This is a genomic window from Arthrobacter sp. B1805 (assembly GCF_002929745.1).
GTDB lineage: Bacteria > Actinomycetota > Actinomycetes > Actinomycetales > Micrococcaceae > Arthrobacter_D.
Genome location: NZ_PJIQ01000001.1, coordinates 112,850 through 168,955, shown reverse-complemented (window position 1 = coordinate 168,955; position 56,106 = coordinate 112,850). Strand labels below are relative to the sequence as shown.

53 protein-coding genes, 1 tRNA gene and 2 pseudogenes (1 of these 56 running past the window's edge) are annotated in these 56,106 nt (G+C 67.7%); 37 read left to right on the top strand and 19 right to left on the bottom strand.

All coding sequences use genetic code 11. The features are described from left to right. From CXQ96_RS00885 to CXQ96_RS00875, 3 genes are all read left to right on the top strand, one after another. A protein-coding gene (locus tag CXQ96_RS00885; RefSeq protein WP_104116149.1) for a Rho termination factor N-terminal domain-containing protein crosses the window boundary here: on the top strand, positions 1-548 show its 3' portion. It extends 82 nt beyond the left edge of the window; 548 of the gene's 630 nt are visible here — the last part of the coding sequence; its start codon lies beyond the left edge, outside the window; it ends in the stop codon at positions 546-548. A gap of 128 nt (positions 549-676) precedes the next feature. Further along, positions 677-1,453: a sulfite exporter TauE/SafE family protein gene (locus tag CXQ96_RS00880; RefSeq protein ID WP_258058708.1), complete on the top strand. Its 777-nt coding sequence runs from the start codon at positions 677-679 to the stop codon at positions 1,451-1,453. Positions 1,454-1,490: 37 nt separating this feature from the next. After that, a complete protein-coding gene (locus CXQ96_RS00875; RefSeq protein ID WP_104116148.1) occupies positions 1,491-2,513 on the top strand; it encodes a putative zinc-binding metallopeptidase in 1,023 nt (340 codons plus the stop codon). Positions 2,514-2,624: 111 nt separating this feature from the next. Here CXQ96_RS00875 and CXQ96_RS00870 read toward each other — a convergent pair whose 3' ends face one another. Both CXQ96_RS00870 and CXQ96_RS00865 read right to left on the bottom strand, forming a co-directional pair. Continuing rightward, entirely contained in the window at positions 2,625-3,260 is a 636-nt protein-coding gene (locus tag CXQ96_RS00870; RefSeq protein WP_258058707.1) for a gamma carbonic anhydrase family protein, read from the bottom strand. Between the two features lie 47 nt (positions 3,261-3,307). Then, positions 3,308-3,970 (bottom strand): pyridoxal 5'-phosphate synthase, encoded by a 663-nt coding sequence (locus CXQ96_RS00865; protein WP_104116147.1) that lies wholly within the window; start codon positions 3,968-3,970, stop codon positions 3,308-3,310. A gap of 210 nt (positions 3,971-4,180) precedes the next feature. Here CXQ96_RS00865 and CXQ96_RS00860 point away from each other — a divergent pair, with 210 nt between their 5' ends. The 4 genes and pseudogenes from CXQ96_RS00860 (at position 4,181) to CXQ96_RS00840 (ending at position 8,441) form a co-directional block, all read left to right on the top strand. Beyond that, complete coding sequence (locus CXQ96_RS00860; protein WP_104116146.1) at positions 4,181-4,975, top strand: phosphatase PAP2 family protein; 795 nt, start codon at positions 4,181-4,183, stop codon at positions 4,973-4,975. Continuing rightward, a pseudogene (locus CXQ96_RS00855) lies at positions 4,976-6,225 on the top strand (amino acid permease); the annotation flags it as partial. It abuts the gene before it with no gap. Between the two features lie 196 nt (positions 6,226-6,421). After that, entirely contained in the window at positions 6,422-7,903 is a 1,482-nt protein-coding gene (locus CXQ96_RS00845) for an APC family permease (RefSeq protein WP_104116145.1), read from the top strand. Between the two features lie 109 nt (positions 7,904-8,012). Beyond that, positions 8,013-8,441: a DUF4190 domain-containing protein gene (locus CXQ96_RS00840; protein ID WP_104116144.1), complete on the top strand. Its 429-nt coding sequence runs from the start codon at positions 8,013-8,015 to the stop codon at positions 8,439-8,441. Between the two features lie 27 nt (positions 8,442-8,468). Here CXQ96_RS00840 and ppk2 read toward each other — a convergent pair whose 3' ends face one another. After that, the gene (gene ppk2, locus CXQ96_RS00835) at positions 8,469-9,506 is read right to left on the bottom strand and encodes a polyphosphate kinase 2 (protein WP_104116143.1); all 1,038 of its coding nucleotides are present in this window, start codon (positions 9,504-9,506) and stop codon (positions 8,469-8,471) included. 312 nt (positions 9,507-9,818) lie between these two features. Here ppk2 and CXQ96_RS00830 point away from each other — a divergent pair, with 312 nt between their 5' ends. The 3 genes from CXQ96_RS00830 (at position 9,819) to CXQ96_RS00820 (ending at position 12,596) form a co-directional block, all read left to right on the top strand. Further along, positions 9,819-10,916: an SDR family oxidoreductase gene (locus CXQ96_RS00830; RefSeq protein ID WP_104116142.1), complete on the top strand. Its 1,098-nt coding sequence runs from the start codon at positions 9,819-9,821 to the stop codon at positions 10,914-10,916. 84 nt (positions 10,917-11,000) lie between these two features. Further along, positions 11,001-11,819, top strand: coding sequence for a DUF1684 domain-containing protein (locus CXQ96_RS00825; protein ID WP_104116141.1), 819 nt, complete (start codon positions 11,001-11,003; stop codon positions 11,817-11,819). Between the two features lie 114 nt (positions 11,820-11,933). Further along, positions 11,934-12,596 carry an alpha-ketoglutarate-dependent dioxygenase AlkB gene (locus CXQ96_RS00820; RefSeq protein ID WP_258058706.1) on the top strand — a complete coding sequence of 221 codons (663 nt, stop codon included), beginning with the start codon at positions 11,934-11,936 and terminating at the stop codon, positions 12,594-12,596. Here CXQ96_RS00820 and CXQ96_RS00815 read toward each other — a convergent pair. After that, positions 12,593-13,105, bottom strand: coding sequence for a DUF664 domain-containing protein (locus CXQ96_RS00815; RefSeq protein WP_104116139.1), 513 nt, complete (start codon positions 13,103-13,105; stop codon positions 12,593-12,595). The genes CXQ96_RS00820 and CXQ96_RS00815 overlap by 4 nt on opposite strands. Continuing rightward, positions 13,102-13,743: a GNAT family N-acetyltransferase gene (locus tag CXQ96_RS00810; protein WP_181036311.1), complete on the bottom strand. Its 642-nt coding sequence runs from the start codon at positions 13,741-13,743 to the stop codon at positions 13,102-13,104. The genes CXQ96_RS00815 and CXQ96_RS00810 overlap by 4 nt, the downstream gene beginning before the upstream one ends. A 293-nt stretch (positions 13,744-14,036) precedes the next feature. Between CXQ96_RS00810 and CXQ96_RS00805 the strand changes: the two genes are divergently transcribed. Continuing rightward, positions 14,037-14,378, top strand: coding sequence for a hypothetical protein (locus CXQ96_RS00805; RefSeq protein ID WP_146070782.1), 342 nt, complete (start codon positions 14,037-14,039; stop codon positions 14,376-14,378). A 103-nt stretch (positions 14,379-14,481) separates the two neighbouring features. Here the strand turns inward: CXQ96_RS00805 and CXQ96_RS00800 are convergent, their stop codons facing one another. After that, positions 14,482-14,784: a DUF4193 domain-containing protein gene (locus CXQ96_RS00800; RefSeq protein ID WP_104116136.1), complete on the bottom strand. Its 303-nt coding sequence runs from the start codon at positions 14,782-14,784 to the stop codon at positions 14,482-14,484. 106 nt (positions 14,785-14,890) lie between these two features. Here CXQ96_RS00800 and CXQ96_RS00795 point away from each other — a divergent pair, with 106 nt between their 5' ends. From CXQ96_RS00795 to CXQ96_RS00775, 5 genes are all read left to right on the top strand, one after another. Beyond that, entirely contained in the window at positions 14,891-15,502 is a 612-nt protein-coding gene (locus CXQ96_RS00795; RefSeq protein WP_258058705.1) for a DUF2243 domain-containing protein, read from the top strand. Then, a complete protein-coding gene (locus CXQ96_RS00790) occupies positions 15,499-16,323 on the top strand; it encodes a cytochrome c oxidase assembly protein (protein ID WP_181036310.1) in 825 nt (274 codons plus the stop codon). The genes CXQ96_RS00795 and CXQ96_RS00790 overlap by 4 nt, the downstream gene beginning before the upstream one ends. A 124-nt stretch (positions 16,324-16,447) precedes the next feature. Beyond that, entirely contained in the window at positions 16,448-16,882 is a 435-nt protein-coding gene (locus CXQ96_RS00785) for a hypothetical protein (RefSeq protein WP_146070781.1), read from the top strand. Between the two features lie 76 nt (positions 16,883-16,958). Further along, positions 16,959-18,278: an alpha-amylase family glycosyl hydrolase gene (locus CXQ96_RS00780; RefSeq protein WP_104116132.1), complete on the top strand. Its 1,320-nt coding sequence runs from the start codon at positions 16,959-16,961 to the stop codon at positions 18,276-18,278. A gap of 95 nt (positions 18,279-18,373) precedes the next feature. After that, complete coding sequence (locus CXQ96_RS00775) at positions 18,374-18,637, top strand: hypothetical protein (protein ID WP_104116131.1); 264 nt, start codon at positions 18,374-18,376, stop codon at positions 18,635-18,637. A 66-nt stretch (positions 18,638-18,703) separates the two neighbouring features. On the opposite strand, the gene CXQ96_RS00770 is transcribed toward CXQ96_RS00775, so the two are convergent. Next, positions 18,704-18,776 (bottom strand) — tRNA-Ala (locus CXQ96_RS00770). A 113-nt stretch (positions 18,777-18,889) separates the two neighbouring features. Here CXQ96_RS00770 and CXQ96_RS00765 point away from each other — a divergent pair. From CXQ96_RS00765 to CXQ96_RS00755, 3 genes and pseudogenes are all read left to right on the top strand, one after another. Beyond that, positions 18,890-20,454 (top strand): annotated as a pseudogene (locus CXQ96_RS00765) (DHA2 family efflux MFS transporter permease subunit). A 36-nt stretch (positions 20,455-20,490) separates the two neighbouring features. Continuing rightward, positions 20,491-21,975: a S10 family peptidase gene (locus CXQ96_RS00760; protein WP_146070780.1), complete on the top strand. Its 1,485-nt coding sequence runs from the start codon at positions 20,491-20,493 to the stop codon at positions 21,973-21,975. A gap of 218 nt (positions 21,976-22,193) precedes the next feature. Beyond that, a complete protein-coding gene (locus tag CXQ96_RS00755) occupies positions 22,194-23,963 on the top strand; it encodes a glycoside hydrolase family 15 protein (protein ID WP_219816071.1) in 1,770 nt (589 codons plus the stop codon). Between the two features lie 3 nt (positions 23,964-23,966). Here the strand turns inward: CXQ96_RS00755 and CXQ96_RS00750 are convergent, their stop codons facing one another. Then, entirely contained in the window at positions 23,967-24,467 is a 501-nt protein-coding gene (locus tag CXQ96_RS00750) for a DUF456 domain-containing protein (RefSeq protein ID WP_104116129.1), read from the bottom strand. 128 nt (positions 24,468-24,595) lie between these two features. Between CXQ96_RS00750 and CXQ96_RS18745 the strand changes: the two genes are divergently transcribed. After that, positions 24,596-25,684, top strand: a complete 1,089-nt coding sequence (locus CXQ96_RS18745) for a YrzE family protein (protein WP_258058704.1) — start codon at positions 24,596-24,598, stop codon at positions 25,682-25,684. Between the two features lie 97 nt (positions 25,685-25,781). Here the strand turns inward: CXQ96_RS18745 and CXQ96_RS00740 are convergent, their stop codons facing one another. The 3 genes from CXQ96_RS00740 to CXQ96_RS00730 form a co-directional block, all read right to left on the bottom strand. Beyond that, positions 25,782-26,699, bottom strand: a complete 918-nt coding sequence (locus tag CXQ96_RS00740) for an SDR family oxidoreductase (protein ID WP_104116128.1) — start codon at positions 26,697-26,699, stop codon at positions 25,782-25,784. Positions 26,700-26,950: 251 nt separating this feature from the next. After that, positions 26,951-27,778: an SGNH/GDSL hydrolase family protein gene (locus tag CXQ96_RS00735; RefSeq protein ID WP_104116127.1), complete on the bottom strand. Its 828-nt coding sequence runs from the start codon at positions 27,776-27,778 to the stop codon at positions 26,951-26,953. A gap of 102 nt (positions 27,779-27,880) precedes the next feature. After that, entirely contained in the window at positions 27,881-28,465 is a 585-nt protein-coding gene (locus CXQ96_RS00730; protein WP_258058703.1) for a dihydrofolate reductase family protein, read from the bottom strand. 168 nt (positions 28,466-28,633) lie between these two features. On the opposite strand from CXQ96_RS00730, the gene CXQ96_RS00725 reads away from it, so the two are divergent. Beyond that, a complete protein-coding gene (locus CXQ96_RS00725; protein WP_104116126.1) occupies positions 28,634-29,473 on the top strand; it encodes an SDR family oxidoreductase in 840 nt (279 codons plus the stop codon). Between the two features lie 7 nt (positions 29,474-29,480). Beyond that, a complete protein-coding gene (locus tag CXQ96_RS00720) occupies positions 29,481-30,110 on the top strand; it encodes a flavin reductase family protein (protein ID WP_104116125.1) in 630 nt (209 codons plus the stop codon). Between the two features lie 17 nt (positions 30,111-30,127). Here the strand turns inward: CXQ96_RS00720 and CXQ96_RS00715 are convergent, their stop codons facing one another. Together CXQ96_RS00715 and CXQ96_RS00710 are read right to left on the bottom strand one after the other, a co-directional pair. Continuing rightward, positions 30,128-31,528 (bottom strand): FtsX-like permease family protein, encoded by a 1,401-nt coding sequence (locus CXQ96_RS00715; protein ID WP_258058702.1) that lies wholly within the window; start codon positions 31,526-31,528, stop codon positions 30,128-30,130. Further along, positions 31,525-32,277 carry an ABC transporter ATP-binding protein gene (locus tag CXQ96_RS00710; RefSeq protein ID WP_104116124.1) on the bottom strand — a complete coding sequence of 251 codons (753 nt, stop codon included), beginning with the start codon at positions 32,275-32,277 and terminating at the stop codon, positions 31,525-31,527. The genes CXQ96_RS00715 and CXQ96_RS00710 overlap by 4 nt, the downstream gene beginning before the upstream one ends. Before the next feature lie 136 nt (positions 32,278-32,413). On the opposite strand from CXQ96_RS00710, the gene CXQ96_RS00705 reads away from it, so the two are divergent. Beyond that, complete coding sequence (locus CXQ96_RS00705; RefSeq protein WP_104116123.1) at positions 32,414-32,644, top strand: zinc-ribbon domain-containing protein; 231 nt, start codon at positions 32,414-32,416, stop codon at positions 32,642-32,644. Positions 32,645-32,650: 6 nt separating this feature from the next. On the opposite strand, the gene CXQ96_RS00700 is transcribed toward CXQ96_RS00705, so the two are convergent. Then, the gene (locus CXQ96_RS00700) at positions 32,651-33,499 is read right to left on the bottom strand and encodes a CoA ester lyase (protein ID WP_104116122.1); all 849 of its coding nucleotides are present in this window, start codon (positions 33,497-33,499) and stop codon (positions 32,651-32,653) included. A gap of 306 nt (positions 33,500-33,805) precedes the next feature. Further along, the gene (locus CXQ96_RS00695) at positions 33,806-34,546 is read right to left on the bottom strand and encodes a FadR/GntR family transcriptional regulator (RefSeq protein WP_104116121.1); all 741 of its coding nucleotides are present in this window, start codon (positions 34,544-34,546) and stop codon (positions 33,806-33,808) included. A 118-nt stretch (positions 34,547-34,664) separates the two neighbouring features. Here CXQ96_RS00695 and CXQ96_RS00690 point away from each other — a divergent pair, with 118 nt between their 5' ends. The 4 genes from CXQ96_RS00690 to CXQ96_RS00675 all read left to right on the top strand — a co-directional run bounded on the left by CXQ96_RS00690 (position 34,665) and on the right by CXQ96_RS00675 (position 40,892). Continuing rightward, positions 34,665-36,155, top strand: coding sequence for a four-carbon acid sugar kinase family protein (locus CXQ96_RS00690; RefSeq protein ID WP_104116120.1), 1,491 nt, complete (start codon positions 34,665-34,667; stop codon positions 36,153-36,155). Beyond that, positions 36,152-37,102, top strand: coding sequence for an NAD(P)-dependent oxidoreductase (locus CXQ96_RS00685; RefSeq protein ID WP_104116119.1), 951 nt, complete (start codon positions 36,152-36,154; stop codon positions 37,100-37,102). Before CXQ96_RS00690 ends, CXQ96_RS00685 begins: the two co-directional genes overlap by 4 nt. 473 nt (positions 37,103-37,575) lie before the next feature. Next, complete coding sequence (locus tag CXQ96_RS00680) at positions 37,576-38,946, top strand: MFS transporter (protein WP_104116118.1); 1,371 nt, start codon at positions 37,576-37,578, stop codon at positions 38,944-38,946. A 299-nt stretch (positions 38,947-39,245) separates the two neighbouring features. Continuing rightward, positions 39,246-40,892 carry a thiamine pyrophosphate-binding protein gene (locus CXQ96_RS00675; protein WP_104116117.1) on the top strand — a complete coding sequence of 549 codons (1,647 nt, stop codon included), beginning with the start codon at positions 39,246-39,248 and terminating at the stop codon, positions 40,890-40,892. Positions 40,893-40,969: 77 nt separating this feature from the next. Here CXQ96_RS00675 and CXQ96_RS00670 read toward each other — a convergent pair whose 3' ends face one another. Beyond that, positions 40,970-41,803, bottom strand: a complete 834-nt coding sequence (locus tag CXQ96_RS00670; protein WP_104116116.1) for an amino acid-binding protein — start codon at positions 41,801-41,803, stop codon at positions 40,970-40,972. A 212-nt stretch (positions 41,804-42,015) separates the two neighbouring features. Between CXQ96_RS00670 and CXQ96_RS00665 the strand changes: the two genes are divergently transcribed. Further along, positions 42,016-43,122 carry a spore photoproduct lyase family protein gene (locus CXQ96_RS00665; protein ID WP_219816060.1) on the top strand — a complete coding sequence of 369 codons (1,107 nt, stop codon included), beginning with the start codon at positions 42,016-42,018 and terminating at the stop codon, positions 43,120-43,122. 66 nt (positions 43,123-43,188) lie between these two features. Beyond that, the gene (locus CXQ96_RS00660) at positions 43,189-43,692 is read left to right on the top strand and encodes a tetratricopeptide repeat protein (RefSeq protein ID WP_104116114.1); all 504 of its coding nucleotides are present in this window, start codon (positions 43,189-43,191) and stop codon (positions 43,690-43,692) included. A gap of 65 nt (positions 43,693-43,757) precedes the next feature. Here the strand turns inward: CXQ96_RS00660 and paaK are convergent, their stop codons facing one another. The 3 genes from paaK to CXQ96_RS00645 form a co-directional block, all read right to left on the bottom strand. Further along, positions 43,758-45,089 carry a phenylacetate--CoA ligase PaaK gene (gene paaK, locus CXQ96_RS00655; RefSeq protein ID WP_104116113.1) on the bottom strand — a complete coding sequence of 444 codons (1,332 nt, stop codon included), beginning with the start codon at positions 45,087-45,089 and terminating at the stop codon, positions 43,758-43,760. Between the two features lie 105 nt (positions 45,090-45,194). Beyond that, complete coding sequence (locus CXQ96_RS00650; RefSeq protein ID WP_104116112.1) at positions 45,195-45,941, bottom strand: IclR family transcriptional regulator; 747 nt, start codon at positions 45,939-45,941, stop codon at positions 45,195-45,197. Between the two features lies 1 nt (position 45,942). Further along, a complete protein-coding gene (locus CXQ96_RS00645) occupies positions 45,943-47,847 on the bottom strand; it encodes an FAD-binding monooxygenase (RefSeq protein ID WP_104116111.1) in 1,905 nt (634 codons plus the stop codon). A gap of 200 nt (positions 47,848-48,047) precedes the next feature. On the opposite strand from CXQ96_RS00645, the gene CXQ96_RS00640 reads away from it, so the two are divergent. From CXQ96_RS00640 to CXQ96_RS00605, 8 genes are all read left to right on the top strand, one after another. Then, complete coding sequence (locus CXQ96_RS00640; protein WP_104116110.1) at positions 48,048-49,514, top strand: fumarylacetoacetate hydrolase family protein; 1,467 nt, start codon at positions 48,048-48,050, stop codon at positions 49,512-49,514. After that, positions 49,507-50,190: a GntR family transcriptional regulator gene (locus CXQ96_RS00635; RefSeq protein ID WP_258058701.1), complete on the top strand. Its 684-nt coding sequence runs from the start codon at positions 49,507-49,509 to the stop codon at positions 50,188-50,190. The genes CXQ96_RS00640 and CXQ96_RS00635 overlap by 8 nt, the downstream gene beginning before the upstream one ends. Further along, a complete protein-coding gene (gene hpaE / locus CXQ96_RS00630; protein ID WP_104116108.1) occupies positions 50,187-51,728 on the top strand; it encodes a 5-carboxymethyl-2-hydroxymuconate semialdehyde dehydrogenase in 1,542 nt (513 codons plus the stop codon). The genes CXQ96_RS00635 and hpaE overlap by 4 nt, the downstream gene beginning before the upstream one ends. 31 nt (positions 51,729-51,759) lie before the next feature. Beyond that, a complete protein-coding gene (gene hpaD / locus CXQ96_RS00625; RefSeq protein ID WP_104116107.1) occupies positions 51,760-52,842 on the top strand; it encodes a 3,4-dihydroxyphenylacetate 2,3-dioxygenase in 1,083 nt (360 codons plus the stop codon). 43 nt (positions 52,843-52,885) lie between these two features. Next, complete coding sequence (hpaH, locus tag CXQ96_RS00620; protein ID WP_104116106.1) at positions 52,886-53,671, top strand: 2-oxo-hept-4-ene-1,7-dioate hydratase; 786 nt, start codon at positions 52,886-52,888, stop codon at positions 53,669-53,671. Further along, positions 53,656-54,462, top strand: coding sequence for an HpcH/HpaI aldolase/citrate lyase family protein (locus tag CXQ96_RS00615; protein ID WP_181036309.1), 807 nt, complete (start codon positions 53,656-53,658; stop codon positions 54,460-54,462). The genes hpaH and CXQ96_RS00615 overlap by 16 nt, the downstream gene beginning before the upstream one ends. Positions 54,463-54,615: 153 nt before the next feature. Then, a complete protein-coding gene (locus tag CXQ96_RS00610) occupies positions 54,616-55,506 on the top strand; it encodes a diacylglycerol kinase family protein (protein WP_104116104.1) in 891 nt (296 codons plus the stop codon). A 208-nt stretch (positions 55,507-55,714) separates the two neighbouring features. Continuing rightward, positions 55,715-56,106, top strand: a 392-nt coding sequence (locus CXQ96_RS00605) for a fatty acid desaturase (RefSeq protein WP_258058764.1), incomplete at its 3' end; no start/stop codon positions are given.

Genomic DNA, 56,106 nt, shown 5'->3' with positions numbered 1-56,106 from the left:
TGCGCAGCGAGGCGAAGGAGGAGGGACTCTCGGGAACCTCCGGCATGCGGAAGGGCGAACTCGTCGACGCGGTGGCCAAGGCGAAGCAGGAGCACGCCGTCGGCGATGAACGGGACGACGACGCTTCGGGAAGCGAGCCGGACGATGCGTCGGACGACGTCGGCGCAGGACCGGACGGCGGCAGGATCCGCACGGGTTCCGAGACGTCCAAGTCGCTCAAGTACTCCCAGGAAATCACGTCGCCCGACGAGGACCCCGAACGGGAGGGCCGCAGTCTCGCGACCACCCATCACGAGGTCATCAAGCAGTGGGCGGAGTCCCGCGGCGCGCGCCCTGCTACGGTCGATGGCACGGAGCACGGCGATCACCTGGGCGTGCTCCGCTTCGACTTCAACGAGGACACGGACAAGCTGCGTCACGTGAGCTGGGACGAATGGTTCAGGACGTTCGACGAGCGCCAGCTGAACTTCATCTACCAGGAACAGCGCAAGGACGGGAACCAGTCCAACTTCTTCATCCTGGAGAGCCCCAACCGCGAGGACGCCTGAGGGCAGAGGCGCCCTCGCTGCTCGACATATCCTTGGTCTAGCGCCCCTTCCACCGACTGCCGTGCCGGAACAATGGCACGGCAGTCGTATGTCGTGGCGCCCTCAACGACCGGAAGGGAACTCCCCGCGTGATCGAGATCGCCGTCATCCTCCTCGCGGGTTTCTGGGCCGGGATGATCAACGTCGTGGTCGGCTCCGGCACGCTGGTCACCTTCCCCACCCTGCTGCTCTTCGGATACCCGCCGATCGTCGCCAACATCTCGAACAACATCGGCCTGGTGGGCGGCGGACTCTCGGGATCGTGGGGCTACCGCCGCGAGATCGCCGCTAACAAGCGCCTCCTGCTGCGGCTCCTGCCCCTGTCCGTCCTCGGCGGGCTCGGTGGGGCGCTCCTGCTGCTCGTGCTTCCGGCCGAAGCGTTCCAGGCGATCGTCCCGGTCCTGATCATCATCGGCCTCGTCATGGTGGCACTTGCACCCCGCGTGCAGCGGGCAGCTGCTGCGAAGGCCGGAGACGCAGCGCCCGATGCCGGTCCGTCGCGCCGTCGCACGCTGCTCCTCCTCGCCGGCATCGCGGTGCTGGGCGTCTACGGAGGCTATTTCGGTGCGGCGCAGGGGATCCTGATCGTGGGACTGATGAGCATGGTCACGATCGAGAGCCTCCAGCGCATCAACGCCATCAAGAACGTCCTGACCACCGCCGTCAACGCCGTCGCCGCCGTGACCTTCATGGTTTTCGCGTGGGAGTCGATCGACTGGGCCGTGGTGCTCATCATCGCGGTGGGCGCCACCCTCGGAGGTTTCCTCGGGGCACGCGTGGGCCGCAAGCTCTCCCCGCTCGCGCTGCGCGCAACGATCCTCGTGATCGGTAGCGCGGCACTGATCCGCATCGTCTTCTTCAGCTGACCCTTCCGAAACACGAAACCACGAGATCCAGGACCCCATGCAACGCTTCACCTGCGCCGTCTGCGCCTCTGCCCTGTTCTTCGAGAACTCCCGATGCCTCGCCTGCGGCACGCAGCTGGGCTACCACCGCGGCGAGCGGATCATCGCTCCGCTCGACGACGACGGCGTGTACCGCGACCTGCAGGGCCAGCAACTCCGGCGTTGCACCAACCTCGCGCTGTCCGGTTGCACCTGGCTGGTCCGGGAGGACGGGGACGAGTGCTTCAGCTGCACCCTGACGCGGACCCGCCCCGAGGATCACGACACGACCGGCCTGGCGCAGTTCCTCGATGCCGAGCGTTCGAAGCGGCACCTGATCTATGAACTCGACGTCCTGGGACTCCCCATCGAGGACCGGATCCAGAACCCGGAACGCGGCCTCGCGTTCGACCTGCTCTCGAGCGTCGAGGAGAAGGTGGTGATCGGCCACCAGAACGGTCTCATCACGATCGACCTCGCCGAGACGGTGGACTCACACCGGGAGAAGATGCGCGCCAAGCTCGACGAGCCCTACCGCACCATGCTCGGACACTTCCGGCACGAGACCGGCCACTACTTCGAGGGCACCCTCGTCTTCTCGGATCCCGAGGTGACCGACAGGGCCCGCAGCATCTTCGGTGACGACCGGGCCAGCTACAAGGACGCCATCAAGCGGCACTACGACGAGGGAGCGCCCGAGGGCTGGGAGAAGAACCACATCTCCATGTACGCGACCATGCACCCCTACGAGGACTTCGCCGAGACCTTCGCGCATTACCTCCACATCTGCGACACCGTGGATACGGCCCTGCAGTACGGACTCGCCTCCGGCCCCGGCCCGAACAGCACCGAGGACTTCGCCGTCGTCGTCCGTGAGACCTGGATCCCGCTCTCCGTCGCACTGAACCAGGTCAATCGCAGCATGGGCGCGAACGACCTGTATCCCTTCGTCCTGCCGCCGGCGGTGATCGCCAAACTCGATTTCGTGCACAAGCTGCGCGTGTGCGTCGGCGAACCGGCCGACGGAACGACGACGGCGTAGCGGGCCATCGCAGGGTCTTCATCCCCTACGGGTTCCTCCACCGGGCGCCGTCGACAGCAGGATGACAATGCCCATGGCGGGCGAGGGAATGTGCCGGCTGGGGGAACCCCGCTATGGGGCAATGACGGTGTCTGCGGCATGCACACCGTAGTACTCGGATTGGCGGCGCATGATCTCCCGCAGCGATACGTCCCGGCCCACACCGTAGACGGTGCCACCGAAGTCGAGTTCACGTTGGATCGCCCAGATCTCGTCGTGTCGTTCGGGTGGAAGGATGGAGGCGGGATCGCCCACGGCGACCCAGCCGATCGGTACGATCGAACCGGGAAGCACGGCCGTGTTGACCTGCACGACGCCGTTGATCCGAATCTCCGAGCCCCCACCTACCCGGCTGCCGGGAAACAATGCCGCGCCGGTTGCGATGAAGCACTCGGATTCCACAACGCTGCCGTTCACGTGAGCGTGCGGACCGATCATCACCGCCGCTCCTATGCGGGCAGGAAAACCTGCGCGGCCACGGATGAGCGCCTGTTCCATGACCACCGTGTCCTCACCGATGACGACTTCGCCGTCCTCCGCGGAGAGCACAGCCCCATGAAGAACACGCGCACCCGCAGCGATACGGACATCACCCACGATCACCGCGGACGGTGCAACATACGCAGAGGGATCGATCGACGGTTCAGCGTCACGATGGCGGACCAACATCAGAGCTCCGATCTTCGTCTCGATAGTAGGCGGCAGCATAGTTGCTGCTCTCACCCGTCGACACCCTGGCGAAGGCGGACGGCCCGCTACGGCCAGAGGATCTCCCGGCGCCAACCCTCCCCGGAGCGGGTGTAGAGGAGGCGGGTGTGCCGGCGCTCATGGTCGGCCTGCCAGAACTCCACCGCGTCCGGTGCAATCGTGAAGACCGTCCATGTCGTCGAGGTCAGTCCATCCGTCGCCTCGATGCGGCGTAACTGCTCCGCCACCGCGGTGTCGATATCGTCCCGGTCCCGCACCGCCGAGCTCTGCGTGCCCGCCAGCACGAGCGCCCGGGCCACCGGGTGCCGGCGCTGGAAATCGGCATCGTTTTCCTGCGTGCTGCCGGTGGACACGGCCCCGCGGACCCGGACCTGCCGCCCTGCTGCCGGCCAGAAGAACGTGAGGGCCGCGGCTGGATAAGCCGTCAGTTGCCTACCCTTGGGGCTGTCGTTGCTCGACGCCACCTGCCAACCCGTCTCGACGACGTCCTTGAGGATCACGACGCGGGCGTCCGGTGCTCCGTCGTCGTCCACCGTTGACAGGTTGACCGCGTGGGGTGCTGCGATGCCGTCCTCCACCGCACGCTCCAGCCACTCGATGAACAGTGCGATCGGCGAGGCAGGGGCGGCCCCCGGGTCGAAGAGCGGCATCTCGTCCGGGAAGACGGGGACGCCGCGTACGATGTCGCGGATCTGTCGTGGCTCGATCATGCGGCCAGCCTAGTTGCATCCCCCCGCTGGTCGGCGACTCTTCCTGCGACATACCTCGTGGCACGCTCGATGGCACGCCGGGTTATCTCGCCCGGACCGGGAGAGCATGAGCAGACCGACGGACACCAGCACATGGACGGGTGACGCAAACAGAACCACGGCCCGGCATCCGAGGTGCCGCCGACGCCGGCTCCGGCATAGAGTCGATGGATGCCAGCTCACCAGGACCAGTACGTCGGGCCGCGGGACCTCACCCGCTGGACGACGCCGGTCGGCCGCTTCCTCGTCCGGTGCATCCGCCCCCTCGTGCGATGGGTGGGTCCGCATACAGCGCTGCTTCTCATCATCGGAATCGGCGGCGGGATCGCTGCGGCCCTGACAGCCGCATCGGCCGAAGTGTACGAGTCCGTCGTGGAGGCGGACGACGTCGCGGCCCTCGACCAGCCCGCCCTCGACCTCGCCGTGTCACTCCGGCAGGACTGGCTCAACGCCTTCATCACCGGCTACACGAACATCGGCGGACCGATCGGCATGCCGATCCTGGCCATCCTCATCATGGTGTTCCTCGCCGTCAGCCGACGATCCTGGTCGCCCGTGATCCTGCTGCCGGCCGCGGCGTTCGGTTCCCTGCTGATGACCGTGGCGGGCAAGGACGCCATCGGACGCCTGCGGCCCCCTGTCGAACTCGCCGTTCCGCCCTACGAATCCTCGCCGTCCTTTCCCAGCGGGCATTCCCTCAACGCCCTCGTCATCGCCGGCATCGTCGCCTACCTGCTCGTGCTGCGGCAGCGTCGCAAGCGCACCCGTGCCCTGACCATCACGCTCGCCGTCCTCTTCGCCGTGACGATGGGCCTCAGCCGGGTCTTCCTGGGGCACCACTGGCTGACCGACGTCCTCGTGGCATGGACACTCGGCATCGCATGGCTCGCCGTCGTGATCACCGCCCACCGGCTCTTCCTGACCTTCCGACTGCATCGCACGGCCGCGCGCGATCATCCGGTCTGAGGACCGACCGTCCTGATATCGTTCCTCGTCGCGGGGCTCGCCAGTGCGGCTGCTGCCCTCTCGTACGCAGAGGCCGCCGGAATGATCCTGCGCGCCGGCTCCGCCTACACGTACGGCTACGTAGCCCTCGGCGAGATCATCGGCTGGTTCATCGGGTGGGACATCCTGCTCGAGTACATTGCGATCGTGGCCGTCGTCGCCATCGGCATCTCGGGCTATTTCACCGGGTTCATGTCCGGCATCGGCGTCACCGTGCCCACGTGGATGCAGGGCACCCCGGACACCATCGAGGGTGGCGTGATCAACGTTCCCGCGATCGTGGTGTGCCTCCTCATCACGTTCATCCTGAGCCGCGGCACCAAGACCTTCGGCAAGTTCGAGCTCATCGCCGTCGGGCTCAAGATCCTGCTCATCCTCGGCATCGTGGGCCTCGGATTCTTCTACGTCAACGCGGAGAACTACTCGCCGTTCCTGCCCTCGGGCTTCGGAGCCGTGTTCACCGGCGCTGCCACGGTCTTCTTCGCGGTCTTCGGGTACGACGCCATGAGCACGGCGGCGGAGGAAACCACCGACGGCAAGAAGCACATGCCGAAGGCGATCCTCCTGTCCCTACTGATCGCCATGGTGCTGTACGTCCTCGCGACGCTCTGGCCCGCCGGCATGCAGAACTACGAGGACATCAGCCCGACGGCGGGCTTCGCCTCCGCCTTCCAGTCCGTCGGTTTGCCCGTCGTCGCCACGATCATCTCGGCGTTCGCCGTGATCTCGATCCTCACGGTCATGCTGACCTTCCTCCTCGGCGTGACCCGCGTCTGGTTCTCCATGAGCAGGGACGGGCTGCTGCCGGCATGGTTCTCGACGACGGACCGGAACGGGACGCCGCAGCGCGTCACCTGGATCGCCGGTGTCGCCTCGGCACTGCTCGCGGGCGTCTTCCCCATCCGCGCCGTCGCCGACCTCACCAATATCGGGATCCTCGCTGCGTTCATCGTCGTCTGCATCGCGGTGATCGTGCTACGCCGCACGCGGCCTGAGGTCCCCCGCACCTTCACGCTGCCCTGATGCCGATCGTCCCTGCTTTCGGTGTCCTCGCCTCGCTCTTCCTGATCCTCCAGCTCCACTGGGAGACCTGGCTGAGGTTCGGCGTGTGGCTCCTGATAGGCCTCGCCGTCTACTGGTTCTACGGCCGGAAGCACTCCCTCATGAACCCGGACAGCCCCCGCCACGCACTCCTCAGGCGCGACCCCTGACCCCGCCACGCACTCCTCAGGCCCGACGCCTGACCCCGCCACGCACTCCTCAGGCGCGACGCCTGACCCCGCCGCGCCCGGACCCGCCGCCTCGTAACGAAGATGCGGCGGGTGCGTGCGCCCTCCTATCCTCTACAAGGGCCTGCCGCACCCGGCGTCCACACCACCCCCTGAGCAGTGAAGGACCAGCACCCCCATGGACCTCTTCCGGACCAAGTCCATCGAGCAGTCGATCAAGGACTCCGATGAAAAGGGACACGGCCTCAAACGGTCCCTCAACACCTGGGACCTCATGATCATGGGCGTCGCCGTAGCCGTCGGCGCCGGCATCTTCTCGGTAGGCGCGCAGGCTGCAGCCTTCAATGCCGGCCCAGCCGTCACCATCTCCTTCGTCCTGGCCGCGATCACGTGCGCCCTGGCCATCATGTGCTACGCCGAGTTCGCCACGGCGCTCCCCGTCGCAGGCAGTGCATACGTCTTCACCTACGCCACCATGGGTGAGCTGCTGGCATGGATCATCGGCTGGAACCTGATCCTCGAACTGCTCATGGCCGCCGCCGTCATCGCCAAGTTCTGGGGCGTGTACCTCAGCGACCTCTTCAGCGTCCTGAACGCCGACATCCCGGCCGAGATCAGCCTGCTCGGCCTGAACCTCACCTGGGGCCCCTTGCTGATCGTGGCCATCTTCACGGCCGTCCTCATCTACGGCACGAAGCTCTCCGCGAGGGTCAACAGCGTCTTCACCGTGATCAAGATCGGCATCGTGCTGTTCGTGATCGTCGTCGGCTTCTTCTACGTCAGCCCGGAGAACTACACCCCGTTCGTCCCCGCCTCCGAACCTGCTGCCGAGAGTGGCACGGGCTGGGCCGAGCAGCCGTTCCTGTCCTTCCTCAGCGGCGCCTCCCCGGCCGCCTTCGGCTTCACCGGCATCATCTCCGGCGCAGCCCTGGTCTTCTTCGCGTTCATCGGGTTCGACGTCGTCGCCACGTCCGCGGAGGAAGTGAAGAACCCGAGCCGCACCCTGCCTCGCGGTATCTTCGCCGGCCTCGCCGTCGTGAGCGTCCTCTACATCCTGGTGACGCTGGTGGTGACGGGGATGGTGTCCTACAAGGAGCTCGGAGCCTCGGGGGCGCCGTCGCTCGCGACGGCCTTCCAGCTCGTCGGAGCGGACTGGGCCGCCGGGATCATCTCCCTGGGCAGCCTGATCGGCCTGACCACGGTGATCATGGTGCTGCTCATGGGCCTCGCCCGCGTCATCTTCGCGCTCAGCCGTGATGGCCTCCTGCCCCGGGGACTGAGCCGTACGTCCGACAAGCACTCGACGCCGGCCCGCACCCAGATACTGTGCGGCGTCGTCGTCGCCGTCCTTGCCGGCTTCACGAAGGTGGAGGTGCTCGCGGAAATGATCAATATCGGCACGCTGTCCGCCTTCATCACCGTGAGCCTCGGGATCATCGTGCTCCGCCGGAAGCGCCCGGACCTGAAGCCTGCTTTCCGGGTGCCGTTCGGAAAGGTCATCCCGATCGCCTCGGCAGTCCTCTGCCTGTACCTGATGTTCAACCTGGCCACCATCACCTGGCTGTTCTTCGGGATCTGGCTCGTGGTCGGTTTCGCGATCTACTTCGCCTACGGCAACCGGCATTCCCGCCTCCGCACGGAACAGCTCGTGGACGCGTAGGCCTACTCCCCCTGCGGTGTGCACCAGTACGCCGTCCGCGAGATGATGGTGCCCCCGAAGCAGAAGCTTCGGGGGCACCATCACACCAGCCGAGCGAAGGAACGCCATCATGTCCCAGGATCCCTATCCCAGCGAGCGGCCCTTCTCCGGCAGCCGTCAGAACCCGTACGACGGCGGCGCCTTCGGCCAGCAGGGCAGTGGCGGTCCGTACCAGCCCACCCAGCCGTACCAGCAGCCGTACCAACAGCCGTACCAGCACGGGATGTACCAGTCCTCCTCCCGAACGATCGAGGGCGAGAAGGCAGCCCAGCTCTCCCTGATCCTCGGGCTCGTGGGGTTCTTCGTGGCGGGCATCATCCTGGGGCCGATGGCTATCTGGCAGGCGCGGAAAGCCGAGCGCCTCGGTGTACCCGCGACAGCAGGCAAGGTCCTGGGGTGGATCACCACGATCCTCTACGCGCTGGCGATTCTCGCCGGCATCCTGTTCTTCATCCTCATCATGGTCGGCTTGGGCGCATCTGCCGGCTACAACGGCTGAGCCGTCCCGGGACGAGCCGGAACCCTGTCAGAGCGTCGGAAACAGACTGGTCGACTGCTCGCCCGACTCGAAGACCCGGGACTGCGGGCCCGTCCCCACGATCAACGGATCGGGCGTGCCGACGACGTCGTGGTCCTTCTCGTCGTAGTCGAGCACCGAGAGCACGTAGCGCAGTGCCTCGATCCGGGCCCGCTTCTTGTCGTTGCTCTTGATCACCGTCCAGGGCGCATCCGCCGTGTTCGTGTAGAAGAACATGGCTTCTTTCGCTTCGGTGTAGGCGTCCCATTTGTCGAGGGACTGCAGGTCCATGGGGCTGAGTTTCCAACGGCGCACCGGGTCGGTGTGGCGTTGGGCGAAGCGGCGCCGCTGTTCCTCGCGGGATACGGAGAACCAGAACTTGACGAGGTGGGTGTCGCTGCGGACGAGCATGCGCTCGAGCTCCGGCGCCTGCCGCATGAACTCGAGGTACTCGGCGGGCGTGCAGAAGCCCATGACACGCTCCACACCCGCCCGGTTGTACCAGGACCGGTCGAAGAGGACGATCTCCCCGCCCGACGGAAGCACCGACACGTAGCGCTGGAAGTACCACTGGGTCTGTTCCTTCTCGCTCGGCTTGTCGAACGCGACGATTCTCGCACCGCGGGGGTTCAGGTTCTCCGTGAACCGCTTGATCGTGCCGCCCTTGCCTGCGGCATCGCGCCCTTCGAACAGGACGGCGACCTTGGCACGGTTCGCCTTCACCCATCCCTGCATCTTCAGCAGCTCGATCTGCAGGGCCCTCTTCGCCTTCTGGTACTCACGTTCCGTCATCCGCTTGTCGTACGGGTAGTCCTCCCGCCAGGTCGGCTGGTCCGGGTGTGGCAGGAGGACATGGTCCCCGCCGTCGGCGTGCGGCGTGGGCACGGGGACAGCCGCGGGTTCTGGCCCGTCCTCGACGTCGGCCGCCGCCTCCCCCGCCAGATCAGCGGGCGAATCGGTAGGCTCATCGGTCAGTTCATCGGTCGGCTCGTCGGTCGGCCCGTCGCTCCCCCCGGGCGCTGCCGCAGTCACTGATGCTTCCGCCATCTCCGTCTCCTCCTGGTGCGACCGATCGGGCCCCTCCTCGTGCTCGACCTGGCGTCCCGGTGTGGCTCGAGGCGGCGGTTCCGCGGTTCCATCGTCCCAAACGAGCCACCTGGGCCAGGTGGGCTGGACGGTGGTGGACGGGCTGGCAGCGTTTTGCTAGAGCCTCGGCCGAGCGCCACCCGTAGCGCACGGGGACCCGGATCTACCACACCTTCGTGGACGGCCGGCACCCCCGGTCGGGCGGAAAACCCGCCTGCGGGCGCGAGTTATAGTCGACACCGTGCACTGACCGCCATCGTCACAGGAGACCAGTTGACCCACTCGGAGCAGACACGCACGCCACTCTCGGCAGGAGACGACGCGAAGAGCGTCCTGGTGGCCGGCGCGGGCGGGGTCATCGGCCGCCACGTGGCCGATGAATACGTTCGCCGTGGAGTACCCGTGCGCGGGCTGAGCCGCCGCCCGGTTGCCGGTGCGCGCTGGCATCACCTGTCCGTCGACCTGCTGGACGCAGACGCAGCCCGCACCGGGATCGAGGCGGCAGGGGACACCACCCACCTGGTCTTCGGCGCCTACGTCGAGCGTCCTACCACCAGGGAACAGATCGAGGTGAATTCGGCCCTGCTGCGGAACGCCCTGCAGGGCCTGGAGGCAGCAGGGGCACCCCTGTGCCACGTGACCCTGTACCAGGGCGGAAAGGCCTATGGAGCCCACCTCGGCTATTTCAATACTCCCGCCAAGGAACGTGACCCACGGCTGATCCAGCCGAATTTCTATTACGAGCAGGAGGACATCCTGCGTGCCGCGGCGGCCGAGCACGGTTTCGAGGCCACGATGCTGCGACCGGAGGGAGTCGTGGGATACGCGGTCGGCAACCCGATGAACATCCTCATGGTCATCGCCGTCTACGCAAGCATCTCCCGCGAACTGGGACAGCCGCTGCGCTTCCCGGGCACGCACGCCGCCTACGATGCGCTCTACCAGGTGACCGACGCCTCGCTGCTGGCCAGGGCGACCGTGTGGGCAGGCTCGGAACCGCGAGCTGCGGGCGAGGCCTACAACATCACCAACGGGGACCAGATCCGTTGGCGCCATCTCTGGCCGGCCTTCGCCCGCCACTTCGAGATGGACTACGCCGAGCCGCAGCCCGTCCTGCTCGCGGAAGCGATGCCCCAGTACGAGGACCTCTGGAACGAGATGGTCGTGGAGCACGACCTCGTGTCCACGCCCTTCCGGGACCTTGCAGGGTGGTCGTTCGGTGACTTCATCTTCCGGTCGGGCTTCGACAACGTCACCTCGACCATCAAGGCCCGCCAGCACGGGTTCTCGGACTGCCTCGATACGGAGGACAGGTTCATCGAGCTCCTGCAGGCGCTGGCTACCGACAAGGTCATTCCGCCCGTCGCCTGAGCACGAACCTTCGTCGGTACCGGGGAATGGGGAACGTCGTTCCGGGGTTCTAGCCGGTGCACGACGCCGAGCGAGGAGGACGCCATGACCACCACACCGCAGACCGCAGAGCAGCGCTGGGCCCGCTTCCGGGAGGGCCGCGACGCCGCGCTCGCGGAAACGCACGGCTGGCTCACCCTGACGTCCTTCCAGTGGCTCGGCAGCGAGGCCGCCGAGGTCGGATCCGTTCCGGGCCTCTGGTCAGCAGCCGGAGGGACGGCACGCCTGACCGCTCGTCCCGAGCACGGCCTGACCGACCTGACCACCGGGCAGCTCGTGGACGGCACGATCACAGCGGCCCTGGAGGACGAAGCCTCGCTGCTGTGGGTGGCCCACGGCGGGTCGGACGGCCGACGGGTCGTCGTGGAGCTCGCGCGTCGCGCCGGCCGCTACGCCGTCAGGACCAGGGATGCCGAAGCCCCCACGCTGACGCGGTTCGCGGGAGTGCCGGTGTTCGACTACCGTCCCGACCTCGTGGTGCAGGGGCGGTTCGAGCCGTACGACGAACCGCGCGAGGAGCGCATCCGCACCGCGCATCCGGAGGTGCCGGGTACGGAGCGGATCGTGGGCGCCGTCGTGTTCTCCCTGCCGGGCGATGGTCGGGAGTACCGCCTCGAAGCCTCGCTGGAGGACGCCGGTTCCCTGGTCATCACGTTCAATGACAGCACCAACGGAAAGTCCACGGCTGCCTGGCGGAAGGTGACCGCGCGCAGGCCGCGACCAGACGGAACGGTCATCCTCGACTTCAACCGCGCCATCAACTACCCGAGCGCCTTCACCCCCTACGGCACCTGCCCGATGCCGGTCAGCGGAAACGCGATCGACGCGCCGATCGAGGCCGGCGAGAAGGACCCGACCATCTGACGGATCGCATATGCTCCTCCGCCGGGGAGCATCCAGGGGAAGCGGGCTCCTCAGGCTTCCCCCCGATGCCGGATCACGGCAGCGTCTCCGATGGAAGCGGCGCACAATGGTGGAGTGAGTGAGCTGACGGATGCACTGATCCCCCGTCCACGGCGCGAGCTGGCTCCAGGAGCCGTGCATGTTCCTGGCTGGCTCGGTCTGGAGCGCCAGCAGGAACTCGTCACCCTGTGCCGAGGGTGGGCGAGCGGACCGGTGCCCATGCGGGCCGTGACGATGCCGAACGGCGGCGTGATGTCCGTGAGGAGCGTGAGCCTCGGCTGGCACTGGCTCCCCTACCGGTACAGCCGCACGGCGGACGACGCCGGCGGTGGCGCCGTCGCCCCCTTCCCCGCCACGCTCCGGCTCCTCGGGCGAGACGCCGTGGCCACCGCGTACGGGGCGGAGGCCGGCTCGTCCTACGAGCCCGATGCCGCCCTGGTCAACTACTACGACGACGCAGCGAAGATGGGGATGCATCAGGACAGGGAGGAACGCATCAACGCGCCGGTCGTGTCCCTGAGCCTGGGATCGGCGTGCATCTTCCGCTTCGGCAATACGGAGAGCCGCAATCGGCCGTGGCAGGACGTGGAACTCGCGTCCGGAGACCTCTTCGTCTTCGGAGGCCCCTCACGGTTCGCCTATCACGGGGTCCTCCGGACGCTACCCGGCACGGCCCCCGAGGGCATCGGCTTCGACGGTCGGCTCAACATCACGCTGAGGCAGACCGGACTTGCCTAGCCTCCGGCGAGGATGATTCCCCGTGCATAGGCGGCCTGGCCGGCATGCTGCACGGCGTCGTCCAGTACGCTCACGAGCCGGACGAGCAGCGTCACCGGTGGGTCCCACCGTTCATCGACCACTTGTTGCAGATCCTCGTCATTGAGGCCTGCAACAAGGCTTTCGGACAGCGTGTGAACACTATCGAAGTAGTCCAGCAACTGCTGCGCCGACCCTACCCGCACGGCGTCGACCTGGTCGGACGAGTGTCCGTACCCGGTGTCGGCGGTCCCCAGCGCCAGTCCCCACCGATCGGCGTAACCGCTCGACAGCCATACCTCGTCGTGGCCGAAGGCCTCGGCGAAGTGGCTGTCCTCAACCCGGGTGAGGTGCCAGACGAGCCACGCTATGGAGTTGGCCGAGCCTGCGGGGCGAATGGACAACTGCTCCGCGTCGAGGCCGTCGACCGCGCTGCGCACCAGCTCGGGCAACCGCCCGAACGCCTCGGCGAGGACGTCGACCGACGTCACCGGCGGTCCCGGTCCGCCGCCGCGACCCGCGCAGCCACGAGCTGCTTGAAGCGTCGGCGCTGCTTGGCGGGGATCAGCGAGAGGAACTGCGGGTGATCGCGCAGAAAGTCCTGGGCCTCGGGGCAGTATGGCACGACGGCCAGACGCCGCCGGTGCGCGTTGAGCAGCACCGCCTGCATGAGCACGGGCTCGAGCCCCAGGCGGCGGAACCTCGGGTCGATGACCGCGTGCAGCAAGTGGACGTCTCCGCCGCGCATGTCGTACTGCACGTAGCCGGCCATGACGCCGTTGCGGTACAGCTCGAATCGCGAGAAGAGCGCGTTGTCACGGAACTTCTCGCGGGCATCGTCCACATTCCCGCGATTCCCGGCCTGGAGTTCGCGGCGCCCGAGCTCCTCCATCAGGGCGTCGTACCGCTCCCGCAACTCGGGGGCCGGGTGGTCCATGTCCAGAAGCTGGTACGTGCGGTTGCACAGCATGCGTAACTGGCGTGTCGATGCGGCGGAGAGATCGCCGGGAAAGCCGATGTCCTCGGTGCGAGGGACGGGAGCCAGGAGCGCGCGCTCGCTTCCCCAGGACTGCGTCACCCCATGCTGAGGTGCGGTCGGGTGATCGAGGATCTGGGGATGCTGTTCCATGGTTAACTCCACGTCCGGTGGGCCCATGGCCTTCTGCTCGACCAGTTCCTGCAGTCTAGGTGACCTCCGCCATATTGGAAAGCTCAGCCGGCTGTCAATGGCCGAAAGCGCCCCCGGGGGTTCGCACTCCCAGTGGAAACCTCCGATACCATTCCGCACCTGCTCCACCAGCAACCCCTGTTCGACTCTCGGGGCGGAGCGCCGTCGCGGGGTCGTCGTGCGATTCCGAGCGCCGGGAATGTCCCGGCCGGGCGCTACTATTTCTGCTATGCCTGTCGGGACAGGCTCGGATCGTGAGTCTGGGGAGACAGCACATGAAGCGTGGGCGGGTGCACTATCCGTTGCGTTACAGGCGCGCGCGGTCGCTGCTGTATGTCATCGGCCTGTTCTGGTTGTGGCTGTGGCTCGGCAGCGCCACCCTGCTGGACAATCTCTATCACTCGCCCCTCCATGCAGCCCTCGCCATGTACGCGATCGCCGTCGTCGTCCTCGTGTCCCTTCCCGCGGCTTTGCTCGCCGTCGCGCGCATGGTGCTGGCCCATCCTCGGCACAAGGGGCTCGTCGTGCAGTTGCCGCTCGCCCAGCAGCCACGGCCGGAATCCGCGCACTGGTGGTACGGCGAGAAGGTGTCCTGATCGGCGCCGCCGCCATCAGGACGACGACGGCGGGACGACGACGGCGCCTCCCTCCCGGGAAGCGCCGTCCGTGCCTTGCAACCTCGCGTTGGCGTAGGGCGGATCAGCCCACGCAGTCGCTGCAGAACTGCTGTCCGTCCTTCTCCGAGGCGATCTGGCTGCGGTGGCGCACCAGGAAGCACGAGGCGCAGGTGAATTCGTCGTCCTGGGGTGGGATGACCTGGATGAGGAGTTCCTCACCGGAGAGGTCGGCGCCCGGCAGGTCGATGCCCTCCGCGGTGTCGGCGTCCTCCACGTCGACGGAGGATGACTGGGTACTACCGCCCCGGTTGGCCTGGAGCGCTTCCAGTGATTCCGCTTCCTTGTCCTCGTCGTTGTTGCGCGGTGCGTCGTAGTCAGTTGCCATGCCTGGTGCCGTTCTTCTGGGAGGTACTGGTGCCGCTGGGGCTTGTGCAGCAATCGAGTCTAGTGGCCGGGAGCGCGCCCGAACCCGTCTGGGGACCGTCCCCGTGATGCTTGTCATACCCGCCGGGGCGTGCGTCCGGAAGAAGATGCTGGACGCCCTCGCACGCCGCTGGCACGCTGGGACAGTCCTCTCCATCCGACCCACGGAGATCGCCATCGCTTCGTCGACCCTTCCTCCCACGCCGGCTTCACCCACCGCGGGCGACCACCTGCAGCGCCGCAACGTGCTGGTCGGCGTCCTCTTCGGGTGTGGCATCATCGCGTTCGTCGACGAGGCCGTCTTCCATCAACTGCTGCACTGGCACCACTTCTACGACCGCTCCACCCCGGCCGCCGGTCTCGTGTCCGACGGCGTATTCCACGCCTTCAGCTGGTTCGCGACGGTCGCCTCGCTCTTCCTGTTCGCGGACCTCAGGCGCCGCGACGCCCTGTCGATCCGCCGCTGGTTCGGCGGCATCCTGATCGGCATCGGCGCCTTCCAGCTGTTCGATGGCCTGGTGCAGCACAAACTGCTCGACCTGCACGAGGTCCGCTACGGAGTCGACCTGCTGCCCTACGACCTGATGTGGAACGGTGCAGCTCTCGCATTCCTCATCGCCGGGATCCTGGTGCTCCTGACGCTCCGGCGAGCGAACCGGCCGGCCAACCCCCGGCCTTGACCGACAGTTCCCATCACCCAGGCGGCACGGGACTCGCCGGTGGGGATCCCTCCGGCTTGGTCGCGGACACCGCGGTGGCGCTGGTGTGGATCGGGCTCGCCGTGCTGTACCTGCTCGCCGGACGGGCCGCCGCCCTGCGCGGACGCGACGACTGGAAAGCTCGGCGCACCCTCGCCTGGTCGGCCGGCGCGGGGCTGGGCCTGGCGGTGACAATGGGGCCGGTCGCCGATGCGGCTGCCGGAAGCTTCACCGTGCACACGGCCGTGCACCTCGTCCTCGGCATGCTCGTTCCGTTGCTGCTCGTCCTCGGCGCTCCGGTATCCCTGTTCCTGAGAGCGGTTCCCGTCGACGTGGGTCGGCGCTTCAGCAGGCTGCTCCGGGCGGCACCGTTGCGGCTGCTCACCCACCCTGTCGTCGCAACCCTGCTGAATACCGTGCCCATGGCTCTCCTGTACTGGGACGGCACCGGACTGACGATGCTTCACGATCCGGTGATCGGGCCCCTCCTGCACCTCCACTTCGTGGCGTCGGGCACCCTGTTCACCTACGCCGTCGTCGGGTTGGACCCCAATCCGCACCGCGCCCCCGCCTGGCTCCGGGGCAGCATGATCGGGCTGTCGATCGCTGTGCACGGAATCGTGGCGAAGCACCTGTATGCCGTTGGTGATCGGGGTGGACAGCCGGCGGACACGGAGCAGGCGGCACAGCTCATGTACTACGGCGGGGACGCGGTGCACGTGCTGCTGCTGGTCGTGTTCTGCGCACAGGTCTATGGCAGGGCGCATTCCAGAAATCCGTCGAAGCCCGATGCACATCCTTGATTCCTGGCCGTCTACTGCTGTTCATGATGATGAAGTGGACAGCATTGAGTCAGTCCGCATATAACTAGTTTGTAGAACTAGTTGACAGCACACTTCGTATTTCTGAGCGGAAGGTAGAAGAGCGATGACGCAGACGATCGGTGACACTCTTGGCCGAGGAGATACGGCCGTCGGCGCTCCCCTCCACTGCGGAGAACCCATGACCCTGCGCGAGACGTCCTATCGGGGGTCTTCCTACGGCCTGCTGCCGCAGCCGGTCACCGCGTTCGACGTCGAACTGGTCTGGGCGTGCTCGTGCGGGTTCCAGCTCTCCCACGAGGAGCCGTCCGAGCTCGCACTCCCGCTGTCTCCCGCTCTTCGTCGCGTCGCAGCCGCCGCCGCGGACCTCGAGTCGGTGCAGTGGCACCTCGACCAGCTCACGACCGAACTCGAATCGGCGGTGCTCCGGGCAGCCGACGCGGGTGCAGCAATCACCGACATCGTGGAAGCGGCTCACCTCGAACCCTGCGAGGTGCGGCAGCTCGTCTCCAGAAGCCACCTGCTTGTCGACGTAGGCTAGTCAAGGCGCTACCCGTTCCCGGGTCACGCCCTGCCCGCTGCGGGCCTGCCACGATCCAATGCAAGGGTGAACTGCAATGAACGAGCCCGAGTGGGTACAACACGCCATCTGGTGGCAGGTCTATCCGCTGGGATTCGTAGGAGCGGAGAAGGCGGCAACCCCGCACCCCGCTGACACTCACCGCTTGCTGGACCTGGTGCCGTGGCTCGACTACGCCGTAGGGCTCGGTGCATCGGGGATCGCACTCGGTCCCGTCTTCGCATCCGAGACGCACGGCTACGACACCACCGACTACTTCCGCATCGATTCCCGGCTCGGGACGTCGGAGGACTTCGACACGCTCGTCTCGGAAGCCCACCAGCGCGGATTGCGGGTTCTGCTCGATGGTGTCTTCAACCACACGGGCCGCTCCTTCGGCCCCTTCCGGGAAGTGCTCGAGCAGGGTCCTGCGGCGGCCAGTGCCTCCTGGTTCTCGCTCGAATGGCCTGCAGGAGCAGTTCCCGGCGTCGAACCCGGGTACCGGGACTTCGAGGGGCACCACCATCTCGTGGCGCTCGACCACACCGAACCGGCTGTCGCGGATTTCGTCGTCGAGGTCATGCAGCACTGGCTCCGGCGCGGTGCGGACGGCTGGCGCCTCGACGCGGCCTACGCGGTGCCGTCGTCGTTCTGGGCCGATGTGACGGCCCGCGTCCGCGCAGACCACCCCGATACCTACTTCGTCGGTGAGTACATCCATGGCGACTACGTCTCCGCGGTGGTGGACGGCGGCCTCGACTCGGTCACGCAGTACGAGCTGTGGAAGGCGGTGTGGAGTTCACTCAACGATGCGAACTTCTTCGAGCTCGCAGCCGCGCTCGAGCGCCACAACGCGCTCCTCGGGACGTTTGCGCCGCTGACCTTCATCGGCAACCACGACGTCACCCGCATAGCGAGCAAGCTCACCGACCCTGCGCTGGTCCAGCACGCCGTCGCCGTCCTGCTCACCGTCGGTGGCACGCCGTCAATCTACTACGGCGACGAGCAGGGCTACAGGGGCATCAAGGAGGACAGGGCAGGGGGCGACGACGACGTCAGGCCGCTCTTCCCCTCCTCACCTTCGGAGCTGTCTCCGATCGGTCAGCCGGTCTTCTCCGTGCATCAGGAGCTGATCGGCCTGAGGCGACGCCATCCGTGGCTGCACCGAGCGACGACGGACATCGTCCAGCTGTCCAACGAGGCGCTCGTGTATCGGATCGCTGCCAGCTCGTCGGAGAGCCTGGTGGTCGCACTGAACCTTTCACACGGCACCCTGTCGGTCGATGCGGCGGGCGCCGGCTCCGTGCTCGCCGGGCAGGCTTCGGTTGCCGCCGGCAGGGCTGTGCTGCCCGGGAGGGCCTGGGCGGTCCTGGGCTGACCGTCGTCTGCGCGCCTGCACGTCCCGCTCCGCCGGGCGGCATGATGGCTGGCGGTGGATAATTCAACCAACGGAACAATGCGGAGGTGGGGCGAATGGGCGCGGACGAACACGGCGGGGAGGTCGCGGTCGACTTCACGCCCTGGCCACGACCGGTCCCGATGCATGTCCTCAACGGCGTCAAGAAGGTGCTGCTGGTGGGCGCGATCCTTCTAGGCGTACATCAGCTCTTCCCCTCGACGTCCCTCGGCTCCTCCCTCAGCAGCACGTTCACCCTCCTCGTGGTGATGTCCTGGCTCGGGCCGCTCGTCCGGATCCTGGCAGCGAGACCGTGGGTCCGGCAGGCACCCGAGGAGTAGCTGCCGTCGCTGGGAACCAGAAAGGCGAGGCCCCTGATTGCAGGAGCCTCGCCTTTCTGTCATCCGTGGAGCTTAGGGGAATCGAACCCCTGACCTTTTCATTGCGAACGAAACGCTCTACCAACTGAGCTAAAGCCCCGGAACCACTAGCGGACACCAACACTGTACCCAAGAGGAGGGCCTGAGCCCAAAGCATCAACGGCACCCTGATCCCGAGACGGGGTGCCACGGGCCGGGAGTAGTCTTCTGCCCATGTCCCGCACGCCCCATCGGGCAACCCCCGGCCCGCTCACGTCCACCGACATCAGACCCTGGCCCGCCCTGTGGTCGCTCGTCATCGGCTTTTTCATGATCCTGGTCGACTCCACCATCGTCTCCGTCGCCACCCCCGCCATCATGGAAGGGCTGGGCGCCGGCATCGACAGCGTGATCTGGGTGACCAGCGCCTACCTGCTGGCGTACGCGGTGCCGCTACTCGTGACGGCAGGCTCGGTGACCGGTTCGGACCCAAGCGCGTCTACCTCGTGGGCCTCGTGGTCTTCACGCTGTCGAGTGCGTGGTGCGGACTCTCCGGCTCCGTGGAAGCGCTCATCCTGGCACGGGTCGTGCAGGGCCTGGGCGCAGCACTTATGACGCCCCAGACGATGTCCGTCATCACGCGGATCTTCCCGCCGGAGCGCCGAGGGGCCGCCATGGGGCTCTGGGGTTCGGTCGCGGGCATCGCGACGCTCATCGGACCGGTGCTCGGCGGCGTGCTGGTCGATTCCGCAGGCTGGGAATGGATCTTCTTCATCAACGTCCCCGTCGGAGTCGTCGGGTTCATCCTTGCCTCCCGCCTGGTTCCCACCCTGCCCACGACATCGCGCCGGTTCGACATGCTCGGCGTGTTCCTCAGCGCGGCCGGTCTGTTCTGCCTGGTGTTCGGCATCCAGGAGGGCGAGAGCTACGACTGGGGCAGGATCGCGGGCCCTCTCTCCGTGTGGTCGCTGATCATCACGGGCATCGTGCTCCTGGTCGCGTTCGTCATCTGGCAGCACGTCAACCGTGGCGAGCCCCTGGTTCCCCTCACTCTCTTCCGTGACCGCAACTTCTCGCTCGCCAACACCTCGATCACGGCCATGGGGTTCTCGATCACCACCATGGCGCTGCCTCTCATGCTCTACGCACAAACCGTCCGCGGCCTCTCCCCGACGCAGGCCGCCCTCCTGCTGACACCGATGGCCGTCGTCTCCGGAGTGCTGGCCCCGTTCGTCGGCAAGTACGTGCAGCGCAACAATCCCAAGTACATCGCCATCGCGGGGTTCGCCGGCCTGTCCGGCGCCCTCTTCTGGCTCGGGTCCATCCTCACCCCGGACGTTCCGATCTGGCAGTTGCTGCTCCCCGTCTCGCTCCTCGGCCTGTCGAGTGCCGGCATCTGGGCTCCCGTGTCCCTGACCGCGACCCGCAACCTCGCGCCCTCCCTCGCGGGGGCGGGATCCGGCGTCTACAACACGACGCGTCAGATGGGTGCAGTCCTCGGCAGCGCCGCGATCGCCGCTGTGATGCAATCGCGCCTGATGGCCAACCTCGGAGGCAGCGCGATGGGCGCCACACCGGGCGCGGCGCTTCCCGACCAGGCCCGGGCGGGTTACGCCCTGTCGATGGGGCAGGCGCTCTACCTGCCCGCCGTCGTCATCCTCCTCGGCCTGGCTGCTGCACTGTTCTTCGCCAGGCCGCAGAAGAACACAGCGTGGTCCGGCGACGCCGGCGCCGCATCAGCCCGGAAGGACGACGGGCCCGCGGACCGTCGTCGGGAGACGACACCTGCGGATTCCTGAGCTGTTGCCTCGGGGAACCACCGGTAGTCTTCTGCCATGGCTGATGAGACGCAGGACACCGTGAACGACACGTCGAAGGACTCCGGACCCGTCGACGCCAAGGAGGTGTCGGACGACTTCACTGTCCGGGACCACACCTCGCCCTCGGGCCTGAAGTACAGGACGACCACCGGTCGCCTCGTGCTGCGCCGGGAGGAGACGAAGGACGGCAAGGCGGACGGCTTCAAGCCGAAGGCCGAGATCTTCATCGTCGCGTACACCCAGCAGGACGCCGACCCGGGACGGCCCGTGACGTTCGCGTTCAACGGCGGGCCGGGGTCCGCCTCCGTCTGGCTGCACCTGGGCCTGCTGGGTCCACGGCTCGTCGATTCGGGCGACGTCGGCGCCATGACCAGCGCACCGTTCGGCCTCATCGACAATCCGGACACCCTGCTCCAATCGAGCGACCTCGTCATGATCGATCCCGTCAACACCGGCTTCTCCCGCGTGGTCGCAGGCGAGAAGGCCGACGAGTTCCATGCATTCGTGCAGGACAGGGACCTCGTCGCGGAAGTGATCCGCCTCTGGACCACGCGCAACAACCGCTGGCTGTCCCCGAAGTACCTCATCGGCGAGTCCTACGGCACCCTGCGCGCCGTCGCCGTCGCAGGGCGCCTGTTCGATGCCTACGGAATGGCGGTCAACGGCCTGGGCCTGATCTCCACGGTGCTGAACATGTCCACCCTGCGCTTCTTCCCCGGCAGTGACCTCCCCTACGCGCTGCACCTGCCCACCTATGCCGCCATCGCGCACTACCACGGCAGGCACGGTGACCGGGAGCTCGCCGACGTCCTGCGGGAGGCCGAGGACTACGCAGCGCGGGACTTCGGCTATGCCCTCACCCAGGGCAGCCGCCTGACGAGCGAGGAGCACGACGACGTCGTCGCGCGGCTCCATGCCATCACCACCCTCGACGAGGGATTCATCCGCCGGACCAACTTCCGCTGGGCGTACCACGAGTTCGCGGCGGAGATCCTCCGTGCCGAGGGGCTGGCCGTCGGCCGCATCGATGGCCGGTTCGCCGCGCGTCCGGACAACCTGCAGTCGTCTGACTCCTTCGATGATCCGAGCATCCGGGCCATCACGGGACCGTACTCCGCCGCAATGAACCACTACGTCCGCGCGGAACTCGGATACGAGAACGATCTCCCCTACGAGATCCTGACAGCCCGCGTGCAGCCCTGGAGCTACCGCACGTTCGAGGGCGCTCCCGTGGACGTCTCGGGAGTCCTCGAACGGCTCCTCGTCCACAACCCGAACCTGCGGGTGCACGTGGACTACGGCTACCACGACGGTGCGACCCCGCACTTCGCAGCCGAGTACGTGTGGGCGCACATGGATCTGGACGACGCCGCCCGCGCCCGCTTCACCCACCACTACCACGAGGCCGGGCACATGATGTACCTCAATCCGGTAGCACGGGATGCACAGTTGCGCGCCCTGCGAGCCTTCGTCACCGAGGGACGATCCCGCCCGGAATAGTACGTAGGATGATCGATACCGCAGCGACAGCCGCCGTCGGTTACTGACCATAAGGACTTCATCGTGCTGAAAAGGATCCTCTGGGCCCTGGTGCCCGTTATTGCCTCCCGTGTGCTGAGCAAGCGCGCCGGACAGCCGCCCCGCGCCAACAAGACCCGCTACAAGGGCCGCTCCGGCAGGTAGCAGGAAGGCAGTCCGGGACCAGGAAGGAACTGATCATCGCACCTCGGGACGAGGCCGGCTTCGCCGACATCCGAAGCTACGCAGCAATCGGTGACGGCCGAACGGTCGCGCTGGTGTCGCTCGACGGTTCGATCGACTGGTATCCCACGCCCGACCTCGATTCGACGCCGGCCTTCGCGCGCCTGCTGGACCGGGACGAGGGCTTCATGGCGCTGGCACCTACGGGGGACTTCACGGTGGAACGCCGCTACGCGGACGGTTCCAATGTGCTCGAGACGACGTTCACCACGGACACGGGTACCGTCCGCGTCACCGACTCCCTGAACACGGGCGTGGCGGGCAGGCTGCCGTGGGGCGAACTCGCCCGCCGCGTCGACGGCCTGGCTGGAGCGGTGGACATGGCTTGGTCCATCAGCCCTGGAACCTGCTTCGGAGCCGCCTCGCCCTGGCTCGACAACGGGCCCGACGACCCCGTCCTCCGCATCGATGCCGTCGGTCTCGGTATCCGCGGTATCAACCACGGGCTGAAGGCGCCCGAAGGCCAGTCCGTCGAGGGCGCCTTCACCACCTCGGAAGGCTCGCGGCACCTCGTCGCCGTCGTCTCCACCCATGGCGAGCCACTTCCGCTCCCCGATCCGCAGACCATCGACGACGGCGTGGACCGCACCATCCGCAACTGGCAGACCTGGTCCGACAACTTCGCCTACGACGGCGACTACCGACACGCTGTACTGCGCAGCGCGCTCACCCTGAAACTGCTGCTGCACAGCCCGTCCGGGTCCATCGCGGCAGCCGCGACCACCTCGCTGCCGGAGAGCGCGGCCGGCGGGAAGAACTGGGACTACCGCTACGCCTGGGTCCGGGACACCGCCTACACGCTGCACTCCCTCACGCGTGCCGGGCTCCGCGAGGAGGTCCATGCCGCGGTGTCGTGGATGCTGAAGAATCTCCGGTCCCAGGGTTCGGACCTGGAGGTGTTCACCCGCCTGAACGGCCAGCTGCCCGAGGGTACGGACCGGCCCGACCTCACAGGCTGGCGCGGCATCGCTCCCGTCGTCGACGGCAATCCCGCGGCGGGCCAATTGCAGCTCGGCGTCTTCGGGGACGTGTTCGACATCGTCTGGCAGTACGTCCAGGCCGGTCATGTGCTCGATCCGGCCACGATGCGCCAGCTCGCCGATCTGGCGGACCTGACGTGCGACATCTGGCACCGGCGCGACGCGGGCATGTGGGAGCTGCCCGAGGAACGCCATTACGTCACCTCGAAGCTGGGGTGCTGGAACGCGCTACGCTGCGCCGTGCTCCTGGTGGAGCGCGGGCAGCTGCAGGGTCCCGTCGAGCGGTGGGCGGCCGAGCGCGACCGCATCCGGGACTGGGTGCACGAGCACGGGTGGTCCGAGGAACGCCAGAGCTACATCTGGTACCCGGGATCGACCGATCTGGACGCGTCGATCCTCCTGCACGCCATAAGCGGCTTCGACACCGGCCCCCGCATGTCGTCCACCATCGACGCCCTCCGCGCCGAGCTGGGAGCGGGCCCGCTCCTCTACCGCTACAGCGGGATGCAGCGGGAGGAGGCAACCTTCGTGGCCTGCGCCTACTGGATGGTGTCGGCCCTTGTCGCCGTCGGACGGCGCGACGAGGCCGTCGACCTCATGGAGGAACTGCTGCCGCTCGCGAACGACGTCGGCATCATGTCCGAGATGATCGAGCCCTCGGACAACGCGTTCATGGGCAATGTCCCGCAGGGACTGAGCCACCTCGCGCTGATCGTGGCCGCCCTGTCCATCTCGGGCAAATCCTGAAGGTCAGGCCGTGGCGAAGTAGACCCACACGCCGATGACCCAGGTGGTTCCGGCGAGGCAGGCGAGACCGAGTTCGGCGAGGATCCCGAGCCCCGTCGCCTTCAGTGCGTGGAGACTCGACGTCAGGGCGGCGCGGGCGTTCCGTTGCCGGGCGAATTCGCTCGCAAAGAGACCGAGCGCGAAGCCCACGAACAGGCCGACGACGGGAATCACGAACATGCCGACAACCCCGGCGAGAACACCGACGGTCACCGACCGCCCGGGGATCCGGCGTTGCTTGAGCGTCCGGCCGGTGAGGACGATCCCGGCAGCGAGACCGGCTCCGGCCAGCACCGTCCCGATCGCGAAGACCACCCACCCCTCGGTCGTCGCCACCGTCAGCGCCCACGTGAGCAGGGACACGATGATCAGGATGCTCCCCGGCAGCACAGGGACCACGACACCAGCGATACCGACGGCGATGAGCGCACCGCACACGACCGTCATGAAGACCTGTAGATCCATGACCCCAGTCTTGCACCCGGATCGCGACCCGAAGCAATGGAACGAGCCCGACGCGCTGCTCCGTGGAATACTGGAGTGAATACTAAGCCAACTTAGCGAGCCTGCGGGCCCTGAGATCAGGAGGACCAGTGAGTACACCAGGAACAGGGAACACGGACGGCGAGCGCAAGGGTGCATCCGCTGACGGACCACGGCACGCCGACAACCCGGACAATCCCACCGAGGTGATGGACACCGGCCGTTCCGGGGCAGGCGCGAGCAGCACCGGCCGCGGCTCGAACGGACATCAGGTGAGCGGCTCCACCCGCGCGGACGGCACGGATGGAGGCGACTACGTGCCCGGTGCGTATTCGGCGGACGACGACACGAGCGGTGACTACGTGCCGGGGATGTACTCCGGAGGCTCGGGGACTAGTGATCCGACCCCCACACGTGAACATACCCAGCCGGCAGCTTCCCGCGACATGCCGACGACCGGCCGGCACGAGCCGGAGACACAGGCACACACGAAGGTGGTCCCGGTGACGGCGACGAAGCACTCGGACTCCCGGTCCGACGACGAGCGGGGCCGCGAACACCGACTGCCCCGCGCTGCTGCCGCCGGAGGTGCAGGGGCGGGCGTCGGATCGGGCGTTCCCAGCCTCGAGGACCGCAAGGTGCTCCACCAACGCGAGAAGGAGCACTTCGGTGGCATGAAGTTCGGCTCGGCGTTCTTCGGGTGGCTCACCGCCACCGGGATGTTCGTGTTGCTGTCCGCCCTCGTCGGGGCACTGGCCGCGGCGTTCGGCTTCGGAGCAAACCTGTCCAGCTCGGACGTGACGAGCGGTTCGGGCGAAGCGCAGGCCACCGGAATAACGGCCGCGGTCGTCCTCGGCGTCATCCTCCTGGTCTCCTACTTCGCCGGTGGGTACGTCGCCGGCCGGATGGCGCGTTTCAGCGGCGTCAAGCAGGGCGTCGCCGTGTGGCTGTGGGCGATCATCGTCGCTGTCGTGCTGGCGATCGTCGGTTTCATCCTCGGCAACCAGGCCAACATCACGGAGCGGTTCCAGGGTCTCGGTGTTCCCTCCTCGCAGGAGCTCACCGGGCCCGGGCTCCTCGGACTCCTCGTGGTGGCCGCCGTCGCGCTGATCGGTGCGGTCCTGGGTGGGCTCGTGGGCATGCGATACCACCGGAGGATCGACCGGACGGACTTCGACGCGCTCGAGGACGCCGAGTAGGAGCTGCGGACACGCGCCGCATCACCACCTGAACAACGGAACAGCCCCGGACTCGCAGGAGTCCGGGGCTGTTCCGTTGTTCAGGTGGCCACGAGGATCAGGGCGAGGGCATTCCGCCGTTGACGTTCAGGGTTTCGCCGAGCACGTAGCTTGCCTCGGACGACGCCAGGAAGACGTACGCCGGGGCGAGTTCGGTCGGCTGACCCGCACGACCCAGCGGCGTGTCCTTGCCGAATTCGGGCAGTGCCTCCTTGGGCTGGCCTCCCGAGGGCTGCAGCGGCGTCCAGATGGGACCCGGCGCCACCGCGTTGACGCGGATTCCCTTCGCCGCGAGCTGCTGCGCCAGCCCTTTGGTGAAGTTGTTGATCGCCGCCTTGGTGCTCGCGTAGTCGATCAGGGTCGGCGACGGCTCGTATGCCTGGATCGAGGTGCTGTTGATGATCGCGGAGCCGGGCTGGAGGTGCTTGAGCGCTTCCCTCGTCACACGGAAGAAAGAATAGATGTTCGTCTTGTAGGTGTGGTCCAGTTGCTCGTCGCTCAGTTCCTCGAGCGATTCGACCGCCACCTGTTTGGCCGCATTGTTGACGAGGATGTCGAGGCCGCCGAGCCCGTCCACTGCCTGCTGCACCAGTGAGGTGCAATATGCGGGATCCTTCAGGTCACCCGGAATACAGACGGCGGTGCGTCCCTCGGCTTCGATGAGTCCCTTGACGACCTGCGCATCCTCCTCCTCCTCGGGGAGGTAGGAGAGCGCGACGTCCGCACCCTCCCGGGCGTAGGCGATGGCAACTGCTGCGCCGATCCCCGAATCGGCGCCGGTGATGAGGGCCTTGCGGCCCGTCAGCCGGCCCGTCCCGCGGTAGGAGGTCTCGCCGCGGTCGGCCTTGAGTTCCATGTCGGCTTCGAGCCCGGGTTCTCCCTGCTGGTCTGCCGGAGGCGTGATGCTCTCGAACCTCGTGACGGGGTTCTGGAAGGTGTACTGATCGGTCGATCCTGCTGTGCTCTCGGAGGTCATAGGTGTTCTCCCTGTACAGAGTGCGTGTCCCGCGCCGCGTCGGGCGCATATGGGCTGTCGACTGGGCCGTTAAAGCTAAGCCTACTTATTACCCTAGGGCCCACTAATATCTCTCGCAACAGGCGTGTGACCGCCTCGGGCTAGAAGACGACGGAGAAGAAACCTGCACCGACACTGAGGACCAGGGCGGCGACGAGGAGCCAGACGATCGGGGTGCGGAGCTTTCGCATGTGGTCCATAGTGGCCCCAGTCTAGCTTCCACCGCTCGCCTGTGCCCGGACGGACGCCTCCCGCTGCGCACGTGCCAGGCGCTTCAATCCGTCCGCCGGCCGGACGGGCTCGGGCCACCGCGGTTGCAGCTCGTCCCCGAGGGTGATCCTCCTCAGGCGGCGCCCGAACATCGGCACCACCCACTCGCCCAGCCAGGTTGTCTCGCGGCGGAGTCCCGCCACCAATCCGGCGTATCCCTCACGCTCGGGCAGGCGCGGCGTCAGGGAATGGTCGACTCCGAGGATCCGCAGCACGTGCGCGGCGAGGTTGCGGTGCCCTGCGGGTGACATGTGCAGGCGGTCCGCATCCCAGAGGCCTGGATCCGAGTACTCGTCGAAGCACCAGTAGTCCACGAGTACAGCGTCGTAGGTGCGGGCGATGCGCCGGACGTGGTCGTTGTACAGCCAGTTGCGCCGCTTCATGGGCTCGAACACCGGGCTCAACGGGATGTCGAACCCCGTGAAGAGAAGCGGCCGGGCCCCTGCCCGGGCGATGCGGGCCACCATGGCCTCATACTCCCGCATGAGCGCGCTCATGTCGGTACGGAGTTCGAGGATGTCGTTGCCTCCGGCATAGAGACTCACCAGCGTGGGCTTCAACGCCAGTGCCCGCTCCACCTGCTCGTCGCGAATCTGGTGCAGGCGCTTGCTGCGGATCGCGAGGTTGGCGTACTCCCACCTCGGGTCCTGCCGGCCCAGTTGCTTGGCAACCCGGTCCGCCCAGCCCCGCACGCCGTTCGGGAAGCTCTTGTTCCAGTCGCCGACGCCTTCGGTGAAGGAGTCTCCGATCGCAACATACCGGCCAGCCATTCGACCAACGCTAGCCGTCGAGGATGAATTGCGGGGCAACAGTGGGACCAACCCCCGATGAACTCTCGCTGCGCGGCGTACCACCCGAGTGGCATCCGCCGGTCAGCGCACCACGCGGTAGCGGAGATACACGACGCCCGAGCTGAACGTGCGGGTTTCCACCTGCTCGAGATCGATCTGCCGCTGATGTCCGGAGAGATGCTGAGGTCCGGGGAAATACGGGATGCCTCCGCCGACGAGCACCGGGTAGACCCGGACCCGGTACTCGTCGATCACACCCGCTGCGGCGGCCTCGGCGGCAAGGGTCGCCCCGCCGATCGCGATGTCACCGGCTTCGGACTCCGCTTTCAATCGACGGACCTCGTCGGCCAGACTGCCGGAGGCCAGACCGTAATTCCCCTGCACCACCGCCAGGGTCCTGGAGAACACCAGCTTCGGGAGCCGGTTCCAGATGTCCGCGAACTCGAGCTCCTTGTCGTCGAGCGAGGAGTCCTGATCGGCGGTCTCCCAATACAGCATCGTCTCGTAGAGGTTGCGTCCGAGCAGGTGGACGCCGAGCCCCCGTACTTCGTCGATCGAGGCCTGGAACACCTCTTCGTCCGGGACGGACCAGTCGAAGCCGCCGTCCGGCCCTACGATGTAGCCGTCGAGCGACATACTCATCGAATAGATCACCGTGCGCGCCACAGGACCTCCTTGGTCATAGCTTCGTCGGCCATAGCTTCGTCGGCGCCGACACCCGGCGGGGTCGAGGACGCTGCCCGCAGACTACCTTCGGGCTCCTTCAGGAACCAGACCTGGAGTGCGCAACGCGGCCGCGGAAATAAAAGCCCGCATTGCGCGGCTGAAGCTCGCATGGAGCAACGCATCGGAGTCACTGGGTCGACCGGCACCGTGGGTGGCAGGGTTGCCCGGATCCTCGCCGCCGAGGGAGTGCCACTCGTCCTGCCGGCCCGCTCGCCGGATCGGGTGCAGCACCTTCCCGGGTCGGTGGTCCGCCGGTGTGCCTACGACGATGCCGACGCGGCCCGTGAAGCCCTTGCCGGCGTCGGTACCCTCTTCATGGTGTCCGCCGGCGAGGAGCAGAACCGCGTCGCCACCCATCGCACTTTCATCGATGCCGCCCGCGCTGCCGGGGTGCGGCATATCGTCTACACGTCGTTCCTCGGTGCCGCTCCGGACGCCGCGTTCCTCCTGGCGCGGGACCATTGGTACACCGAGGAGCACATCCGCGCTTCCGGATTGGACTACACCTTCCTGCGGGACAACCTCTACCTCGATTTCGTGCCGGCCCTTGCCGAGGACGGCGCGATCCGCGGCCCTGCCGGACGCGGGCGGCTGTCCGCCGTCGCACAGGCCGACGTCGCCCGCTCCGCAGCAGCCGTATTGCGCGCTCCGCAGGCGCACGTCGGGACGACCTACGACCTGACGGGGCCCGAGGCCTTCACCCTTGCCGAGGCTGCGGCGACCATCACGCGGCTGACGGCGGCCACGGTCCGCTTCGAGGACCAGACGCACGAGGAAGCGCTGGCGAGCCGCGCACACCACGGCGCGCCCCTCTGGCAGGTCGAGGCCTGGGTCAGCACCTACACGGCAATCGCGCGCGGCGAGCTCGCGGAGGTGTCGCCGGCCGTCGAGCACCTCACGGGCCGGCCGCCGCTCGCACTCCACGACCTCCTCTCGGCGAAGGGCTAGCGGCAGCATGCGCAGAGACGTCGTCCCGGAGCCGGCGAACAGCCGGGCCTTCTACTCGTTCCTCACGTCCGTCGTCGTGCCGCGTCCCATCGCCTGGATATCGTCGACGTCCGCGCAGGGAGTGGACAACCTCGCACCCCATTCGTTCTTCACGATCGCGTCCGTCGATCCGCCGATCGTCCAGTTCACCTCCGTGGGCCGCAAGGATTCAGTACGCAACATCGAGGCCACCCGGGAGTTCGTCGTCGGCTTCACCCCCGAACACCTCTTCGAAGCCGTCAATGCCACCGGCACGAACTTCCCGCCGTTTGTCAGCGAATTCGACGCCGTCGGCCTCACCCGCGAGCCCAGCGCGAGGGTGAGGCCACCGCGCGTCCTCGAGTCACCCGTCGCACTCGAGTGCAGGCTGCACCTCATCCAGGACATGGGGAACTGCACGCTCGTCTTCGGCGAAGTGCTGCACGCCGTGGTGTCCGAGGAGGTGCTCGACGGCGCACTGCCGGCCATCGACGCACTCCAGCCCCTCTCGAGGCTCGGCAAGAACGAGTGGGGCACTGCTGGAACGGTCCGCGAGATCTCGCGCATCCCCGTCGAGAAATGGCCCGGGCACTATGGCGGGGCCGCCTCCATTCCCTGACCCGGCTGTCGCTGCTGCTACAGAGCGGCGCCGGGCGTCCGGAGGATGTGTGCCAGGATCGGCTGCGTGGCCCGGAGGCCCAGCAGCACGAGCGCGACACCGCCCGCCAGGCAGCCGATGATCACGGCCACGGACAGAGGCGCGAAGATCAGTGCCATCCCGGCAAGCGGGAGTACGACGACGACGGCAGTGAGCGCGCTACCCACCGACACGACGATCAGCGGGAACATCACGGCCCGGGTCCGGGCGGCGTTCATCGTCCCGACCGGCATGCCGAGGCGGTCAAGGCTCACGTAGAGATCCCGTCGGTCGAGCAGCAGCGAGGACTGGTTGACGCCGACCGAGCAGGCGACCATCAGGAACGAGGCCACGATCGTGATCAGCAGTCCGGTGCGGACGTCGTCGCCCAGGAACCGCTCGCTGCCCTCCATGGGGCCGCTCGCATTCATCAACGCTGCCCCGGTGCCGCCGAAGACGGCGATGAAGCACGTCATGGCCACACCGCTGACCTGCCGCCAGGCCCTCTTCGGGGAGTCCAGGATCTGACGCGCGGCGAGGAGCCGCTCGGGTGTCTGCGCCGCCCGCAGCTGCCGACGGGCCAGGACCCCGATCAGCCACGGTCCCACCAGGTTGAGGACGGCCAGGGCCCCGGCGAACCCGGTGACGAGCACGACGACGACCACGGCGAAATCCCTGATGCCGTCGAGGTTGCTCATCGCTGCTACCACCGCGCCGATCACCGCGACCGCGCCGACCGCTCGCAGCCAGTGCAGCTTCGGGGGCTGCTGGCGGGTGCGCACGCCGAGCGGGGAGATGACGATCTTCCGCAGCCCGAGCATCGCACTGAGCGCCGCGAGGATGACGACGCCGGTCGCCACCAGCACAATGGGCCCCGGTCCCATCCAGACGGAGCGTCCCAGGGCTTCGCCGCGGAAGGGGATGAGCTGCACCAGGGGCACCAGCAGCAGGTGCCCGATGACTCCGGCGAGGGCGCCGACGGCGGCGAGCAACGCCGATTCGGCGACGGTCATGACGGCGACGGTCGAGGCCGGCGCTCCGAGGAGGCGCAGGGTCGCGAGCCGCTCGTCCCGCCGTCGTGCCGACAGACGCGCAGCGGAACCGCCGAGCGTCATCAGTGGAACCACGAGCAGGGCCGTCGCGATGGCGGCGAGGGCCAGGTACAGCTCACCCGTGTCGTCCTTCCACTGGAAGAAGGACAGGCCACCGGCGACGACGGTCAGCAGGAGCGCGGTGACGAGCGCAAAGGCCGTCACCGGGAGGGCCGCGGCCGAGAGCCCGTTCGCGGAGGGCCGGGCGAGCAGCCAGGTGAGCCGGAGCGGAACCATCAGTGGAACGCGCGGCGCGGACGCCTTGGCTGCGGTAGCCGGGAGGGTGACGGTGTCGGTATGCGCGCTCATGCCGCTACTTCAGCTCGGAGGGAATCGCTGACGATGCGGCCATCGCGCAGACGAACCGTGCGTGCGCAGCGCCGGGCCACGTCGTCGTCGTGCGTGACGACCACGAGTGTCTTCCCCGTCCCGGTGGTCGAGTGCAGGAGGATGTCCATGACCTCCGCAGATGTGCCCGAGTCGAGGGCACCTGTCGGCTCGTCCGCGAAGATCACGCTGGCGCCGGTCACCTGTGCGCGGGCGATCGCGACGCGCTGGGCCTGGCCGCCGGACAACTGGCCCACGCGCCGGTCCTCCATGCCGGCGAGCCCGAGCGCGGCGAGCCACTGTGCCGCCGAGTGTTCGGCGCTCGCACGATCGACACCCAGGAGCATGAGGGCGACGGCCACGTTCTCGAGGGCGGTCAGTTCCGGGATGAGCAGACCCTGTTGGAACACGAAACCGAAGGTCGAACGCCGGAGGGCGGACCGGTCGCGGTCGGACAGGCGGGCGACGTCGGTGGTGCCGCCGTCCCGCTGGAGGAGGACCTGCCCGGCGTCCGGCGTGATGATCCCGGCGAGGCAGTGGAGGAGTGTGGTCTTCCCGCCACCCGAGGGGCCCATGACGGCAACGGATTCGCCGGCACGGATGTCGAGGCTGAGGTCGGCGAGCGCACGGGTCGCGTCGTAGTTCTTCGTCAGACCGCGCGCGCTGAAGACGGCGGTGCCGGTGGTCGCAGGGCGGGGCGGCAGGGGGGTGCCGGAGGGGTTCGTTGTCATGCTTCCATGCTTCCGGTGGTGCCCCCACCGGCGCGTCCGGCTGCGGGCTGAACCTCCCGGAAGGCACTCATACCGTGGTGGTACAAGATAGTAAGTCAGCTGTCTTTTTTCGCCGCCGGGCCGTTACGGTGGAACCATGTTCTTTCTCTTCGGCCTGACCACGCGCGAGAACCTGCGGTTCACGCGCTCCGCCACCTGCCGCTACTGCGGTATGCATGCCCCGCAGCAGGTGATCGAGCGCAAGACCAAGCTCTCGGTGTTCTTCATCCCACTGCTCACCCTCAAGAAGACACGCCTGCAGGTCTGTACCAATTGCGGCGGCACCTCGAGGATCAGCGGCTCGGAAGAGCGCGCGCTCGCTCGCTGATCGAGGCTAGGCGTTCCACAACCCGTAGGAATCAGCGAGTGAGGAGATCTTCTGCGCTCGCGCCAGGCGGGGAAGATAGGAGCCATCGCCTACCACCGCTCCCGCTGCGTGCTCACGCAGGAGCTCGGCCGCCCAGTTGATCTCCGACTCGCTCGGCGAGAGGCCCCTGTTGATGGTGTCGGTCGCGTCGGGCAGCAGGCACAGCTTGCCCGTCATCCCCATCGATGCCGTGACCTTGCACGCCTCGAGCAGCTCCTCGCCCAGGGCTCCGACCGTCGGTCCGTCGATCGGACCGGGGAGTTGCCCGACGCGCGAGGCCACGACGAGCTTGGATCGCGCATAGGCGAGCGCCATGGGGTCATCCGAGGCGCCGGTGTCCCGACGGAAGTCTCCGACGCCGAAGGCCAGACGGAAGGTGCCGGGCGCACTCGCGATCGCCGTCGCGTTCTCGATGCCGAGGGCGGATTCGATGAGCGCGAGGACCGGGGTGCCCGCCTGGAGCCGCATTGCCGTGTGGGTGACCTGCTCGGGCTTCTCCGTCATGGCGAGCATGACACCGCGTAGACCCGGCGCCCTGGAGAGGGCTGCGAGGTCGTCGGCCCAGTAGTCGGTCTCGATCCCGTTGACACGCACCCACGCCGTCATGCCGGTGGACAGGGCCTCCACCACGCGATCCCGAGCCTCGGCCTTGCCCGCTGCCGGGACGGCGTCCTCCATGTCGAACACCACGGAATCCGCCTCGGACGTGAGAGCGGGGATGAAGTTGTCCTCGGAAGCAGCGGACGCCAGCAGCCAGGATCGGGAGAGCTTGGCGGGAAGCGCAGCGGCGCGGCTGTTTCTGAGGGAGGTGGCCATGCTCAAACACTACTGAGGACTACCGGGCATTATCCACCGGAGACGTGCGGCGCCTCGTGAACACTACGACCAAAAGGGGCGGGAACCCCTGACCTCGCGGGAACGTCGCCCTTGTCCCTGCAGGCAGCGATGACGGGTTGACGCCAGTCGTCCTCGGAGATCGGTCGGTCAGCCCGTCGCACTGTCCCGTCGGGTGGTTGTCACGGCATGCATCGAGGCCGTGAAGTGCTCCACGGCTGAAGTCCAGTCCTGCAGGAGGGCCAGCACGTTGAGGCCTTGTGCCCTTCGGCTATCCAACGAGCCTGCCTAATCCGCGGCACTCGGTGGTGCAGGGGCCGGAGGGGCCCCCGCAGTCAGGATGTACGTCTGCAGATCATCCCGGGTCTGTTGCATATGGTCATCCATCGCTTGGCGCGCCGTGCCCGGAGTCCCGCTGGTGAGGGCGGCGAGGATCTTCCGGTGCTCGGCGATGGCATGCACCTGGATCTGCGGCACTCTGGAGGTCTGCGTGCGCCGGGCCTCGAGGATCCGATGCAGGGGCTCGAACATCACCGCTACGAACACGTTGCCCGATGCCTGAAGGATCCGCTCGTGGAAACGAAGGTCCGCGGCGACGAAGCCGGGTACGTCCTGGAGCTCGTGCGCGGCCTGCATGGCTTCGATGTCCTCAGCCAGTCCAGCCAGAGCCTCGTCGGAAAGCTTCCCGGCGGCGAGCTCGCACGCCCCCGTCTCCATCATGCGCCGGAGCTCGATCAGTTGCAGTGAGGTGGCCGCGTCGTCCTGGCCCTCGGACACCGCACGGAGGACCGCATCCATCGACGCCCATCGTCCAAGGGGGTTCACGAACGTTCCCCTGCCGCGCTCGACCCTCAGGATGCGCTGAGCTGCAAGCGTTCTGATGGCCTCCCGGATCGTCAGGCGGCTCACATCGTGCTGGGCGCTGAGCTCGTTCTCCCCGGGGACGAGCGCTTCCGCAGGCAATTCCCCGACGACGATGCGCTGAAGCAAGGCATCTGCCACTTCGTCGGACAAGGACCTGCGCGCCATACCCTCACTCCAGCTGTTCCAGACCTCTACGCGACACGGGTTGCGCCACTGCATGTGTTCTGCAACACTAACACGCACAGACATCAGACGTCTGATTTATCACACGACGGAGTGGACAGTGTTTCTCGAATCAGAGCTTCTTTCTTCTTTTCCGCCCGACACCCCTGTGTCCGCAGCAGCGGTGCGGAAGGCGATCGACGCGGGCGGTACCAAGTCCGGAGTCCTCGTCGTTCTTGATGACGACCCGACAGGCACGCAGTCGGTTGCCGATCTTCCCGTCCTGACGACGTGGACGGTGGAGGACTTCGCATGGGCGTTCGCCATGGACGGACCTGCCGTCTATGTCCTCACCAACACCCGCAGCCTCGATCCCCAGGAAGCCTTCGAGCGTAACCGGCAGGTGGTCCGCAATGCCCGGATCGCCGCAGGTGAGAGCCGAGCGGTGACCTTCGTCAGTCGGAGCGATTCGACTCTTCGAGGTCATTTCCCCTTGGAACCCGACGCCATCGCAGGGACCCTCGCGAACGATTTCGACGAACAGATCGACGGCGTCGTCATTGTCCCCGCGTTCCCCGAGGCCGGCCGCATCACCATCGGCGGCGTGCACTACATGCGCCAGGACCACGGCACGGTAGTGCCGGTCAGCGAGACGGAGTTCGCACAGGATGCGACGTTCGGCTTCGCCCATTCAGAGCTGGCCCGGTACGTCGAGGAGAAATCCGGTGGCCGCATCCCGGCAGCGTCGGTCATCGGCATCGACCTGTCCGTGTTGCGCCAGCCCGACGATCAGCGTACGGCCGATGCTGTCGCAGCCGTCCTGGACCGCGCACACAACGGTTCCATCATCGTCGCGGACTGCGTGAGCGAGAACGACCTGCGCAGGCTCGCTCTGGGCTTGGAGGCCGCTGAAGCCGGAGGCAAGCGGTTCATCTACCGTGTGGGACCGCCGTTCGTCAGGGGCCGCATCGGCCAGGAGATGCGAGCGCCCCTTTCCGCGGACGACGTCTTCGGCGCCCTCGAACCACGGGACCGGGGAGGCCTGATCGTCGTCGGCTCCCACGTCGGTCTCACGAGTCGTCAATTGGCCGAACTCACTCGCCAGCACCCCGCGGCGACTGTCATCGAGATCGATGTCCAGATCCTGCTCGACGGCGGACGCGGCGCCTATCTCGACCAGGCAGTGAGTGACGTGACCGAGGCGCTCAAGGCGGGCGACGTCGTCCTCCACACCAGCCGACAGCTGGTTCGTGCCGATGACGCGGCATCCAGCCTTCGTATCGCGCGAAGCGTATCCGATGCCCTCGTCGAGGTCGTCAACCGCACCCTGAAAACCTATGCGCCGCGCTTCGTCATCGCCAAGGGAGGCATCACCTCCTCCGACGTCGCCACCCATGGCCTCGAGGTACGCCGCGCCCTTGTCCGCGGTCCCATGCTGCCGGGGATCGTGTCGCTCTGGGAACCCGTGCAGGGGCCGGCGCAGGGCATCCCCTATGTGGTCTTCGCCGGCAATGTCGGGGATGACTCCTCCCTCGCGGCTGTCACCCGAACACTGAGCAGCCGTTTCGAGACGACCGCCCCCACCCGCATCGCACGTGAAGGAACACGATGAACTCCACAGCTGCCAGCAGTGCACCCACCACCTCCCCGTCCGGTCCAGGTTCGTACACCGCCGCCGTGCTCGGGCTCGGGGCGATGGGTCTGCCCATGGCAACGCGCCTCGCCTCCCGCCTTACGGTGCACGGCTTCGACATCGCTCCCGAACGATCGATGCTCGCGAGTGAATCCGGCATCACCACGTTCGACACTGCGAATTCGGCCGTGGAAGGCGTCGACGCCGTTCTGCTCGCAGTCCGCAACGCCGAACAGCTCAGCGAGGTTCTTTTCGGCGCGAATGGGATCGCTCCGACGCTGAAGCGGGGCGCCGTGGTGATCATGACCAGTACGGTCGGAGTCGACGCCGTCGTCGAGGTTGCCGGTCGCCTTGCCGAACTCGGCGTCGACCTCGTCGATGCACCGCTGTCAGGCGGTCCGCTCCGCGCCGGTCAAGGTGACCTCCTCATCGTCGTGGGCGCGGTACCGTCGGCCCGGGAGACAGCAGCCCCCGTCCTGGACCTGCTGGCCTCGACCCTCACCGTGGTCGGCGACAAGCCGGGCGACGGGCAGGCACTGAAGACCGTCAACCAACTGCTCTGCGGCGTCCACATTGCCGCCGCCGCCGAGGCGCTGGCACTCGCGCAGTCACTGGGGCTGAATCCGGAGAAGACACTCGAGGCCCTTCAGGCCGGTGCAGCGGCGTCCTTCATGCTTGGAAACCGCGGCCCCCGCATCCTGCAGGCCTGGGACCCAGAGGGTGCTGAAGTGCTGAGTCGACTGGACATCTTCGTCAAGGATCTCGGCATCGTGACCTCGGCCGCCCGAGCCGTTGCACTGCCGACCCCCGTCGCCGCCGCCGCCGAACAGCTCTTCCTGCAGGGTCAGGCGCAAGGACACGGAGCCCGCGACGACTCCGCAGTCATCACAGTCGTCGCACCCCGGAAGCCCGACTCGCACGCCTGACCCGCTTCCTCCACCGCCACCCGTATCCTCGGTCTGTCCGTCGCTGACGGGCTCCGCTCGTGGACGGTCCTGACCACCATCCTCGGCATCACGGGTTTCGCGATCACGGCCCTGGCATGGGCTGCCACCTCCGCCGTGGGGCTGTAGGACCAACCAGCCAGTCTTGTCCTTCGATAACCGTGGTAGCCGGCGACATGCACTGCAGGCACTCGAACAGAAAACCAAGCCTGACGTCGGCCGCCGCCGGATGAACGTCGAACCAGTGATTGCCACTCATCCACGTCGGATGAGTGGCGATCACTCGTTGAGCTGTAACCCTTCGTGCTCCTCCCCAGGGAGCATCCCGGGTCCGAAGTCCTTGACCGCCCCTGAAGGGAGGCCTAGCATTCGTATACGATTTCGTACTCAATAGCCGCGACGGCATCCTGTAGGGCTATCGCCTGTACGTACGCCGAAAGACAAAGGGGTTTTTCATGGCATTAGCATCAGACCGTCCGGACGCGGGCACCGCGGGCCGGATGAGCGCCGCCGACCGCAAGGTCCTTGCGGGAACAATGGTCGGAACCACGATCGAGTGGTACGACTTCTTCATCTTCGCGCAGGCCGCCGGGATCGTCTTCGCGAGCCTGTACCTCGGCCCGCTGAACGAGAACAACCCTACCCTCGCCCAGCTCGCCTCCTGGGCGACGATCGGCGTCAGCTTCTTCTTCCGGCCGCTCGGCGCCGTGATCGCGGGGCGCTTGGGTGACCGGATCGGGCGCAAGGCGATGCTTGTCTTCACCCTCGTGATGATGGGCTCCGCGACCGCACTGATCGGACTGCTGCCCACGTACGCGCAGATCGGGGTTTGGGCCCCGATCATGCTGATCCTCCTACGCATCCTCCAGGGTTTCTCCGCCGGCGGCGAGTGGGGTGGAGCGGCCCTCATGGCCGTGGAACACGCGCCGGTGGCCAAGCGCGGCTTCTGGGGCGCCTATCCGCAGATCGGCGTACCCGTAGGCATGATCCTGGCGACCCTCGTGCTGTTCCTGCTCCGCAGCTCGATGTCTGCCGAAGCCTTCCTCGCCTGGGGCTGGCGCATCCCGTTCCTGCTCTCGGTGGTGCTCATCGTCGTCGGCTACTTCATCCGAGCAGCCGTGGCGGAGAGTCCCGTGTTCAAGCGGATGATCGAGCGCAAGCGTGACACCGCGACTCCCCTGCGGAGCCTGCTGAGAACGAACAAGAAGCAGGTCGTCCTGGCAGCCGCCATCTTCATCGGCAACAATGCCGCGGGGTACCTCGTCATAGCCTTCCTGTCCTCCTACGCGCAGAGGGCGCTCGGGATGCCCGCCGCACCCGTCCTGCTCGCGACACTGCTGGCTTCCTTCGGGTGGCTCATCTTCACCCTGTACGGAGGGATCCTGTCGGACCGGATCGGCCGGGTCCGGACGTTCCAGCTCGGGTACGGGCTCATCTTCGTCTGGATGATCCCGATGTTCATGATGATCGACACCCGCAATGTCTGGGCCTACGGCATCGCCATCTTCGTCCTGACCATCGGGCTCGGGCTCTCCTACGGGCCCATGTCCGCGATGTACGCGGAGATGTTCCCCGCGAACGTCCGCTACTCGGGGATCGGGATCGGGTACGCCCTGGGTGCCATCCTCGGAGGGGCGTTCGCGCCACTCATCGCCGAGGCCCTGCTCAGCAGCACCGGCTGGTCCGGCTCCATCGGGCTGTACATCATGGGGCTGTGCGTCATCTCCTTCATCGGGGTCACCCTGGTCAAGGAGACGAAGGGAACGCCGTTGGAGGCCGAGAACCACGACCCGGGCGTCACCGTCGGTCGGGCACCCCGCTCCTGACCGAGCAGCTCCTCCCCCGGCGGAGGCAGCCCGGCCAGGCTGCTGGACCTGCCCGCCGTGCACGCGCACGGTGGGCAGGCCCGGGCGGGGATAGCGGACCAGCTGACGCCGGCGCGGAGGAGAGCGGCAGGCCGCTATAGTGGCTGACGTCGGGCGCCACGGGCGCCGTGCCTGAAAAAGAGGCAATAAGGGCGGAGCTGCCCGAGGCACATACGGAACCCACTCACCAGCGTCGTCCGGGTTGACCGTGTGCATGTCCTCACTGCAGTCGGCCGGCGTTCGTCACGAAAAGATTCCTGATGGCCACCGTCTCCGCACGTATCGTCTCCGCACTACACCCACACGTCGCCGACGTCTTCGGTGTCATGGGTAACGGCAATGCCCACTTCCTCGACGCCGTCATGGCGTCCCCCTCCCTCCACTACACCGCGGTGCGGCATGAGGCCGGCGCCGTCGCTGCAGCGGATGCCTACGCCCGGGCCTGCGGACGCCTTGCCGTCGCCACGACCACCTACGGTGCAGGCTTCACCAACGCCCTGACGCCCCTCGCCGAGGCGGTGCAGGCCGAGATCCCGCTGGTCCTCGTCGTCGGCGACGCCCCCACGACCGGCTGGCGACCGTGGGACGTGGACCAGACCATGATGGCGCAGGCCCTGGGCGCAACGACCTTCACCGTGACCGCAACCGGACCATCCGCGATCACGACGGCGGCCATCGACCACGCCCTGCGTCACCGCACGGCTGTCGTCCTCGCCATCCCGTACGACATCGCAGGTGTCGAGGTGGCGGAAGAGGATGCCGTCACCGGTTCCGTGCCCGCTCTCCCCGATGCACCAGCACGCGCCGACATCGAGCGTGTCACCTCCCTGCTGTCCTCGGCCGAGCGGCCGCTGGTCCTCGCCGGCAGGGGTGCCTGGCTGAGTGGGGCGGAGAAGGCGGCAGGCGAGCTGGCGGACCGCATCGGCGCCCTGACCGCCACGTCCGGCCTGGCGCAGGGGTTCTTCGGGGACAGCGCCGCGTGCCTCGGGGTCGCAGGCGGCTGGGCGTCCGAGCGGACGGCACGGCTCATCCGCGAGGCAGACGTCGTGCTCGTCCTCGGGGCGCGACTCAACCAGTTCACCCTGCGCTTCGGTCATGCCTTCGGGCCCGGGGCGCGAGTCATCCAGGTCGACACCAGCCCCGCGCCCACCTCCCCCGCGGTCACGGACTTCCTCCGGTCCGACGCACGGCTCGCCTCGGAAGCACTGCTCGCCGCCGTCGGGCCCTGCGAGGGCAACGCGCGGTGGAGCGCGGCTTCCGCCGACGACGCCCGCAACGCCCACGACCAGAGGCACGACGGCGACCCCCTCGCCCCCGACGGCCGGCTCGACCCGCGCAGCCTGTGCCGCACGCTGGACCGCCTGCTTCCCGCGGACAGGACCATCGTGCAGGACGGCGGGCACTTCATCGGCTGGGCCCCGGGTTACCTGCACGCTGCCGCCCCGAACCGGATGATCATGGTGGGAACGGCTTACCAGACCATCGGTCTCGGCTTCCCGAGCGCGGTCGGTGCGGCCCGCGCCCTGCCGGACTCGACGATCGTCCTGTGCACGGGCGACGGCGGCGGGCTGATGGCGCTCGCGGACCTCGACAGCGTCATCCGGACGGCCCGGCGCGCGGTGATCGTGGTGTTCAACGACGCCGCCTACGGTGCCGAGATCCACCAGTACGCGGTGCGCGGCATCGACTCCGGTCCCATGCTGATCGACGAGGTCGACTTCGCCGCCGTCGGGACCGCGCTCGGCGCCATGAGCCGGACGATCAGGACGCTCGAAGACCTCAGGGCGGTGGAGGGCTGGCTGGCGTCCGACGACGACGGCGTCCTGCTGCTCGACTGCAAGATCTCGCGACAGGTCGTGGCGCCCTACATGCAGGAGATCGTGGCGGTGGCAACAGGAGCCCGGTGACCCGTCCTGCGCCGGTAGCGATCAGGATGCGTCAAAGGCGAACCGGGGGCTCGCCCGCCGGGCCGAGACGTCGATTCCTAGGAGGCAGGTCCCCCGCAGCGCGTGGACAGGGCCGCGAGCTCGGCGAGCCGGTGCGCACGGGCGGACTCGGCCGCGGTGAAGGGCTCGCCGGTCCGCGAGAACACCATGGGCTCCCCCACCGGCGTCGGCACCTTCAGGAGCTCGGACCCCTCGACGAAGGACCGGACGGCCGGAGGTGGCGGCACCACGGGAGTGGCCGTGAGGAGTTCGGCGACGGCGTAGCGTAGCTCGGCCGGATTCTGCGCGACCCGGCACGCGAGCGACAGTGCCTTCGTCTGCCCATCGGCCAGCGCCAGCGCGGTGGACGGCCACACGCGGACGGACCTGCCGCCGCCGGCCGTCAGTGCCCGCAGCAGGTCCTGCTCGTCGACACCTGCGGGTGCGGCAAGGACGAATTCGTCGACGCTCGCCTGCGCGCCGGGGTGGATGTGGAGCGACAGGATGTTGACGGTGCGCCGGGCCAGCTGGTGGGTGATACGTTCCAGCGCTCCGGGGGCGTCGTCGACCAGGACGCGTGCCCGCCACAGGTTCGGTGCGGCGTCGAGCCGTGTGCGGTGCCTCAGGGCCGGAGCGTGGAGCCAGGTCCGCATGAAGCGCATGACCGACGGCTCCGCCACCCAGATCACCAGCGCGGTCGCCGTCAGGGCGAGGAGGAGGACTTTCAGCGGGTAGCTCAGCTCGGTCTGCACCACTGCGGCATGGACGACGAGCTCGATGGGCAGCATGACGGCGACATTCGCGAGAGTCAGCCGGACCTTGCCGGGCTCGGGCAATTGCCCGCAGGAGTCGCATCGCAGTGCAGCAGCTGTGGAACCAGTGGAGCGTGTCATGACTCCACTGTGCGCACCGTCCGTTTCGCTGACGTTGCCCGCCGGTTCCGGGACAAATAAGTCCTGGTCCGTCGTCGCGTGGACAGCATGCCCCTCTCGCTGAGGGGGTGTCGCACGTCTTCCGCGCAGCGGGCAGAAACCTCCGCACGAGGACCGTGGATACCGTCCTCGGCGGAACATCGGAACCGAAATCGTTGTTGTACAGAGTAATGATGACAGCCCAGGAATCGGACCTGACCACTCTCTCCCCCACCCGCCTCTGGGTCCCCCGACATGTGATGATCACGCGGGCCGCAGCCGACCTCCCGCACACCGCCGAGATCATCAGGCGTGCCGAGCTGGCCGGGGTCGACGACATCCGGGTTCTTCCCGGCAATGCCCTGACAGGGCTTCGCGGCGCCACCGAGCGCGAGACCTACGCTGCCGCGAAGAACACGCTCGCGGTCGTCGTGGCCCCACCGAGCGCTCTCAAGCCGCAGCCCATCCCACCGAGCGCCGACTGGCGCATCGACCTCGCCAAGGGCTGCCCCGCCCACTGCCAGTACTGCTACCTCGCCGGATCCCTGCAGGGGCCACCGGTGACGCGCGTATATGCCAACATCGACGACGTTCTCGACGGCATCCGCACCCACGCCGGCCGGGGTTCGGTCACCCGCGGGACGCTCGAGCGCGGGAACGAGGGCACAACGTTCGAGATGTCCTGCTACACCGACCCCCTCGGCATCGAGAGCGTGACCGGTTCGCTCGCTGCCGCGATCTCCCGCGTGGGTGCGGGTGAGTTCGGGGACGACGTGCAGGTGCGGTTCACGACCAAGTTCGACGACGTCGGCGAGTTGGTAACCCTCGACCATGGTCGTAGGACGCGCATCCGATTCTCGGTCAATGCTGCCGATGTCGCCAATCGTTTCGAAGGCGGCACCGCCCGGATGCCAGCTCGGCTCGAGGCCCTGCGCGCGGTCGCGACGGCAGGCTATCGGGTGGGCCTCACCATCGCGCCCATCATGCCCGTACCCGGCTGGCGGGAGCAGTACGGCGCCCTGCTGGACGACGTCGCCGCGGCGGTCGCCGGCATCCCCGACCTCGACCTCACGGCCGAGATCATCACGCACCGCTTCACGCCCGCGAGCAAGGAGGTGCTGCTGGGCTGGTATCCGAGGACCAAGCTCGAGATGGACGAGGACCTACGCAGCCAGAAGCGCTCGAAGTTCGGCGGCGTGAAGTATGTGTACCCGAAGCAGACCATGACGGAGATGCGCGAGTGGTTCACCGACGAGCTGGAGCGGCGTCTGCCGGCAGCTCGGCTCCTCTACTGGACCTGATGCTCGTGGAACCGGCGTGAGCCCACGCCGGTTCCACGTCCCAGGCCGTGTGCGACAGTGGACGGCATGACCCTGGACGAAGAGCTCGACGGTATCGTCGCACGCCGGAACCGCGATGATATGCAGCCGACGATCGATGCACTGCTCCCCTTTCTCGCTTCCCATCCCGAGAACGCGCGGGTGCTCTACGAGGTGGGCGGGGCCTATGACACGGCGGGCCAGGAGGACCTGGCGCGGCGCTTCTACGAACGGGCCCTCGCCGCCGGGCTGGAGGGGGACCTCCTGCGCCGGTGCTACGTCCAGTACGGGTCTACGTTGAGGAACCTCGGCGAGTACGAGGCGTCAGGCGACGTCTTCCGGCGGGCCCGCTCGGCCTTTCCCGGATCGCCGGCCCCGGCGGTCTTCGAGGCCATCACGCAGCACGCCGCAGGCACGCCGAACGAAGCGTTCGCATCGCTGCTGGAGGTGGTGGTGGACTTCGTCAGCACCCCGGAGATCGACCGGTACCGGGCGGCGATCAGCGCGAACGCGGCCTACATCCGCTCCCTGGAGGAGCCGGAGCAGCGGTAGCAGAGCACCTTCCGTCGTCGGCCTGCAGGGCGACACCAGAAAACCCGCGGTTCCGGCCTGGACGCTCAGGTGCGCGGACGGAGATCGTAGATCCGCTTGAGTTTCCCGCTGGACCGCACCAGCGAGCCCTGCTCGACGACGGCAACCGTGCAGGTCGAGCCGATATGGGTCTTGATCAGGTTCCGGAGTTCTTCCGCGGCGAGGGTGGCGTCGGCCGCACTGACGCCCTCCCGTGGCTCCACCTTGATGGTGAGCCGGTCCATGCGCTGCCCCTCGGGGCGCGTCAGCTCGAGCTGAAAGTGCGGGCTCAGCGCCGGGATGCCGAGGGCGAGCTCCTCGACCTGGGTCGGGAACAGGTTCACGCCGCGGACGATCACCATGTCATCGCTGCGGCCGGTGATCCGTGCCATCCTCCGCATGCCCGGCCTCGCGGTACCCGGTAGCAGCCGCGTGAGGTCGTGCGTGCGGTACCGGATGATGGGCAGGGCCTCCTTGGTGAGCGAGGTAAACACGAGTTCACCTGCTGCGCCGTCGTCGAGCACGGTTTCCGTGAAGGGATCGATGATCTCCGGGCGGAAGTGGTCCTCCCAGATGTGCGAGCCGTCCTTCGATTCGACGCACTCCCCGGCCACACCGGGGCCCATCACCTCGGAGAGTCCGTAGATGTCGCAGGCGTCGAACCCCATGCGCCCCTCGAGCTCCTGCCGCATCCCCTCGGTCCACGGCTCCGCTCCGAGCACGGCCGTCTTCAGGGATGTCGAGCGCGGGTCGATGCCCGCAGCCGCCATCGTGTCGAGGATGGTGAGCAGGTAGGTCGGTGTCGCGAGGATCGCGTCGGGCTCGAAGTCCCGGATAAGCTGCACCTGCCGCTCGGTCTGCCCACCGGAGACGGGGATCACCGTGCAGCCGAGCTTCTCCGCGCCGGCATGCGCCCCGAGGCCGCCCGTGAACAGGCCGTAACCGTAGGCATTGTGGACCTTCCAGCCGGCCCGTACACCCGAGGCCCGCAGCGAGCGCGCCACCAGTGAGGCCCATCTGTCGAGGTCCCCGGTCGTGTATCCGACGACGGTCGGCCGGCCCGTGGTCCCGGACGAGGCGTGGATGCGCGCTACCCGCTCCTGCGGCACCGCGAACATCCCGAAGGGGTAGGTGCTGCGGAGGTCCTCCTTCGTGGTGAAGGGGAACTTGGCGAGGTCCTGCAGATCACGGAGGTCCTCAGGGTGCACGCCGGCGTCGTCGAACTTCCGGCGGTACAGCGGCACGTTCGCGTAGGCGTGGGCGAGCGTGGCCTGCAGCCGTTCGAGCTGCGCGGACTCGAGCTGGTCCCGCGACCAGGTCTCCTCCACGTCCAGCGTCGAGGGATCTGCTGCCGAGGCTCGCAGTGGAAGGCGTGGCATGAGAGCTCCTTCGCAACACATGTCCGGGCCGGACGGCCAGTCAGGCCAACATTACCGAACGATCGTTCACTTTTCCCGGCTGCGCGCAGCGACTGGCGTCATCGCCTACCGCAGGTTCCGCTCGATCGTCGCCGCCGAGCGGGCCACCCGGGCGCCGATGTCCGCGGTCGGGACATCACTGCTCAGGTAGACGACGGCGAGCGCGGCCGGCAGCTGACCGGGGACGCGGACCGCCGCACCGACGGAGCTGACGCCCGGGATGACCTCGTCGTGGCTGAGCGCGTAGCCGGTCCTCGCCGCGAGCCGCGATTCCGACCGGTAGGGCTCGCCGGGCGCGAGGCGCTCCCACTCGTCCTCAGTAAGCGCGGACTGGATCGCGATTCCCGGTGCGCCCGCACTGAAGGAGTGCCGGGATCCAGGCCGCTGCACCAGGGTTCCCTCCCCGTGCGGGGGCTCGACGGCGACCAGCGTGACGCATTCGCGGCGGTCCCGCACGGCGATGAACGCGGTCATCTGCAGGGAGGCCGACAACGCCGTGAGTTCCGGCAACGCCGCCGACTGCAGGTTCCGTGCCACGCCCCGCGCGAGGGCGGCCATCCCGGGGCCGATGCGGAAGCTGCCCGTCGCGTCCCGCAGCACGAGGGCGTGGGCTTCCAGCGTCCGCAGGATGCGGTAGGCGATCGACCGATGGACCCCGAGTGCTGCGGCGACATCCGCGATCGTCATGCCGTGGGTCGCATCCGCGAGGATCTCGAGCACCCGGATACCGCGGGAGAGCGTCTGGCTCTGGGGCGCGAGCGACGCCGTGGTCGCCTGCGACGCTGGGCTGTCCCGCGCGCTCGTCGATGCCACGCTAGGAGGCCTGCACTGTGCGGGTCGGCGCGAGGAACCCGGCGAGGAACTGTTCGAGCTCCCCGGTCGCGTCGAGCGGCAGGACGGCCGCGACGTACTGGTCCGGCCGGACCACGACGACGACGCCGTCGCGGTCGAGTCCCCGTAACCCGAAGATGTCCGCGGACGGGGTCGAGGCGTACACCTTCTCGTAGTCGGTGAGCCGGAACGGACCGACGGACGGCAGGAACGCCTTCGGGACCAGGCCGATATCGACGGCCGTGTGGTCCTGCTGGTACACCACCTTCACGTCGAACCAGGCATCCACGTCGGCGCCCTCCGGAGTGGCGGCGAGAGGCGAGCGCGACGACGTCGTGAGCCAGTCCGCGAACCGCGCGACCTTCGATGCCGCCCCGGCCGGTGCTGCATCGGCGAAGGCGTAGATGCGCCACCTGCCGTCGGCGGCCGCGTGATGCCCGAGGTGCATCGGGACGCCGTCGCACACGCGCGTGACCGGCGCGGACTTGAATCGCTTGCCGAGGGGGAACCCGGTGGCGCGGTCCTGATGCGTCGCATCACCGATGAGCATTGACGCTCGATACTGGGTTCGGAACCCGGCGGGGAACTCGGCGGTCCGCACGTAGAAGTCCTCGAGTTCGGAGGGATCCTCGAACTCCTCCGGCCGCTTGGCCATGAGCGTGGACCACTGCTTGTCGAACTCGATGAGGTCCTTCGCGACCACCTGCCGCTCCGCGGAGTAGGTGGCGAGCAGGCTCTCGGGGCTGCGGCCCTCGAGCACATGCCCGAGTTTCCAGCCGATGTTGAAGCCGTCCTGCATGGAGACGTTCATGCCCTGACCGGCCTTGGCGCTGTGCGTGTGGCACGCGTCGCCCGTGATGAAGACGCGCGGCGTCCGCGTTCCGACGTCCTCCGGCAGGACGTCGTCGAACCTGTCCGTCAACCGGTGGCCCACCTCGTAGACGCTGTGCCACGCAACGTCCCGGACGTCGAGCGTGTACGGGCTGAGGATGGCGTTGGCCTTCGCGATGATCTGGTCGATCGTCGTGGTCCGGACGGCGCCCCGTCCGCTAGGCTCCGTCTCCCCGAGGTCCACGTACATGCGTAAGAGATGGCCGCCCTCCCTTGGGATCAGCAGGATGCTGCCGCCACTGCCGGACTGGATCGCGCACTTCCGGCGGATGTCCGGGAAGTCCGTGACGGCGAGGATGTCCATGACGCCCCATGCGTGGTTGGCCTGGTCCCCCTCGAGGGAGCACCCGATGGCCTGGCGCACCTTGCTCCGGGCACCGTCGGCCCCGACGACGTACCGTGCCCTGACCGTGCGCTGCCGACCTTCTCGCTCACCCGCCGTCTCCACGAGGGTGACGGTGACGGGATACTCGGCGTCGTCGTCGACCTCGAGCCGCACGAACTCGAACCCGTAGTCCGGTTCCATCCTGGTGGGGGCGTTCCTCATGAACTCGGCGAAATAGTCCAGCACACGGGCTTGGTTCACGATGAGGTGCGGGAACTCGCTGATTTGCGTCGGGTCGTCCTCGGGACGTGCGGTGCGGACGATGCGGGACGGGTCCTCCGGGTCGGGCTTCCAGAACGCCATCTCGACGATGCGGTACGCCTCGTCGGTGATCCGCTGGGCGAACCCGAAGGCCTGGAAGGTCTCCACGCTGCGCGCCTGGATCCCGTCCGCCTGGCCAATGGCGAGCCGCCCCGGCCGCCGCTCGATGATGCGCGTGGTGACACCCGGGAACTGTGAGAGCTGCGCTGCGGCGATCATGCCGGCCGGGCCGGTTCCCACGACCAGCACGTCCACGGTGTCAGGAAGCTCAGTGGGGCGATCGATGCCGACCCCGGCAGCCGGATGGATCTTCGGGTCTCCGGAGACGTAACCATGATGATGGAACTGCACGGGCCTACCTCACTTCATCGTGGTGTCGGGCTGCATCCCGTTCGATTATCGAACGGTTCGTTCTACTGTTGTCCGGCGATGCTACTGCGCCCCTTACCGCCGATCAAGGACGCCGCATCTCCTCCCTTGGGCGCCCTTGACGCGTGGACGAACCGCCCCCTAGGGTTCGTATACGATTTCGTACTCGATGAGGAGCAACGGTGGACGAGGTAGACGACGGCATCCTGCGAGCGGCCCGCAAGGTCATCGCAGTGCACCTCAACTACCCGAGCCGGGCCGCGCAGCGCGGCAGGACGCCCGACCAGCCCTCCTACTTCCTCAAGCCATCCTCGTCGCTCGCGCTCTCCGGTTCGGAGGTGGAGCGCCCGGCGGGCTGCGAACTCCTCGGTTTCGAAGGAGAGATCGCCCTGGTCATCGGCGCCCCCGCGCGCCGGGTCCCACTCGAGGAGGCCTGGGACCACGTCGCCTGGGTCACTGCCGGCAACGACCTCGGCGTCTACGACCTGCGCTATGCGGACAAGGGGTCGAACCTGCGCTCGAAGGGTGGCGACGGTTTCACTCCGGTGGGTCCGAAGCTGCTGCCCGCCGCTACCGTGGATCCGGCGGGCCTCCGAATCCGTACCTGGCACAACGGCGAGGTGGTGCAGGACGATACGACGGCGGGCCTCCTCTTCCCCTTCACGCGGCTCATCGCGGACCTGTCGCAGCTCCTCACACTCGAACCCGGTGACATCATCCTCACCGGCACCCCGGCCGGCGCCTCGGTCGCGCGCCCGGGCGACGTCATCGACGTCGAGGTGTCCACCCTCGACGGCGTACTCTCGACGGGGCGCCTGCGAACCCCCGTGGTGCAGGGAACGACGCCGCTGGGCGGCTTCGGCGCGCAGCCGAAGGCGGACGACGCCCAGCGCGAGGAGGCCTACGGATCACGGGAAGCCGCCGGGCTCACCGTGCCACGACCGGCGCTCACCCCCGAGCTCAGGACGAAGCTGGAGGGCGTCGCCACGGCCACGCTGTCCGCGCAGATGCGCAAGCGCGGCCTCGACAACGTCAGCATCGACGGCCTGCAGGCCACACGCCCGGACCGCCGGGTGGTCGGCCTGGCCCGCACGCTGCGGTACGTCCCGAACCGCGAGGACCTGTTCGAGGCACACGGCGGCGGATTCAACGCCCAGAAGCGCGCGATCGACTCCATCAACGACGGCGAGATCCTCGTGATGGAGGCGAGGGGCGAGAAGGGAACGGGCACCATCGGTGACATCCTCGCTCTCCGCGCCCAGGTGCGCGGAGCCGCGGCGATCATCACCGACGGAGGCGTCCGCGACTTCTCCGCCGTCGCCGCCATGGACATCCCCACCTACTACTCGAATCCTCATCCGGCGGTACTGGGGCGCCGGCACATCCCCTGGGACACCGACGTCACGATCGCCTGCGGCGGCACCACCGTGCAGCCCGGCGACATCATCGTGGCCGACGCCGACGGCATCCTGGTGATCCCGCCGGCGCTGGCGGAGGAACTCGCCGAGGATGCCATGACCCAGGAGAACGAGGAGGCGTTCATCGCCGACATGGTCCGTGAGGGGCACGGCGTGGACGGCCTGTACCCGATGAATGCCGAGTGGCGCGCCCGCTACCAGGAGCACGTCTCGGGAGACTCCCGTGGCTAGGACGGAGACGGCGGCCGGCAGCAAGTCGCAGCAGTCCTACGAGGCGGTCAAGGCACGCATCGTGGATGGGACCTACTCCCCCGGCTACCGCCTGGTGCTCGCGAAGATCGCCGAGGACCTCGGTGTGAGTGTGGTGCCGGTCCGCGAGGCCATCCGACGGCTCGAGGCCGAAGGCCTCGTCACCTTCGAGCGGAACGTCGGAGCGACGGTCGCCGGCATCGACCCCACCGAGTACCTCTATACGATGCAGACCCTCAGCATCGTCGAAGGTGCCGCTACTGCCCTCTCCTCGCCCCTGATGGGACCTTCGGACATCGCCCGCGCACGCAGCGTGAACAACGAGATGCGGGCCTGTCTCGAGCACTTCGACCCGGTGCGCTTCACGCGCCTCAACCAGGACTTCCACAGCGTCCTGTTCGAGAACTGCCCGAACCCGCACATCCTCGATCTCGTGCACCGCGGGTGGAATCGTCTCGCGTCGCTGCGCTCCTCCACCTTCCGGTTCGTTCCCGGCCGCGCGCGTGAGTCGGTCGAGGAACATGACGATCTGCTCCGCCTGATCGAATCCGGGGCCGACGCCGACACCATCGAACGCGCCGCCCGGCTCCACCGCAGCGCCACCCTGGACGCCTACCTCGCGCAGTCCGGCGCCCGTCCCAGTGAGGAAACGCCATGACCAGCCCTGCCGGAACCGCACCGCAGCACCACGTGCCGCAGGACCTGCCGACCTCCATCCAGCACTACATCGGCGGCCGCTTCGTCGACTCGGTCGGCGGGCGGACCTTCGACGTCCTCGATCCGGTCTCCAACTCCACCTATGCCACGGCCGCGGCGGGGCAAAAGGAGGACATCGATGCCGCCGTCCATGCCGCCCGCGAAGCCTTCACGAACGGGCCGTGGCCGCGAATGAAACCACGCGAACGCGCGCGGGTCCTGAACCGGATCGCCGATGCCGTCGAGGCCCAGGAGGATCGCCTCGCGGAACTCGAGACCTTCGACACCGGTCTGCCCATCACCCAGGCGAAGGGCCAGGCCCTCCGAGCGGCCGAGAACTTCCGCTTCTTCGCCGACCTGATCGTGGCCCAGTTCGATGACGCCATGAAGGTCCCCGGCTCCCAGATCAACTACGTTAACCGCAAGCCCATCGGCGTGGCCGGCCTGATCACGCCGTGGAACACGCCGTTCATGCTGGAGTCCTGGAAGCTCGCTCCGGCCCTGGCGACGGGGAACACCGTGGTCCTGAAACCTGCGGAATTCACGCCGTTGTCCGCTTCCCTGTGGGCTCAGATCTTCAAGGACGCGGGCCTGCCCGACGGGGTCTTCAATCTCGTGAACGGCCTCGGCGAGGAGGCGGGCGACGCCCTGGTGAAACATCCGGACGTCCCCCTGATCTCCTTCACGGGCGAGACCACCACGGGCCAGACGATCTTCCGCAACGCCGCAGCCAACCTCAAGGGGCTGTCGATGGAACTCGGCGGGAAGTCGCCCTGCGTCGTCTTCGCCGATGCCGACCTCGACGCGGCAATCGATTCGGCCCTCTTCGGGGTCTTCTCGCTCAACGGTGAGCGCTGCACGGCGGGATCCCGCATCCTGGTGGAGCGGCCGGTCTACGACGAGTTCTGCGAGAAGTACGCAGCCCGCGCGAGGACCATCGTCGTCGGGGACCCCCACGACCCGAGGACCGAGGTCGGCGCGCTCGTCCATCCCGAGCACTACGAGAAGGTCGCGGCCTACGTGGAGATCGGCAAGACCGAGGGTCGCCTCCTCGCCGGCGGCGGACGCCCCGAGCACCTGCCCGAGGGCAACTACATCGCCCCCACGGTGTTCGCCGACGTCGCCCCCGACGCGCGGATCTTCCAGGAGGAGATCTTCGGCCCCGTCGTCGCCATCACACCCTTCGACACCGACGACGAAGCCCTGGCCCTCGCCAACAACACCCGGTACGGCCTCGCGGCCTACATCTGGACGAAGGACCTGACGAGGGCGCACACGTTCTCCTCCGACGTCGAGGCCGGAATGGTCTGGCTCAACAGCCACAACGTGCGTGACCTGCGCACCCCGTTCGGCGGCGTGAAGGCCTCCGGCCTGGGACACGAGGGCGGCTACCGCTCCATCGACTTCTACACGGACCAGCAGGCGGTGCACATCACGCTCGGTACCGTCCACACCCCGAGGTTCGGCAGCGTGGAGGCCTCGGCCGCCAACGAAGGCTGACACCCCTTTCGCTCGACGAGGAGAGAATCCGATGCCCAACCCCCTTCCGACGCCGTCGCTCCCCGCCCCGGACATCGTCCGCTGCGCGTACATGGAGATCGTGGTCACCGACCTCGCGCGCTCCCGTGCGTTCTACGTCGACGTCCTCGGCCTGCACGTGACCGAGGAGGACGACGAGGCGATCTACCTGCGTTCCCTGGAGGAGTTCATCCACCACAACCTCGTCCTCCGGAAGGGACCCGTCGCGGCCGTCGCCGCGTTCGCCTACCGCGTGAGGTCACCGGCGGACGTGGACGCCGCCGAGGCGTACTACCGCGAACTGGGCTGCCGCACGGAGCGCCGCAGGAACGGCTTCACCAAGGGTGTCGGCGACTCCGTCCGCGTCGAGGACCCCCTTGGCTTCCCGTACGAGTTTTTCTACGACGTGCAGCACGTCGAACGGCTCACCCAGCGCTACGACCTCTATTCGGCGGGCGAGCTGGTCCGCCTCGACCACTTCAACCAGGTCACGCCCGACGTGCCGCGGGGACGGCAGTACCTCGAGGACCTCGGCTTCCGCGTCTCGGAGGACATCCAGGACTCCGACGGGGTCACCTACGCCGTCTGGATGCACCGCAAGCAGACCGTGCACGACACCGCGCTCACCGGCGGCAACGGTCCCCGCATGCATCACGTGGCCTTCGCGACGCACGAGAAGCACAACATCATCCAGATCTGCGACAAGATGGGGGCCCTGCGGATCAGCGACCGCATCGAGCGCGGGCCCGGACGCCACGGCGTCTCGAACGCGTTCTACCTCTACATCCTCGACCCGGACGACCACCGCATCGAGATCTACTGCCAGGACTACTACACGGGAGATCCGGACAACCCGACGATCACCTGGGACGTGCACGACAATCAGCGCCGCGACTGGTGGGGCAACGCCGTCGTTCCCTCCTGGTACTCCGAGGCCTCCCTCGTCCTGGACCTCGACGGCAACCCGCAGGACGTCGTCGAACGCGACGAGAGGAGCGAGCAGGCCGTGACGGTCGGTGCGGACGGCTTCTCCTACACGCGCAGGGACGACGGCGGCGCTCCCGCCGAGGGCTTCAAGCTCGGAACACAGCTGTAGCGGTGCCACCGCGAACACCCCTCCCCTCCAGCGAAGGACACCGATGCTCGACAGCCAGACGATCAGCGGCATAGCCGATGAACTGCTCGAGGCCGCCCGGACCCGGACGCCCGTGCCCCTGTTGACCGCCCGCTACCCCGACATGACCGTGGAGGATTCCTACGCCGTCCAGCGCTTGTGGCGGCAGCGCAACGAGGATGCCGGCCGCACGCTGGTGGGGAGGAAGATCGGGCTGACCAGCAGGGCGATGCAGGAAGCCACCGGCATCACCGAACCCGATTACGGCGCGATCTTCGACGACATGGTCCTCGAGACCGGCTGCTCCGTGGACTGGGGAAGGTACACCCACCCCCGCGTGGAGGTGGAACTGGCGTTCGTGCTCAAGGACGACCTCAGCGGCCCTGGATGCACCATTTTTGATGTCCTCAACGCCACCGACTACGTGGTGCCGGCCCTGGAGATCCTGGACTCCAGGATCGAGATGGAGGGCCGCACGATCGTTGACACCATCTCCGATAACGCCGCGATGGGTGCCATGGTGGTCGGCGGCAGGCCCGTGAGGCCCGACGCCGTCGACCTCCGCTGGGTGTCCGCCATCCTCTACAAGAACCAGGTCGTCGAGGAGACCGGGGTAGCCGCCGGAGTACTGGACCATCCGGCCGCGGGAGTGCACTGGCTGGCCAACAAGATCGCAGCGCACGACGACGGGTTGAAGGCAGGGGACATCATCCTCGCCGGATCCTTCACCCGGCCCATGTGGGTCTACGAGGGCGATACCGTCCATGCCGACTACGGACCGCTGGGAGCCGTGACATGCCGCTTCGTCTAGAACCCAGCTTCAGGGCCGGCCTTGCTGCTGCCGACCGTCCACTCGCAGGGATGTGGGTCTGCTCCGGCAGCCCGCTGGTCGCCGAGATCTGCGCAGGATCGGGACTGGACTGGCTGCTTGTCGATGCCGAGCACAGCCCCAATGGCCTCGAATCGATCCTCGCCCAACTCCAGGCCGCCCACGGCTACCCCGTGCACGTGGTGGTGCGTCCGCCGGTCAACGAGCCCGTCGTGATCAAGCAGTACCTCGACATCGGAGTGCAGAACCTGCTCGTCCCGATGGTGAACTCCGCGAATGAGGCACGGGCAGCCGTCGCTGCCACCCGCTACCCGCCGGAAGGCATCCGAGGCGTCGGCTCCGCACTGGCGCGTGCCGCCCGCTGGAACCGCGTGCCGGGGTACCTCGCTGAGGCTGCCGGGACCATCAGCGTCACCGTGCAGATCGAATCGACAGCGGCGGTGGACGCGGTCGAGGCGATCCTCGCCGTCGAGGGGGTCGACGCCATCTTCCTCGGGCCCTCCGATCTGGCGGCGTCGATGGGCCTTCTCGGGCAGCAGGAACACCCTGAGGTGCGCACCGCCGTCGAGCACTGCCTTCGGGCGGCCGCACGTGCCGGCGTGCCGGCGGGCGTCAACGCCTTCAACCCGGCGACGGCCCGCCACTATCTCGGGAGCGGAGCGCGGTTCATCCTGGTCGGGGCCGACGTCGCCCTGCTCGCGCGGGGTTCCGAAGCCCTCGCCGCGCAGTTCGTCCCGGCCGCCGACGGCGAAGGTACCGCGACGGGTTACTGACGAACGGGGCGGCCGGCGAGGGGACCGCCACGTCCGGAGGCTCGTCGCGGAACGTAGCCCTGTACGCCGATAGTGCACAGGACCCTTACGATACGAAGAGGCAGGTATTGCCATTTTGTCTGCCGGTGGGGCGGCGACCAGGAGAGGTACACCATGGAATCACCGCGCAGGTTCGACACGATCACGATCATCTTCAACCCGAACAGCACCGGGGATGCCCCGAAGCTCGCCGAAGAGCTCCTGCAGGATCTGAACTCCGCGCTGCCCGCCACGACGGTCACCATGCAACCCACCGAGCACGCCGGCCACGCCATCGACCTCGCACGCGAGGCGGCATCGGCAGGCAATGCGCTCGTCGTGTCGGTCAGCGGTGACGGCGGATACAACGAGGTCGTCAACGGAGTGATGGCCAGTGGCAGCGATGACGCCGTCTGCGCGGTGCTGGCCGCAGGCAACGCGAACGACCACAGCCGCGTCACGGGCCGCAAACCCCTGGCAAAGGCCATCACGGAGGGGCAGGTGCGCCGCATCGACCTTCTGCGCATCAGCATGGACGAGACGGGAGCCGACCCGGTGTACGCGCACTCGTACATCGGTTTCGGCCTGACGCCGGTCGTCGCGATCGATCTGGAGAAGGGCAGCAAGGGTGCCATCAAGGAGATGTTCTCCGTCGTGCGCACCTTCTCCAAGTTCAAGCCCTTCGAGATCCGGCAGAGTGACGGAAAGCGACGCTCGTTCGACAGCCTCGTCTTCGCGAATATCTCGCAGATGGCGAAGTACGCAACCCTGAGCGAAGCCGGGGACCACCCGGCAGACGGGAAGTTCGAGGTGATCACCTTCCCCCACATGGCCAAGTGGCGGATCCTGCTCACCGCCCTCCGCGCCACGACCAAGGGACTGGGCGACCAGCCGAGCTACACGCAGTACCGGTTCTCGACGCTCAAGCCCATGCCCTACCAGATCGACGGCGAAGTGAAGTCCGTCGAAGCTGCCACGGACATCACGATCGACAGTGTCCCCCGAGCCCTGGCCATCCTCGGCTGAGCGCCCATCACAACGGGCCACCGGCACGAAGTACTCCCGGCAGGAAGTACACCTGACCCGGCGTACCGTGTGCACTCCGGGCTGAACCCGATCTCCGACGCCCCGCCGCTGACCAGCGCCGCGTGGCCGTCACCCCCACCAAAGGACAACCGTGAGCGATCTCGCCACCCCACCGGCCGCGCCCGCTGCTGCCCCTCGTACTGTTCGTATCTCGAAGCCGAATGACGTGGTGGCTTCCTACTCGGTGCTGCTGAAGCAGGTCCGCAAGGAAGGCCTCCTGAACCGGCGGCGGCGCTTCTACGTCTCGGTGTTCGCCGTCCTCGCCCTGGTCATGGGGGCGGCCTGGACCGGGTTCGCGCTCCTGGGTGACACCTGGTTCCAACTCCTCATCGCCGCCGTCCTCGGCGTCGTCCTCACCCAGGTCGCGTTCCTCGCCCACGAGGCCTCGCACCGCCAGATCTTCAGGACCCGCGGCGCCAACGACTGGTCCGGGCGCATCCTCGCCGCCGGCGTCGTCGGTATCAGCTACGCCTGGTGGATGGACAAGCACACCCGCCACCACAATGATCCCAACACCCGCGGCAAGGACCCCGACATCGA

What these genes read in the sequence shown, in the direction of transcription:
- CXQ96_RS00875 (WP_104116148.1), top strand. Translation starts at nt 1,491, where the DNA reads ATGCAACGCTTCACCTGCGCCGTCTGCGCCTCTGCCCTGTTCTTCGAG.
- CXQ96_RS00870 (WP_258058707.1), bottom strand. Translation starts at nt 3,260, where the DNA reads ATGCTGCCGCCTACTATCGAGACGAAGATCGGAGCTCTGATGTTGGTC.
- CXQ96_RS00865 (WP_104116147.1), bottom strand. Translation starts at nt 3,970, where the DNA reads ATGATCGAGCCACGACAGATCCGCGACATCGTACGCGGCGTCCCCGTC.
- CXQ96_RS00860 (WP_104116146.1), top strand. Translation starts at nt 4,181, where the DNA reads ATGCCAGCTCACCAGGACCAGTACGTCGGGCCGCGGGACCTCACCCGC.
- CXQ96_RS00845 (WP_104116145.1), top strand. Translation starts at nt 6,422, where the DNA reads ATGGACCTCTTCCGGACCAAGTCCATCGAGCAGTCGATCAAGGACTCC.
- CXQ96_RS00840 (WP_104116144.1), top strand. Translation starts at nt 8,013, where the DNA reads ATGTCCCAGGATCCCTATCCCAGCGAGCGGCCCTTCTCCGGCAGCCGT.
- ppk2 (WP_104116143.1), bottom strand. Translation starts at nt 9,506, where the DNA reads ATGGCGGAAGCATCAGTGACTGCGGCAGCGCCCGGGGGGAGCGACGGG.
- CXQ96_RS00825 (WP_104116141.1), top strand. Translation starts at nt 11,001, where the DNA reads ATGACCACCACACCGCAGACCGCAGAGCAGCGCTGGGCCCGCTTCCGG.
- CXQ96_RS00810 (WP_181036311.1), bottom strand. Translation starts at nt 13,743, where the DNA reads ATGGAACAGCATCCCCAGATCCTCGATCACCCGACCGCACCTCAGCAT.
- CXQ96_RS00800 (WP_104116136.1), bottom strand. Translation starts at nt 14,784, where the DNA reads ATGGCAACTGACTACGACGCACCGCGCAACAACGACGAGGACAAGGAA.
- CXQ96_RS00795 (WP_258058705.1), top strand. Translation starts at nt 14,891, where the DNA reads ATGCTTGTCATACCCGCCGGGGCGTGCGTCCGGAAGAAGATGCTGGAC.
- CXQ96_RS00785 (WP_146070781.1), top strand. Translation starts at nt 16,448, where the DNA reads ATGACGCAGACGATCGGTGACACTCTTGGCCGAGGAGATACGGCCGTC.
- CXQ96_RS00780 (WP_104116132.1), top strand. Translation starts at nt 16,959, where the DNA reads ATGAACGAGCCCGAGTGGGTACAACACGCCATCTGGTGGCAGGTCTAT.
- CXQ96_RS00775 (WP_104116131.1), top strand. Translation starts at nt 18,374, where the DNA reads ATGGGCGCGGACGAACACGGCGGGGAGGTCGCGGTCGACTTCACGCCC.
- CXQ96_RS00760 (WP_146070780.1), top strand. Translation starts at nt 20,491, where the DNA reads ATGGCTGATGAGACGCAGGACACCGTGAACGACACGTCGAAGGACTCC.
- CXQ96_RS00750 (WP_104116129.1), bottom strand. Translation starts at nt 24,467, where the DNA reads ATGGATCTACAGGTCTTCATGACGGTCGTGTGCGGTGCGCTCATCGCC.
- CXQ96_RS00740 (WP_104116128.1), bottom strand. Translation starts at nt 26,699, where the DNA reads ATGACCTCCGAGAGCACAGCAGGATCGACCGATCAGTACACCTTCCAG.
- CXQ96_RS00735 (WP_104116127.1), bottom strand. Translation starts at nt 27,778, where the DNA reads ATGGCTGGCCGGTATGTTGCGATCGGAGACTCCTTCACCGAAGGCGTC.
- CXQ96_RS00725 (WP_104116126.1), top strand. Translation starts at nt 28,634, where the DNA reads ATGGAGCAACGCATCGGAGTCACTGGGTCGACCGGCACCGTGGGTGGC.
- CXQ96_RS00720 (WP_104116125.1), top strand. Translation starts at nt 29,481, where the DNA reads ATGCGCAGAGACGTCGTCCCGGAGCCGGCGAACAGCCGGGCCTTCTAC.
- CXQ96_RS00715 (WP_258058702.1), bottom strand. Translation starts at nt 31,528, where the DNA reads ATGAGCGCGCATACCGACACCGTCACCCTCCCGGCTACCGCAGCCAAG.
- CXQ96_RS00710 (WP_104116124.1), bottom strand. Translation starts at nt 32,277, where the DNA reads ATGACAACGAACCCCTCCGGCACCCCCCTGCCGCCCCGCCCTGCGACC.
- CXQ96_RS00705 (WP_104116123.1), top strand. Translation starts at nt 32,414, where the DNA reads ATGTTCTTTCTCTTCGGCCTGACCACGCGCGAGAACCTGCGGTTCACG.
- CXQ96_RS00700 (WP_104116122.1), bottom strand. Translation starts at nt 33,499, where the DNA reads ATGGCCACCTCCCTCAGAAACAGCCGCGCCGCTGCGCTTCCCGCCAAG.
- CXQ96_RS00695 (WP_104116121.1), bottom strand. Translation starts at nt 34,546, where the DNA reads ATGGCGCGCAGGTCCTTGTCCGACGAAGTGGCAGATGCCTTGCTTCAG.
- CXQ96_RS00685 (WP_104116119.1), top strand. Translation starts at nt 36,152, where the DNA reads ATGAACTCCACAGCTGCCAGCAGTGCACCCACCACCTCCCCGTCCGGT.
- CXQ96_RS00680 (WP_104116118.1), top strand. Translation starts at nt 37,576, where the DNA reads ATGGCATTAGCATCAGACCGTCCGGACGCGGGCACCGCGGGCCGGATG.
- CXQ96_RS00675 (WP_104116117.1), top strand. Translation starts at nt 39,246, where the DNA reads ATGGCCACCGTCTCCGCACGTATCGTCTCCGCACTACACCCACACGTC.
- CXQ96_RS00670 (WP_104116116.1), bottom strand. Translation starts at nt 41,803, where the DNA reads ATGACACGCTCCACTGGTTCCACAGCTGCTGCACTGCGATGCGACTCC.
- CXQ96_RS00665 (WP_219816060.1), top strand. Translation starts at nt 42,016, where the DNA reads ATGACAGCCCAGGAATCGGACCTGACCACTCTCTCCCCCACCCGCCTC.
- CXQ96_RS00660 (WP_104116114.1), top strand. Translation starts at nt 43,189, where the DNA reads ATGACCCTGGACGAAGAGCTCGACGGTATCGTCGCACGCCGGAACCGC.
- paaK (WP_104116113.1), bottom strand. Translation starts at nt 45,089, where the DNA reads ATGCCACGCCTTCCACTGCGAGCCTCGGCAGCAGATCCCTCGACGCTG.
- hpaE (WP_104116108.1), top strand. Translation starts at nt 50,187, where the DNA reads ATGACCAGCCCTGCCGGAACCGCACCGCAGCACCACGTGCCGCAGGAC.
- hpaD (WP_104116107.1), top strand. Translation starts at nt 51,760, where the DNA reads ATGCCCAACCCCCTTCCGACGCCGTCGCTCCCCGCCCCGGACATCGTC.
- hpaH (WP_104116106.1), top strand. Translation starts at nt 52,886, where the DNA reads ATGCTCGACAGCCAGACGATCAGCGGCATAGCCGATGAACTGCTCGAG.
- CXQ96_RS00615 (WP_181036309.1), top strand. Translation starts at nt 53,656, where the DNA reads ATGCCGCTTCGTCTAGAACCCAGCTTCAGGGCCGGCCTTGCTGCTGCC.
- CXQ96_RS00610 (WP_104116104.1), top strand. Translation starts at nt 54,616, where the DNA reads ATGGAATCACCGCGCAGGTTCGACACGATCACGATCATCTTCAACCCG.